General features: G+C 72.6%; 52 protein-coding genes and 1 pseudogene (1 of these 53 cut by a window edge). 30 read left to right on the top strand and 23 right to left on the bottom strand.

Features of this window, described 5'->3' with window-relative positions; genetic code table 11:
- The 5 genes in view from rbsD to ACZ67Q_RS18100 are tightly spaced (at most 22 nt apart) and all read right to left on the bottom strand, a layout consistent with a single transcriptional unit that may run on beyond the window.
- Positions 1-335: the 5' portion of a D-ribose pyranase gene (rbsD, locus tag ACZ67Q_RS18120; protein ID WP_471182858.1), read on the bottom strand. It extends 55 nt beyond the left edge of the window; only the first 335 of its 390 coding nucleotides appear in the window; its start codon is at positions 333-335; its stop codon lies off the left edge, out of view.
- Positions 332-1,234, bottom strand: a complete 903-nt coding sequence (locus tag ACZ67Q_RS18115; protein WP_471183430.1) for a ribokinase — start codon at positions 1,232-1,234, stop codon at positions 332-334. The genes rbsD and ACZ67Q_RS18115 overlap by 4 nt, the downstream gene beginning before the upstream one ends.
- A 22-nt stretch (positions 1,235-1,256) precedes the next feature.
- Positions 1,257-3,209 carry an ABC transporter permease/substrate-binding protein gene (locus ACZ67Q_RS18110; RefSeq protein WP_471182856.1) on the bottom strand — a complete coding sequence of 651 codons (1,953 nt, stop codon included), beginning with the start codon at positions 3,207-3,209 and terminating at the stop codon, positions 1,257-1,259.
- Positions 3,199-4,728 carry a sugar ABC transporter ATP-binding protein gene (locus tag ACZ67Q_RS18105; RefSeq protein ID WP_471182854.1) on the bottom strand — a complete coding sequence of 510 codons (1,530 nt, stop codon included), beginning with the start codon at positions 4,726-4,728 and terminating at the stop codon, positions 3,199-3,201. The genes ACZ67Q_RS18110 and ACZ67Q_RS18105 overlap by 11 nt, the downstream gene beginning before the upstream one ends.
- Positions 4,725-5,768 (bottom strand): LacI family DNA-binding transcriptional regulator, encoded by a 1,044-nt coding sequence (locus ACZ67Q_RS18100; protein ID WP_471182852.1) that lies wholly within the window; start codon positions 5,766-5,768, stop codon positions 4,725-4,727. The genes ACZ67Q_RS18105 and ACZ67Q_RS18100 overlap by 4 nt, the downstream gene beginning before the upstream one ends.
- Before the next feature lie 219 nt (positions 5,769-5,987).
- Between ACZ67Q_RS18100 and ACZ67Q_RS18095 the strand changes: the two genes are divergently transcribed.
- Genes ACZ67Q_RS18095 through ACZ67Q_RS18085 form a run of 3 tightly spaced genes read left to right on the top strand, consistent with a single transcriptional unit; the run spans position 5,988 to position 7,391 of the window.
- A complete protein-coding gene (locus ACZ67Q_RS18095; RefSeq protein WP_471182849.1) occupies positions 5,988-6,440 on the top strand; it encodes a DUF3995 domain-containing protein in 453 nt (150 codons plus the stop codon).
- Entirely contained in the window at positions 6,430-6,942 is a 513-nt protein-coding gene (locus ACZ67Q_RS18090; protein WP_471182847.1) for an RNA polymerase sigma factor, read from the top strand. Before ACZ67Q_RS18095 ends, ACZ67Q_RS18090 begins: the two co-directional genes overlap by 11 nt.
- A complete protein-coding gene (locus tag ACZ67Q_RS18085; protein WP_471182844.1) occupies positions 6,939-7,391 on the top strand; it encodes a hypothetical protein in 453 nt (150 codons plus the stop codon). The genes ACZ67Q_RS18090 and ACZ67Q_RS18085 overlap by 4 nt, the downstream gene beginning before the upstream one ends.
- A gap of 43 nt (positions 7,392-7,434) precedes the next feature.
- Here ACZ67Q_RS18085 and ACZ67Q_RS18080 read toward each other — a convergent pair whose 3' ends face one another.
- Together ACZ67Q_RS18080 and ACZ67Q_RS18075 are read right to left on the bottom strand one after the other, a co-directional pair.
- Positions 7,435-8,307 carry a hypothetical protein gene (locus ACZ67Q_RS18080; RefSeq protein WP_471182841.1) on the bottom strand — a complete coding sequence of 291 codons (873 nt, stop codon included), beginning with the start codon at positions 8,305-8,307 and terminating at the stop codon, positions 7,435-7,437.
- Positions 8,308-8,340: 33 nt separating this feature from the next.
- Positions 8,341-8,751: an ATP-binding protein gene (locus ACZ67Q_RS18075; protein ID WP_471182839.1), complete on the bottom strand. Its 411-nt coding sequence runs from the start codon at positions 8,749-8,751 to the stop codon at positions 8,341-8,343.
- Positions 8,752-8,953: 202 nt separating this feature from the next.
- On the opposite strand from ACZ67Q_RS18075, the gene ACZ67Q_RS18070 reads away from it, so the two are divergent.
- The 4 genes from ACZ67Q_RS18070 (at position 8,954) to ACZ67Q_RS18055 (ending at position 13,804) form a co-directional block, all read left to right on the top strand.
- Complete coding sequence (locus ACZ67Q_RS18070) at positions 8,954-9,796, top strand: helix-turn-helix domain-containing protein (protein WP_471182837.1); 843 nt, start codon at positions 8,954-8,956, stop codon at positions 9,794-9,796.
- Positions 9,797-9,804: 8 nt separating this feature from the next.
- Positions 9,805-9,993 (top strand): DUF397 domain-containing protein, encoded by a 189-nt coding sequence (locus ACZ67Q_RS18065; RefSeq protein WP_471182835.1) that lies wholly within the window; start codon positions 9,805-9,807, stop codon positions 9,991-9,993.
- Between the two features lie 50 nt (positions 9,994-10,043).
- Positions 10,044-12,335 (top strand): SF1B family DNA helicase RecD2, encoded by a 2,292-nt coding sequence (gene recD2, locus ACZ67Q_RS18060; protein WP_471182832.1) that lies wholly within the window; start codon positions 10,044-10,046, stop codon positions 12,333-12,335.
- A 179-nt stretch (positions 12,336-12,514) separates the two neighbouring features.
- Positions 12,515-13,804, top strand: a complete 1,290-nt coding sequence (locus ACZ67Q_RS18055; protein ID WP_361623019.1) for a citrate synthase — start codon at positions 12,515-12,517, stop codon at positions 13,802-13,804.
- A gap of 662 nt (positions 13,805-14,466) precedes the next feature.
- Here the strand turns inward: ACZ67Q_RS18055 and ACZ67Q_RS18050 are convergent.
- The gene (locus tag ACZ67Q_RS18050; RefSeq protein ID WP_471182829.1) at positions 14,467-16,725 is read right to left on the bottom strand and encodes a heavy metal translocating P-type ATPase; all 2,259 of its coding nucleotides are present in this window, start codon (positions 16,723-16,725) and stop codon (positions 14,467-14,469) included.
- A 116-nt stretch (positions 16,726-16,841) separates the two neighbouring features.
- Positions 16,842-17,081, bottom strand: coding sequence for a heavy-metal-associated domain-containing protein (locus ACZ67Q_RS18045; RefSeq protein WP_471182826.1), 240 nt, complete (start codon positions 17,079-17,081; stop codon positions 16,842-16,844).
- Between the two features lie 167 nt (positions 17,082-17,248).
- On the opposite strand from ACZ67Q_RS18045, the gene ACZ67Q_RS18040 reads away from it, so the two are divergent.
- The 9 genes and pseudogenes from ACZ67Q_RS18040 to ACZ67Q_RS18000 all read left to right on the top strand — a co-directional run bounded on the left by ACZ67Q_RS18040 (position 17,249) and on the right by ACZ67Q_RS18000 (position 28,688).
- Positions 17,249-18,286, top strand: coding sequence for a zinc-dependent alcohol dehydrogenase family protein (locus ACZ67Q_RS18040; protein WP_471182823.1), 1,038 nt, complete (start codon positions 17,249-17,251; stop codon positions 18,284-18,286).
- Positions 18,287-18,549: 263 nt separating this feature from the next.
- Positions 18,550-18,750 (top strand): helix-turn-helix transcriptional regulator, encoded by a 201-nt coding sequence (locus tag ACZ67Q_RS18035; protein ID WP_471182820.1) that lies wholly within the window; start codon positions 18,550-18,552, stop codon positions 18,748-18,750.
- 186 nt (positions 18,751-18,936) lie between these two features.
- Complete coding sequence (gene iolC / locus ACZ67Q_RS18030) at positions 18,937-19,887, top strand: 5-dehydro-2-deoxygluconokinase (RefSeq protein ID WP_471182817.1); 951 nt, start codon at positions 18,937-18,939, stop codon at positions 19,885-19,887.
- Between the two features lie 116 nt (positions 19,888-20,003).
- Positions 20,004-20,879 (top strand): Cgl0159 family (beta/alpha)8-fold protein, encoded by an 876-nt coding sequence (locus ACZ67Q_RS18025; RefSeq protein ID WP_471183427.1) that lies wholly within the window; start codon positions 20,004-20,006, stop codon positions 20,877-20,879.
- A gap of 113 nt (positions 20,880-20,992) precedes the next feature.
- Positions 20,993-21,115, top strand: a pseudogene (locus tag ACZ67Q_RS18020) (5-deoxy-glucuronate isomerase); the annotation flags it as partial.
- 203 nt (positions 21,116-21,318) lie between these two features.
- Positions 21,319-22,821 carry a CoA-acylating methylmalonate-semialdehyde dehydrogenase gene (mmsA, locus tag ACZ67Q_RS18015; RefSeq protein ID WP_471182814.1) on the top strand — a complete coding sequence of 501 codons (1,503 nt, stop codon included), beginning with the start codon at positions 21,319-21,321 and terminating at the stop codon, positions 22,819-22,821.
- Between the two features lie 766 nt (positions 22,822-23,587).
- Positions 23,588-25,036: an APC family permease gene (locus tag ACZ67Q_RS18010; RefSeq protein WP_471182811.1), complete on the top strand. Its 1,449-nt coding sequence runs from the start codon at positions 23,588-23,590 to the stop codon at positions 25,034-25,036.
- Between the two features lie 137 nt (positions 25,037-25,173).
- Positions 25,174-27,828 (top strand): CocE/NonD family hydrolase, encoded by a 2,655-nt coding sequence (locus tag ACZ67Q_RS18005; RefSeq protein ID WP_471182808.1) that lies wholly within the window; start codon positions 25,174-25,176, stop codon positions 27,826-27,828.
- Entirely contained in the window at positions 27,825-28,688 is an 864-nt protein-coding gene (locus ACZ67Q_RS18000; protein ID WP_471182806.1) for an ABC transporter permease, read from the top strand. Before ACZ67Q_RS18005 ends, ACZ67Q_RS18000 begins: the two co-directional genes overlap by 4 nt.
- A gap of 86 nt (positions 28,689-28,774) precedes the next feature.
- Here ACZ67Q_RS18000 and ACZ67Q_RS17995 read toward each other — a convergent pair whose 3' ends face one another.
- Positions 28,775-29,170: a rodlin gene (locus ACZ67Q_RS17995; protein ID WP_471182803.1), complete on the bottom strand. Its 396-nt coding sequence runs from the start codon at positions 29,168-29,170 to the stop codon at positions 28,775-28,777.
- Positions 29,171-29,429: 259 nt separating this feature from the next.
- Positions 29,430-29,828, bottom strand: coding sequence for a rodlin (locus tag ACZ67Q_RS17990; protein WP_361623055.1), 399 nt, complete (start codon positions 29,826-29,828; stop codon positions 29,430-29,432).
- Positions 29,829-30,083: 255 nt separating this feature from the next.
- Between ACZ67Q_RS17990 and ACZ67Q_RS17985 the strand changes: the two genes are divergently transcribed.
- The 4 genes from ACZ67Q_RS17985 (at position 30,084) to ACZ67Q_RS17970 (ending at position 33,721) form a co-directional block, all read left to right on the top strand.
- Complete coding sequence (locus ACZ67Q_RS17985) at positions 30,084-30,482, top strand: rodlin (protein ID WP_471182801.1); 399 nt, start codon at positions 30,084-30,086, stop codon at positions 30,480-30,482.
- Between the two features lie 311 nt (positions 30,483-30,793).
- Positions 30,794-31,027, top strand: coding sequence for a chaplin (locus ACZ67Q_RS17980; RefSeq protein WP_471182798.1), 234 nt, complete (start codon positions 30,794-30,796; stop codon positions 31,025-31,027).
- A gap of 133 nt (positions 31,028-31,160) precedes the next feature.
- Positions 31,161-32,186 carry a chaplin gene (locus tag ACZ67Q_RS17975; protein ID WP_471182796.1) on the top strand — a complete coding sequence of 342 codons (1,026 nt, stop codon included), beginning with the start codon at positions 31,161-31,163 and terminating at the stop codon, positions 32,184-32,186.
- A gap of 203 nt (positions 32,187-32,389) precedes the next feature.
- Positions 32,390-33,721, top strand: coding sequence for a glycoside hydrolase family 26 protein (locus ACZ67Q_RS17970; RefSeq protein WP_471182793.1), 1,332 nt, complete (start codon positions 32,390-32,392; stop codon positions 33,719-33,721).
- Positions 33,722-33,788: 67 nt separating this feature from the next.
- Here ACZ67Q_RS17970 and ACZ67Q_RS17965 read toward each other — a convergent pair whose 3' ends face one another.
- From ACZ67Q_RS17965 to ACZ67Q_RS17930, 8 genes are read right to left on the bottom strand one after another with little or no spacing between them, the layout of a single operon-like run.
- Complete coding sequence (locus tag ACZ67Q_RS17965) at positions 33,789-34,892, bottom strand: GNAT family N-acetyltransferase (RefSeq protein WP_471182791.1); 1,104 nt, start codon at positions 34,890-34,892, stop codon at positions 33,789-33,791.
- Positions 34,889-35,548 (bottom strand): YveK family protein, encoded by a 660-nt coding sequence (locus tag ACZ67Q_RS17960; protein WP_471182788.1) that lies wholly within the window; start codon positions 35,546-35,548, stop codon positions 34,889-34,891. Before ACZ67Q_RS17960 ends, ACZ67Q_RS17965 begins: the two co-directional genes overlap by 4 nt.
- Positions 35,545-36,708: a glycosyltransferase gene (locus tag ACZ67Q_RS17955; protein ID WP_471182786.1), complete on the bottom strand. Its 1,164-nt coding sequence runs from the start codon at positions 36,706-36,708 to the stop codon at positions 35,545-35,547. The genes ACZ67Q_RS17960 and ACZ67Q_RS17955 overlap by 4 nt, the downstream gene beginning before the upstream one ends.
- Positions 36,705-37,502: a polysaccharide deacetylase family protein gene (locus tag ACZ67Q_RS17950; RefSeq protein WP_471182784.1), complete on the bottom strand. Its 798-nt coding sequence runs from the start codon at positions 37,500-37,502 to the stop codon at positions 36,705-36,707. The genes ACZ67Q_RS17955 and ACZ67Q_RS17950 overlap by 4 nt, the downstream gene beginning before the upstream one ends.
- Complete coding sequence (gene murJ / locus ACZ67Q_RS17945; RefSeq protein WP_471182782.1) at positions 37,486-39,186, bottom strand: murein biosynthesis integral membrane protein MurJ; 1,701 nt, start codon at positions 39,184-39,186, stop codon at positions 37,486-37,488. Before murJ ends, ACZ67Q_RS17950 begins: the two co-directional genes overlap by 17 nt.
- Positions 39,183-40,493, bottom strand: coding sequence for an O-antigen ligase family protein (locus tag ACZ67Q_RS17940; protein WP_471182779.1), 1,311 nt, complete (start codon positions 40,491-40,493; stop codon positions 39,183-39,185). The genes murJ and ACZ67Q_RS17940 overlap by 4 nt, the downstream gene beginning before the upstream one ends.
- A 6-nt stretch (positions 40,494-40,499) precedes the next feature.
- The gene (locus ACZ67Q_RS17935; protein ID WP_471182776.1) at positions 40,500-41,903 is read right to left on the bottom strand and encodes an exopolysaccharide biosynthesis polyprenyl glycosylphosphotransferase; all 1,404 of its coding nucleotides are present in this window, start codon (positions 41,901-41,903) and stop codon (positions 40,500-40,502) included.
- A complete protein-coding gene (locus tag ACZ67Q_RS17930; protein WP_471182773.1) occupies positions 41,900-43,075 on the bottom strand; it encodes a glycosyltransferase in 1,176 nt (391 codons plus the stop codon). Before ACZ67Q_RS17930 ends, ACZ67Q_RS17935 begins: the two co-directional genes overlap by 4 nt.
- A 432-nt stretch (positions 43,076-43,507) precedes the next feature.
- Between ACZ67Q_RS17930 and ACZ67Q_RS17925 the strand changes: the two genes are divergently transcribed.
- From ACZ67Q_RS17925 to ACZ67Q_RS17895, 7 genes are all read left to right on the top strand, one after another.
- The gene (locus tag ACZ67Q_RS17925) at positions 43,508-43,747 is read left to right on the top strand and encodes a chaplin (RefSeq protein ID WP_361623094.1); all 240 of its coding nucleotides are present in this window, start codon (positions 43,508-43,510) and stop codon (positions 43,745-43,747) included.
- A 263-nt stretch (positions 43,748-44,010) separates the two neighbouring features.
- A complete protein-coding gene (locus ACZ67Q_RS17920) occupies positions 44,011-44,709 on the top strand; it encodes a hypothetical protein (protein ID WP_471182770.1) in 699 nt (232 codons plus the stop codon).
- 198 nt (positions 44,710-44,907) lie between these two features.
- Positions 44,908-45,195 (top strand): hypothetical protein, encoded by a 288-nt coding sequence (locus tag ACZ67Q_RS17915; protein ID WP_471182768.1) that lies wholly within the window; start codon positions 44,908-44,910, stop codon positions 45,193-45,195.
- Between the two features lie 272 nt (positions 45,196-45,467).
- The gene (locus ACZ67Q_RS17910) at positions 45,468-45,965 is read left to right on the top strand and encodes a DUF5949 family protein (protein WP_471182765.1); all 498 of its coding nucleotides are present in this window, start codon (positions 45,468-45,470) and stop codon (positions 45,963-45,965) included.
- A 175-nt stretch (positions 45,966-46,140) separates the two neighbouring features.
- A complete protein-coding gene (locus tag ACZ67Q_RS17905) occupies positions 46,141-46,650 on the top strand; it encodes a hypothetical protein (RefSeq protein ID WP_471182763.1) in 510 nt (169 codons plus the stop codon).
- Positions 46,651-46,895: 245 nt separating this feature from the next.
- Positions 46,896-47,411 (top strand): tyrosinase cofactor, encoded by a 516-nt coding sequence (locus tag ACZ67Q_RS17900; RefSeq protein ID WP_471182760.1) that lies wholly within the window; start codon positions 46,896-46,898, stop codon positions 47,409-47,411.
- On the top strand, positions 47,395-48,261 hold the full coding sequence (locus tag ACZ67Q_RS17895; RefSeq protein ID WP_471182757.1) for a tyrosinase family protein: 867 nt from the start codon (positions 47,395-47,397) through the stop codon (positions 48,259-48,261). Before ACZ67Q_RS17900 ends, ACZ67Q_RS17895 begins: the two co-directional genes overlap by 17 nt.
- A gap of 90 nt (positions 48,262-48,351) precedes the next feature.
- On the opposite strand, the gene ACZ67Q_RS17890 is transcribed toward ACZ67Q_RS17895, so the two are convergent.
- The 4 genes from ACZ67Q_RS17890 to ACZ67Q_RS17875 all read right to left on the bottom strand — a co-directional run bounded on the left by ACZ67Q_RS17890 (position 48,352) and on the right by ACZ67Q_RS17875 (position 51,656).
- A complete protein-coding gene (locus ACZ67Q_RS17890) occupies positions 48,352-48,642 on the bottom strand; it encodes a chaplin (protein WP_471182754.1) in 291 nt (96 codons plus the stop codon).
- Between the two features lie 185 nt (positions 48,643-48,827).
- Positions 48,828-49,787, bottom strand: coding sequence for a D-2-hydroxyacid dehydrogenase family protein (locus ACZ67Q_RS17885; RefSeq protein WP_471183425.1), 960 nt, complete (start codon positions 49,785-49,787; stop codon positions 48,828-48,830).
- A 59-nt stretch (positions 49,788-49,846) separates the two neighbouring features.
- The gene (locus ACZ67Q_RS17880) at positions 49,847-50,842 is read right to left on the bottom strand and encodes an alpha/beta fold hydrolase (RefSeq protein ID WP_471182752.1); all 996 of its coding nucleotides are present in this window, start codon (positions 50,840-50,842) and stop codon (positions 49,847-49,849) included.
- Positions 50,843-51,101: 259 nt separating this feature from the next.
- Positions 51,102-51,656 carry a hypothetical protein gene (locus tag ACZ67Q_RS17875; protein WP_471182749.1) on the bottom strand — a complete coding sequence of 185 codons (555 nt, stop codon included), beginning with the start codon at positions 51,654-51,656 and terminating at the stop codon, positions 51,102-51,104.
- Positions 51,657-51,943: 287 nt separating this feature from the next.
- On the opposite strand from ACZ67Q_RS17875, the gene ACZ67Q_RS17870 reads away from it, so the two are divergent.
- From ACZ67Q_RS17870 to ACZ67Q_RS17860, 3 genes are all read left to right on the top strand, one after another.
- Complete coding sequence (locus ACZ67Q_RS17870; RefSeq protein WP_471182746.1) at positions 51,944-52,903, top strand: cucumopine synthase-related protein; 960 nt, start codon at positions 51,944-51,946, stop codon at positions 52,901-52,903.
- A gap of 178 nt (positions 52,904-53,081) precedes the next feature.
- A complete protein-coding gene (locus ACZ67Q_RS17865) occupies positions 53,082-54,128 on the top strand; it encodes an NAD(P)/FAD-dependent oxidoreductase (RefSeq protein WP_471182745.1) in 1,047 nt (348 codons plus the stop codon).
- Between the two features lie 22 nt (positions 54,129-54,150).
- On the top strand, positions 54,151-55,950 hold the full coding sequence (locus tag ACZ67Q_RS17860; protein WP_471182743.1) for a carbamoyltransferase family protein: 1,800 nt from the start codon (positions 54,151-54,153) through the stop codon (positions 55,948-55,950).
- Positions 55,951-56,041: the final 91 nt, after the last annotated feature.

Below are 56,041 nucleotides of genomic sequence, written 5' to 3'. Positions count from 1 at the left end.
GTGCGGACCACCAGCCGGGCGGTCAGCGACCGCTCCTTGAGCGCGGCGTGCGGAACCAGCTCCAGCCCGGGGAAGCACCCCTGAAGCAGGTCCGCCGTCTCCGGGTTCGCGTCGCACACCTCGCTCGCGGCCGTGGCGCCCTCCACCACCAGCTCGGCCAGCAGCCCGTCCAGCACCTCGGCGAACGACGGCACCCCGGCCCGGAAGGCCAGGTCGACCAGGCGCGGCCCGTCCGGCACCGGCATGCCCGCGTCGCACACCAGCACCTCGTGCCCGTGGCCCAGTTCCGCGAGCGCCCCGGCCAGATGGCGGTTGAGGATGCCGGCCTTCCTCACAGCGCGGCCACCTCGTCCGCCGTCGGATACGACTCCTGCGCACCTCGCCGGGTCACGGCCGCCGCCCCGACCCGCGCCGCGTACGCCGCCGCGTCGGCCAGGGACGCGCCCGTGCCCAGCTTCCACGCCAGCGCCGCCGTGAACGCGTCCCCGGCGCCGGTGGTGTCCACGGCGTCCACCTTCACCGACGGCACGCGGGTCATGCCCTGCGCGGAGGCGACCAGCGCCCCCTCGCCGCCCAGCGTGATCACCACCGAGCGCGGCCCCTTCGCGAGCAGGACCCGCGCCCAGTCCTCCGGCGCGTCGCCGATCGCGGCCGCGCCGAGGATCACCTTCGCCTCGTGCTCGTTGACGATCAGCGGGTCGCAGGCGTCCAGCACCTCCCGCGGCAACGGCCGCGGCGGCGACGGGTTCAGCACGAACCGGCTGCCCTCCGCCAGCGACCGTACGGCCTCCACGACGGACTCCAGCGGGATCTCCAGCTGCGCCGACACGACCCTGGACGCCTGGAACAGGCTGCCCGCGGCCCGTACGTCCGCCGGGGTGAGCCGGCCGTTGGCGCCCGGCGACACCACGATGCTGTTGTCCCCGGACGGATCGACCGTGATCAGCGCGATGCCGGTCGGCGCCCCGCCGACCAGCACGCCCACCGTGTCCACCCCGGCCGCCCGCTGCGAGTCCAGCAGCAGCCGGCCGTACGCGTCGTCACCGACCCGCGCCAGCAGCGCCGTACGGGCCCCGAGCCGGGCCGCCGCGACCGCCTGGTTGGCGCCCTTGCCGCCCGGGTGGACGACCAGGTCGGAGCCGAGGACGGTCTCCCCGGCCGCCGGGCGCCGCTCCACGCCGACCACCAGATCCGCGTTGGCCGAGCCGACGACCAGCAGGTCGTAGTCGTACATCATGTGACCCCAATTCCCGCCGTCAGCCGCTGAAGCCGGCCACGTTGTCCTTCGTGACCACCTTCACCGGCACCTTCACCGTCTGCGGGACGCCCTTGCCCCGCAGCGCCTGCACCGCGTTGTCCACGGCGATCCTCCCCAGCTGGGTCGGCTGCTGCGCCACGGACGCGTACAGCGTGCCCGCCTTGACCGCGGTGAGCCCGTCCGGCGTGCCGTCGAAGCCGACGACCTGCACGGAGGTGCCGGCCTTGGACCCGAGCGCCTTGACCGCACCGAGGGCCATCTCGTCGTTGGCGGCGATGACACCCCGCACGTCCGGGTGGGCCTGCAGCAGGTTCGACATCACGTCGAGGCCCTTGGTGCGGTCGAAGTCGGCCGGCTGCTGCGCCACCACCTGGACACCGGGGTACGCCTTCAGCCCCTGCGCGAAGCCCGCGGCGCGCTCCCGGGCGGCGGAGGTGCCCGCCTGCCCCTGAAGGATCACGATCTTGCCGTGCCCGCCGAGCTTCTGGGCGAGCGTCCTGGCGGCCAGTTCACCGCCGGCCACGTTGTCGGACGCCACCAGCGCGGCCACCGACGCCTTGTTGACGCCGCGGTCCACGGCGATCACCGGGATGTCCGCCTTTCCGGCGGCCCGCACGGACGGACCCGCCGCGTCGGAGTCGACCGGGTTGACGACGATCGCGTCGAGCCCGGAACTGGTGAAGTTCTGCACCTGGTTCGCCTGCTGCGAGGCGTCGTTCTGGGCGTCGGTCACGGTCAGGTCCACGCCCAGCTTCTTCGCCTCGGCCTGGGCGCCGCCCCGGATCTGCACGAAGAAGGGATTGTTCAGGGTCGACAGCGACAGCCCCACCCTCGGCGTCGTGGCGGAGGCGCCGGAGCCGTGCAGGAAGGACGTCGCGCCCACGACGGCCACGGTCACCACGGCCGCGAGACCGTACGTCAGGGCCTGGCGCCCCTTGGTCCCGCCGGGGCCGCCGCCGGAGACCGGGGCAGCGCCCGCCTTGCGGCGCACGGTGTCCAGCAGCACCGCAAGCGCGATCACCACACCGATCACGACCTGCTGCCAGAACGCGGACACCGACAGCAGGTTGAGACCGTTCCTGAGCACCGCGAGGATCAGCGCGCCGATCAGCGTCCCCGACGCCTTCCCGGTGCCGCCCGCCAGCGACGCCCCGCCGATGACGACCGCGGCGATCGCGTCCAGCTCGTAGCCGTCGGCGGCCTGCGGCTGCGCCGAGGACAGCCGTGCGGCGAGCACCACACCGGCGACGGCGGCGAACAGACCCGACAGGGCGTAGATCGCCAGCTTCTGCTTCTTCACCTTCAGGCCGGACAGCCGGGCGGCCTCCTCGTTGCCGCCGATCGCGTACATGGACCGGCCGATGTAGGTCCGCCCCAGCACGAAGGCCGCGACGAGCCCCATCACCGCCATGACCAGCACCGGCACCGGCAGCCAGCCCCCGAGCGTGTCACCGAGGTGCGAGACGGAGTCCGGGAACGCGATCGGGGAGCCCCCGGAGAGCACCAGTGCTGCACCGCGGCCCACCGACAGCATCGCGAGGGTCGCGATGAACGGCGGCAGCTTCCCGTACGCGACGAGGAATCCGTTGACCAGCCCCGCGCCGATGCCGGTGGCGACGGCGAGCAGCACTGCCATGACCACGGGCACCCCGTGCTGCGTGGCGCTCCAGGCCAGCACGGTCGCGGACAGCGCGGCCACGGACCCGACCGACAGGTCGATGCCGGCCGAGACGATCACGAAGGTGACGCCGAAGGCGAGCACGGCGGTCACGGCCGCCTGGACGCCCACGTTGAGGAGGTTGTCGGTGGTCAGGAAGTCCCCGGACAGCGCGGAGAGCGCGACGACGAGGACGATCAGCGCGGTGAGCGCGCCGTTGTCGAGCAGCAGGCGGCGCAGGCCGCTCATGGCGCCACCGGCGCCCGCCCTGCTCTTGAGCGTGTCAGTGGCCACGGCTGGCCTCCGTTTCCGTCGTGTCGTTCGAGGGGTTGCCGACGGCGAGCGCCATCACGGCGTCCTGCGTCGCCTCGTCGGCGCTGAGTTCGCCGGCGATGCGTCCCTGGGCCATCACCAGCACCCGGTCGCTCATGCCGAGCACCTCGGGCAGATCGCTGGAGATCATCACCACGGCCGCGCCCTGGGCGGTGAGTTCGTTGATGAGCTGGTAGATCTCGACCTTGGCGCCGACGTCGATGCCGCGCGTCGGCTCGTCGAGGATGAGCACCCTGGTGTCGGCGAGCAGCCACTTGCCGATGACGACCTTCTGCTGATTGCCGCCGGACAGGGTGCGCACCTGCTGGCCCAGGCCCGCCATCCGCACCCCGAGCTGCCCGGCGATCCGCGCGGCCGCCTCGCGCTGCCCCCGCCGGTCGACGAGCCCGGCGCGGGTGGCGGCCCGCAGGGTCACCAGCCCCAGGTTCTCCTCCACGGAGGCGTCGAGCACCAGCCCCTGCCCCTTGCGGTCCTCCGGCACCAGTCCGATCCCGGCGGCCATGGCGGCGTTCACGTCGTGCCGCCTGACCGGGGCGCCGGACACCTGCACGGTCCCCTTGTCGTACGGATCCGCCCCGAACACGGCCCGCACCACCTCGGTCCGCCCGGCGCCGACCAGCCCGGCGACCCCGACGACCTCACCGGCGTGCACCTGGAAGCTGACGTCGTGGAAGACGCCGTCGCGGGTGAGCCCTTCGACGGACAGCAGGGGTGCGCCCCGGCCGCCGCGCTCGCGCGGGTACTGCTGCTCGATCGACCGCCCGACCATGAGCCGGACCAGCTCGTCCTCGGGGGTGGTGGCGGGCACCTGCCCGACGGACTTCCCGTCGCGGATGACGGTGACACGGTCGCCGAGGGCGGCGATCTCCTCCAGGTGGTGGGTGATGAAGACGATGCCCACGCCGTCCTCGCGCAGGGTGCGCACGATGGCGAAGAGCTTGTCCACCTCCTCGGAGGTGAGCACGGCGGTCGGCTCGTCCATGATGAGCACGCGCGCGTTCAGACTGAGGGCCTTGGCGATCTCGACCATCTGCAGCCGGGCGATGCCGAGTTCGCGGACCCGCGCGCGGGCCGGGACGTTCACCCCGACCCGCCGCAGCAGATGCTCGGCGTCGGCCTCCATCCGTCCCCGGTCGATCATCCCGAAGCGGCGGGGCTGCCGTCCGAGGAAGATGTTCTCGGCGACGGTGAGGTCCGGGACGAGGTTGAACTCCTGGTGGATCGTGGCGATCCCGAGCCGCTCGGAGTCCTGTGCGCCCTGGATGCGCACCTCTTCGCCGCCGACGAGGATCCGCCCGGCGTCGGGCGTGTGGGCGCCGGAGAGCATCTTGATCAGCGTGCTCTTGCCTGCGCCGTTCTCACCGAGCAGGACGTGCACCTCGCCGCGGCGCAGGTCGAAGTCGACGCCGTCCAGCGCGACCACGCCGGGAAAGGCCTTCCTGATGCCCTCGATGCGCAGCAACTCGTCAGGGTCGCTCACGGCGTGCTCCTTTGCACTGGGGGAGGGGACTGCGGAGGTTGCGGATCAAGGGGTTCGCCGCAGGAGCGGCGCACGACGAGCCGGGCGGGCAGCGTCACGGACCGCGGGGCGCGTCCCTCGATGCGGTCGACGAGCGCGCGTACGGCGGCCCGCCCCAGCTCGCCGGTCGGCTGGGCGACGGCGGTGATCGGGGGGTCGGTGTGCACGAACCACGGGATGTCGTCGAAGGCGGCGAGCGCGATGTCCTCGGGCACGCGCAGCCCACGCGCGCGTACGGCGTCGAGCGCGCCGAGCGCCATCAGGTTGTCGGCGGCGAACACGACCTCGGGCGGCTCCGGCAGGTCGAGGAACCCGTCGGTGACCCGGCGCCCGCTGGCGGCCTGGAAGTCGCCTTGCCCGATGTAGGCGTCGGGCAGGGGCAGCCCGTGTGCGGCGAGGGCTTCCCGGAAGGCGTCGACGCGCTCCCGGCCGGTGGTGGTCGCGGCCGGCCCGGCGATGATGGCGAGCCGGCGGTGCCCGAGCCGGTGCAGATGCGCGACGAGATCCCGTACGGCGGCCCGCCCGTCGGAGCGGACGACGGGCACGTCGACGCCGGGGATCCAGCGGTCGACGAACACCATCGGGGTCCCGGCCCGGGCGGCGTCCAGCATCAGCGGCGACCCGCCGTCGGTGGGGGAGACGAGCAGCCCGTCGATACGGCGGTCGAGCAGGGTCCGTACGTGATGGTCCTGGAGGTCGGGCCGCTCGTCGGCGTTGCCGATGATCACGCTGTAGCCGAGCGCCCGCGCCTCTTCCTCGACGGACCGGGCCAGCTCGGTGAAGTAGGGGTTCAGCACATCGCTGATGACCAGCCCGAGGGTGCGGGTGGTGTCGGTGCGCAGCGACCGGGCGACGGCGTTGGGCCGGTACCCGAGCGCCTGGACGGCGGTGAGGACCCGCGCGCGTGCGTCGGCGCTCACCGAGGGGTGGTCGTTCAGGACGCGCGAGACCGTGGCGACGGAGACGCCCGCCGCGGCGGCGACGTCCTTGATGCTCGCCATGGCCGCCCACCTCCTTGTGGAACTCGTGAAATCGATTACACGACTCTGCCGGGAAGCATTGGAATCGATTACACGGCCTCCGGGCAACCCCCTGCCCGCAGGCCGAAACCGGATCGTGACCGGAGGGGCCCGAGGAAATACCCGTCCCGCGGGGAACGTTTCGCGCGGACGGCTCCTCTGGTGGGCGACGGATTACCGAAGTCGCCCCAGGAGGACCCCATGCCGAACCGGCCCGGCACCACCGCCCCGACCCGCGCCGCCGTGCTCGTCACGGCGGTGCTCACCGTGGACGCCCTGCTCCACCTGTACTGGACGACCGGCGCCACCTGGCCCGCCTCCGACGACAGCAGCCTGTCCGAGGCGGTCCTCGGTACGGACGTCCCCTTCACACCGCCGGTCCTGCTGCCCCTCGTAGCGGTCCTCCTGACCGGCGCCGCCTGCGTGTCCGCCCACTCGCTCCGACCCCGCCACCCGGTCCTGCGGCTCGCCACCCTGGCCGTGACGGCGGGGCTCTCGCTGCGCGCACTCGCCGGGATCTACTGGCTGTTCGCCAAGGACACCGGCACGGCCTTCTACTGGCTCAACCTCGCGCTCTACACCCCGCTCTGCGCCGTGCTGGCCGTGGCCGCCCTGCGCGTGGCGCGGTGGAAGGATGAGGTCCGTGCCCGTTGAGCGATCCGGTGACCGCACGGCCCGGCTGGTGCGTGCGGCCCAGCGCGGCGACACCCTCGCCATGGCGGAACTCCTGGACCTGTTGGCCCCGTACGTGGGCCGGATCTGCGCGCCCATCGCCCTGGACCAGAAGGCGGACGCGGCCCAGGAGGCCCTGACGGCGGTCTTCAAGTCGCTGCGCACCCTGAAGGATCCGGCCGCCCTGCACGGCTGGGTCCGTGCCATCGCGGTGCGCGAGGCGGTCCGCACCGCGCGCCGAGCCGCCCGCACGGTACCGGCCGATCTGAGCACGCTGCCCGCCCGTGGCGACCCGCAACTGTCCGCCGACATCAGGGACGTACTGGACCGGCTCTCACCCGAACACCGCGCGGTGCTGATGCTGCGCGATGTGGAGGGCCTGGACGAGCGCACCGCCGCCGCTCTGCTCGGCGTGCGCACGGGCACCGTCAAATCGCGGCTCCACCGGGCGCGCGACACCTTCCGGAAGGCGTGGACGTCATGAGCGAGTTCTGGCCCACCACCGACGTCGACCCCGTGCGCCGCCTGAACGCCCTGGCTGCCGGCGTGCGCGGCGCCCAGGTCACCGAGGCGTACGTGGACGCGCCCTTCGAGCGGGTGTGGTCCCTGCTCGGCGACCTGGAGGGCGGGTTCGGGCAGGTGGTCACCGACATGGAGCGGCTGCACGTCGTCCACCGGCAGGGCGAGCGTGTCGAGGCGCTGGCCCGCAGCAGGTTCGGCATGCGGGCCCGGCTGCGCGGGGTGCACCGCCCGGGCTGGTGCTGGCTGCAGAGCCGCTTCCTGCTGATCGGTGTGGCGGCGGCACCGCAGGGCGCGGGCACGAGGGTCGCCTTCACCGGCGGCGTCCGCGTACCGACCCGCGCGGCCCTGATCCCGGTGGGGGTACGCCGGGAGGGGGCACGCAGCGTGACACGGCTGACGACGCTGCTGTGAACCGGGCCGGCGCTCAGCCCCGCGCCCGCGGGGCTGCCCGCCATCACTCCGCGGAGAACAACTCCGCGGCATCCGTGGCATGCACGGCACGCTGGGCCCAGACCTCCAGTTGGTCCAGGTCGGTGCAGGCACCCACGCGCTCCCGGACGGAGTCGGGCACCTCGATGCCCCGCCATTCAAGGATGCGGAGGGTCATCTCCTGCCGGTCCTGAATCCGTCCCTCCTCACGCACCTGCTCCGCCAGCGGGTGTCGCCAGAAGTACTGGATCGCCGTCATCAGGTCCCTCCACATCTGCTTCGCCTGGGGATCGGCCAGGCATGAGTCGACGAACTGCACGAAGACCGCGGCACTGTCCGGGTCGATGGTCCGCAGGGCGGCTGCCAGCGATTCCAGTATGGCCGGGGCCTGCGGCCCACGCCCGTGTGTCATCGCCGAGAGCACCGCAAGGGGGACGTCCCGCTCGGCCTGCCGCTCGTCGGCGATCACCGGCACGTTGTCCGGGCCGAGCACCATCGGCCGTACGGTCAGAGAGTTCCAGCCGGGGAAGCCGAACCGGATCGGTTGCGACGCCCACTTCGCCGTGGCGCTGCTCTGCGTGATGACGATGAGCACGGGTTCGCACCGGTACTTCTCGTACAGGTAGGACAGGTAGTACGGCCAACTGCCCCGCTTGCGCTCGTCCACCTTCCCCTGCGACTCGACCACGAGGAGATAGGTGCCCTCGTCGGTCTCCGCCCGCAGCAGTGTGTCCACCCGGCGCTCCACGGGTTCGATCTCAGTGAGGTCCACGTTCAGCGCGGCGATCTCCCGGGGCTCGGGGAACGGCACGTGCAGCACCCGCTGTAACGCCCGGGTCAGCAGGGCCGGGTCCTTCTGGAAGATCCGGTGCAGCGCCTCGTGCGACGAGCCGACCATCAGCTCTCCTTTCGGTACGACGTGATCAACGAGCTAGGCGGCCGCCAGTTCGCACCAGACGTACTTCCCCCGGGCCCCGAACCGGGCCGACGGCTGCCAGCCCCACACGTCGGCGCAGGCCGTGATCAGCCCCAGGCCCCGGCCCTCCTCCCGGTCCAGGGCCTGGTCCCAGGGCCGTGGTGGCTCGGGCGGCGCCGGGTCCGTGTCCCACGCCCCGATCCAGACCGCCCCCTCCCGTGTACGGCGCACCCTGAGCGCGGCCGGCCCCTTGGTGTGCCGCACGGCGTTCGACACCAGCTCGGCGGCGAGCAACTCCGCGGTGTCGACGAGGCAGATGAGACCGTGCAGGGTCAGGATCAGACGCAGGGTCCGGCGGCACACGGTCACGGCTCTGACGTCGTTGGGGATGTAGAGCGTGTAGTCCCAGGTCTCGTTCTCTGGCATGCGGAGGCAACTCCGTTCGCTGGAAGGGGATTTCACGCACGGTGGCATCGCCGCGGGCGTCATGGCAGGACGGTGCGGTGCACTTCCGGTGCGTGTGCGCTTCGTCACTGACGGTAGGGGTAATTCTTAATGTGCCGCAAGCTGATCGCGTAATCTGCCGTCCAACGAGTGGCGGCAGCCCAGGTGTTGAGAGGACCAGCCCATGCCCATGCGGACGGAGCCAACGGCACGTCAGATGCGCCTTGCTGTAGAGCTGCGCAGGCTCCGCGACGCAGCGGGCCTTACGGCAAAGGAAGCGGCAGCTCTTCTCGGGGTGAGCCCGCCGCACATCAGTCAGATCGAGTCCGGCCTGGCGGGCGTGAGTGAGAAGCGGGTGCGCCGCCTGGCGACCAACTACTCGTGCTCCGACCCGGAACTGATCGAAGCCTTGGTGGCGATGGCGACCGACCGCACGCGGGGCTGGTGGGAGGAGTACCGCGAGCGCCTGCCGACTCCGTTCCTCGACCTCGCCGAGTTGGAACACCACGCCACCTCCCTGCGTGAGGTCCAGTTCCTCTTCATTCCCGGTCCGTTGCAGACCGAGGACTATGCGCGCGCCGTGTTCTCCTACCGGGTGCCGGAGCTGCCCGCGGACGAGCTTGAGCTGCGAGTCCGTCACCGGATGCAGTGCAAGGAAGCCGTCGCCGGCACTCCGTACGAGGCGATCATCCACGAGGCCGCACTGCGGATCATGGTCAGCGACCGCGCCGCCGCGCGAGCGCAGCTGGCGCACCTGCTGGAGCGCTCGCAAGCAACGCATGTGACGGTGCGGGTCATCCCCTTCCACCTGGAGGGCTTCGCGGGTGCCGCGAGTGCCATGACCTACGCGGGCGGCGCCGTGCCGAAGCTGGACACCGTCGTACGCGACGGCCCGCATGGCGCGGCCTTCATCGACTCCGAAGCCCAGCTCGCTGCCTTTCGAACGCTCTTTCATAAGGTTGAGGCCGCGTCGCTCGACCCCGAGCGCTCGCGCGACTTCATCCACAGGCTGGCGAAAGAGCTGTGAGGCGATCCATGGACACCAACTGGCGGAAGTCGTCCTACTCCGGACCAGGCGACGGCGACTCCTGCGTCGAGATAGCCACCACCCCCACCCACACAGCCATCCGCGACTCCAAGGACCGCACCCGCGCCGCCCTCACCTTCCCCGCCCCGGCCTTCGCCGCCTTCCTCCAGGCGCTCAAGGAGTCTGAGCGGGTCTGAGCCCGCCGCCGGGTCCGCCCGGTGTCAGCCCCCACCGGTACCGTCGGATCATGGCTCAGCAGGAGGGGACCCCGTACCGCGGCGCGGAGGCGCCGCGGCTCGCCACGGTCGAAGGCGTGCTGGAGCGCATCACGTACGCCAACGAGGACAACGGCTACACCGTCGCCCGGGTGGACACCGGCAGAGGCGCCGGCGACCTGCTGACGGTCGTCGGCGCTCTGCTCGGTGCCCAGGTGGGAGAGTCGCTGCGGATGGAGGGCCGCTGGGGCTCGCATCCCCAGTACGGCAAGCAGTTCCACGTCGAGAACTACACGACCCTCCTGCCCGCCACCGTCCAGGGCATCCGGCGTTATCTGGGGTCCGGCCTGGTCAAGGGCATCGGACCGGTCTTCGCCGACCGCATCACCCAGCACTTCGGGCTGGACACGCTCCGGATCATCGAGGAGGAGCCGAAGCGGCTCATCGAGGTGCCCGGGCTCGGACCGAAGCGGACCCGGAAGATCGCCGACGCCTGGGAGGAGCAGAAGGCGATCAAGGAAGTCATGCTCTTCCTCCAGACCGTGGAGGTCTCCACCTCCATCGCCGTGCGCATCTACAAGAAGTACGGCGACGCCTCCATCCAGGTCGTCAAGGAACAGCCGTACCGGCTCGCCGCCGACGTCTGGGGCATCGGCTTCCTCACCGCCGACAAGATCGCCCAGTCGGTGGGCATCCCGCACGACAGCCCGGAGCGGGTGAAGGCGGGCCTGCAGTACGCGCTGTCGCAGTCCGCCGACCAGGGGCACTGCTTTCTGCCGGAGGAGAGGCTCATCTCCGACGCGGTCAAGCTGCTCGGTGTCGACACCGGGCTCGTCATCGAGTGCCTGGCCGAGCTGGCCGGGCCGGGCGAGGACGGCGAGGAGCCCGGGGTCGTCCGGGAGAAGGTGCCGGGGGCGGACACCGACGAGCCCGTCACCGCCGTCTACCTCGTCCCCTTCCATCGCGCCGAACTCTCCCTGTCCTCCCAGCTGCTGAGGCTGCTGCGCACCGGCGAGGACCGGATGCCCGGCTTCGGCACCGTCCAGTGGGACAAGGCGCTCGCCTGGCTGAAGACCCGCACCGGGGCCGACCTCGCACCCGAGCAGGAGGCCGCCGTCCGGCTGGCGCTGACCGAGAAGGTCGCCGTCCTCACCGGCGGCCCCGGCTGCGGCAAGTCCTTCACGGTCCGCTCGATCGTGGAGCTGGCCCGCGCCAAGCGGGCCAAGGTGCTGCTCGCCGCGCCCACCGGGCGTGCCGCCAAGCGCCTGGCCGAGCTGACCGGCGCCGAGGCCTCCACGGTGCACCGGCTGCTGGAGCTGAAGCCCGGCGGGGACGCCGCCTACGACCGGGACCGTCCCCTGGACGCCGACCTCGTGGTCGTCGACGAGGCGTCCATGCTCGACCTGCTCCTCGCCAACAAACTGGTCAAGGCCGTCCCGCCGGGCGCCCACCTCCTCTTCGTCGGGGACGTCGACCAGCTGCCCAGCGTCGGCGCGGGGGAGGTGCTGCGGGACCTGCTCGCCGACGGCAGCCCCGTCCCCGCCGTGCGTCTCACCCGGGTCTTCCGCCAGGCCCAGCAGTCCGGCGTCGTCACCAACGCGCACCGCATCAACGCGGGACAGCACCCGCTCACCGACGGGCTGAAGGACTTCTTCCTCTTCGTCGAGGAGGACACCGAGGAGGCTGGAAGGCTCACCGTCGATGTGGCGGCGCGGCGGATTCCGGCCAAGTTCGGCCTCGACCCGCGACGGGACGTGCAGGTGCTCGCGCCGATGCACCGGGGGCCCGCGGGCGCCGGCGCGCTCAACGGGCTGCTCCAGCAGGCCGTCACCCCCGGCCGGCCCGACCTGCCGGAGAAGCGGTTCGGTGGCCGGGTCTTCCGTGTCGGCGACAAGGTCACCCAGATCCGCAACAATTACGAGAAGGGGGCGAACGGTGTCTTCAACGGCACCGTGGGCGTGGTCACCTCGCTCGATCCGGTCGACCAGCGCCTGACGGTGCTGACCGACGAGGACGAGGAGGTGCCGTACGACTTCGACGAACTGGACGAGCTGGCGCACGCCTACGCCGTGACCATTCACCGCTCGCAGGGCAGCGAGTATCCGGCCGTGGTGATCCCGGTCACCACCGGCGCCTGGATGATGCTGCAACGGAACCTGCTGTACACCGCCGTGACCCGGGCCAAGCAGCTGGTGGTGCTCGTCGGTTCACGCAAGGCGATCGGTCAGGCGGTGCGGACCGTGTCGGCGGGACGGCGGTTCACGGCCCTGGACTTCCGGCTCAGGGGCGCCCTCGCAAAAAATGATCGATCAAATGAGTCGTGAAGGTCACAGAGCACTTCCAGATGGGCAGGGAAGGGGGCAGGATGTGCAAGTTGGCGGCACTGAGTGCCGTCGATAAGCCCAATGGTCGACCCCGAGTGCACTCTCCTGAGCCAAATGGGGGATGGTAGAGACAGTCAGGGCAACCTCGAAGATGAGGCACAACGTCGGTGAGGGAAGACGTGAGCGACAACTCTGTAGTACTGCGGTACGACGGCAACGAGTACACCTACCCGGTGGTCGACAGCACCGTCGGCGACAAGGGCTTCGACATCGGGAAGCTGCGCGCCCAGACCGGTCTGGTGACCCTGGACAGCGGGTACGGCAACACCGCCGCCTATAAATCGGCCATCACCTACCTCGACGGTGAGGCCGGCATCCTCCGGTACCGCGGTTACCCCATCGAGCAGCTGGCTGAGCGCTCCACCTTCCTGGAGGTCGCCTACCTGCTGATCAACGGCGAGCTGCCGACCGTCGACCAGCTCACCGCGTTCAAGGACGAGATCACGCGGCACACCCTGCTGCACGAGGACGTCAAGAACTTCTACAAGGGCTTCCCCCGTGACGCCCACCCGATGGCCATGCTGTCCTCGGTCGTCTCCGCGCTGTCCACCTTCTACCAGGACAGCCACAACCCGTTCGACGAGAAGCAGCGCGACCTCTCCACCATCCGCCTGCTCGCGAAGCTGCCGACGATCGCGGCCTACGCGTACAAGAAGTCGATCGGTCACCCCTTCGTCTACCCGCGCAACGACCTCGGGTACGTCGAGAACTTCCTGCGCATGACCTTCTCGGTCCCGGCCCAGGAGTACGAGCTCGACCCGGTCGTCGTCTCCGCGCTGGACAAGCTGCTCATCCTGCACGCGGACCACGAGCAGAACTGTTCGACCTCCACGGTCCGCCTGGTGGGCTCCTCGCAGGCGAACATGTTCGCCTCGATCTCCGCCGGCATCAACGCCCTGTGGGGCCCGCTGCACGGCGGCGCCAACCAGTCCGTGCTGGAGATGCTCGAGGGCATCCGCGACTCCGGCGGCGACGTCGACACCTTCATCCGCAAGGTGAAGAACAAGGAGGACGGCGTCCGCCTGATGGGCTTCGGCCACCGGGTCTACAAGAACTTCGACCCGCGCGCCAAGATCATCAAGGCCGCCGCGCACGACGTGCTCTCCGCGCTCGGCAAGTCCGACGAGCTGCTGGACATCGCGCTCAAGCTGGAGGAGCACGCGCTCTCCGACGATTACTTCGTCTCGCGCAGCCTCTACCCGAACGTCGACTTCTACACCGGCCTGATCTACCGGGCCATGGGCTTCCCGACCGAGATGTTCACGGTCCTCTTCGCCCTCGGCCGCCTGCCGGGCTGGATCGCCCAGTGGCACGAGATGATCAAGGAGCCCGGCAGCCGCATCGGCCGCCCCCGCCAGATCTACACCGGCGTCGTCGAGCGGGACTTCGTCCCCGTCGAGGAGCGCTGAGCCGTACCTCACGGTCCGCACAGATCCGTGACGAACGGCCGTGTGCCCCGTATCCGCTGACGCGGGTGCGGGGCACACCCGTGTGTGGTCTGCGGTGAGCCGCTTCGAGCGGCGCGGGCAAGCGGAAGGCGCCCCGGTGCGTCAGTCCCCCCACGGGCCGACGACCAGGGCGCCTTCCCGTGTCCCGGTGCGGATTCCCCCCACGGGATCCGGCCGGGCGCTTATGAGAACAGCGCCTGAATCGCTGTGATGAGCACGGCGAGCGAACCCGCCGTACCCCAGTGATGTGTGCCGGGACGGCGCACGCTGGGAGGGCCGCTCAAAGCTTCCCGGTGTACGCGTCCCGGCAACGCAGCTCTGGAGAAGTCCCCCAAGACGACTCCAGATGTCAGTCGGCGCCCCCCAAGACGCTTCCTGACACCGCCAACTTAGACCGTCGAACCCCTTCGATGGTTACCTTCACATCACTGTGATCTGTGTCTCTTGCATATGTCCTTTAGATGCGCAAGAGCCCCGATATGACGATCGGAGCCACCGCGTAAGGAAGATGCGCGAGGCTTGTGAAGAGCTTATGTGAGGTCCGCGCCGGACTCCAGAGGGGTCCGGCCCTTGGGCCGTGACGAACACATCACGGACCGTTCATGGAACAGCTCACGGACCGCTCACCGAAACGCCCGCAGGCGCAGGCTGTTCGTCACCACGAACACGGACGAGAACGCCATCGCCGCCCCCGCGATCATCGGGTTCAGCAGCCCCGCCGCGGCCAGCGGCAGCGCGGCCACGTTGTAGCCGAAGGCCCACACCAGGTTGCCCTTGATCGTGGACAGCGTCCGCCGGGACAGCCGGATCGCGTCCGCGGCCACCCGCAGATCCCCGCGCACCAGCGTCAGATCGCTCGCCTCGATCGCCGCGTCCGTGCCGGTCCCCATCGCCAGTCCCAGATCGGCCGTGGCGAGCGCCGCCGCGTCGTTGACGCCGTCGCCGACCATGGCGACCGTCCGCCCCTCGCCCTGGAGCCGTCGTACGACGTCCACCTTGTCCTCGGGCAGCACCTCGGCGTACACGTGCGCGGCGTCGATGCCGACGCTCTTCGCCACCGCCTCGGCGACCGTCCGGTTGTCCCCGGTCAGCAGCACCGGCGTCAGTCCGAGCCCGCGCAGCCGTGTCACGGCCTCCGCGCTGGTCTCCTTCACCGCGTCCGCCACGGCGAGCACCCCGCGCGCCGCACCGTCCCAGCCGACCACGACAGCCGTACGGCCGCCGCGCTCGGCCTCCTCCCGCATCCGGGCCAGCTCCGGCGGCAGCGCGTCGAACAGGCGCCCCACGGCCACCTCGCGCCCGTCCACGCGCCCGCGCACACCCCGCCCGGGCACGTTCGTGAAGTCCTCGACGCCCGGCAGCGCACCGGCCCGCTCCTCCGCGCCGGCCGCGATCGCGCGGGCCACCGGGTGCTCGGAGGCGTGCTCCAGGGCGCCCGCGAGCCGCAGCACCTCCTTCTCGTCGGCGCCGTCGGCGACGTACACCTCCTGAAGGGTCATGCGGCCGGTGGTGACGGTGCCCGTCTTGTCCAGGACGACGGTGTCTACGCGGCGGGTGGACTCCAGCACCTCGGGGCCCTTGATGAGGATGCCGAGCTGCGCGCCGCGCCCAGTGCCCACCATCAGGGCGGTCGGCGTGGCCAGGCCCAGCGCGCACGGGCAGGCGATGATCAGTACGGCCACGGCCGCCGTGAACGCGGCCGTCGCGTCCCCGGTCGCCCCCAGCCAGCCGCCGCAGGTGGCGGCCGCGATCAGCAGGACGACGGGCACGAAGATCCCGGACACACGGTCGGCGAGCCGTTGCACCTCCGCCTTGCCGCTCTGCGCGTCCTCGACCAGCCTGGCCATCCGGGCCAGCTGCGTGTCCGCCCCGACCCGGGTGGCCTCGACGACCAGCCGGCCCCCGGCGTTGACGGTCGCCCCGGTGACCGCGTCCCCGACGCCCACGTCGACCGGCACGGACTCGCCGGTCAGCATGGAGGCGTCGACGGCGGAGACACCTTCCACGACCGTGCCGTCGGTGGCGATCTTCTCGCCCGGCCGGACCACGAACCGGTCGCCGACGGCGAGCCGGGACACCGGGACGCGCACCTCACTGCCGTCGCGCAGCACGGCCACGTCCTTCGCGCCGAGCTCCAGCAGCGCCCGCAGCGCGGCACCGGCACGGCGCTTGGACCGGGCCTCCAGATAGCGGCCCAGCAGGATGAACGCGGTGACACCGGCGGCGACCTCCAGATACAGCGTGGAGGAGGCGTCGCCGCGCACGGGGGTCAGGTCGAAGCCGTGCCGCATGCCGGGCATCCCGGCGTCGCCGAAGAACAGCGCCCACAGCGACCAGCCGAACGCGGCCGCAGTACCGACCGAGACCAGGGTGTCCATGGTGGCCGCGCCGTGCCGCAGATTCGTCCACGCGGCCTTGTGGAAGGGCCACGCGCCCCAGACGACGACGGGTGCGGCGAGCGTCAGCGACAGCCACTGCCAGTTGTCGAACTGCAGGGACGGCACCATCGCCAGCAGCACGACGGGCGCGGCGAGCACGGCGGAGACGACGAGCCGCTGCCGCAGCGCCGTCAGCTCGGGGTCCTGCTGCGCCGCGGTGTCGTCCGGCTGCTCCTCGGGGGGTGGCGCCGGCTCCTCGGCGGTGTACCCCGTCCTCTCCACCGTGGCGATCAGGTCGGCGACCTGGACACCGGCGGGGTAGACGACCTTCGCCTTCTCCGTCGCGAAGTTCACCGTGGCGCTGACGCCGTCCATCCGGTTGAGCTTCTTCTCGACGCGCGCGGCGCAGGACGCACAGGTCATCCCGCCGATGAGCAGCTCGACTTCCGACGTGTCGGCGGAGGCGGCGGAGGCGCTTATGGGTGCCGGTGCGGTGCTGGACATGCACGTACTCCTGAGAAACGGACCGGGGCCGTACGGATCCAGTATCAACTGGTCGGTACGGCCCGGTCGGGACGGTTGTGCGAGGGTGCGCCGCCGTGGGTGCGGGGCTGCGCGGCTCAGGCCTTGCCGACCAGCTCGTAGCCGGCCTCGTCGACCGCGGCGCGCACGGCCTCCTCGTCCAGCGGGGCGGCGGAGACGACGGTGACCTCGCCGGCGGCGGCGACGGCCTTGACCGAGGTGACGCCGGGGATCTCGGAGATCTCGGCGGAGACGGAGCCCTCGCAGTGTCCGCAGCTCATGCCGCTCACCTTGTAGACGGTGGTGACGGAACCGGGGGTGTCGGTGTGGGCGGTCATGTCGTTACTCCTCATCGAGGCGTGTGGGTTCGGTAGGGGCCGCACGGGCCGCCACTTCTCCCAGACTATACCCCTAGGGGGTATGAAGCCATCTTTGGGCGGACCTCGGCGCGTCGGCGGCCGCCGGATACCGTGCGGGGGGAGACGGCCGGGGCGAGGGAGGGCGTATGCGCGCTGTGGTGTTCGAGCGGTTCGGCGAGCGGGCCGAGGTACGGCAGGTGCCGGACCCTGCGCCCGCCGAACACGGCGTCGTCGTGCGGGTGGCGGCCACCGGGCTGTGCCGCAGCGACTGGCACGGCTGGCAGGGTCACGACCCCGACATCACCCTGCCGCACGTCCCCGGGCACGAACTGGCGGGGGTGGTGGAGGCCGTGGGCGCCCGGGTGGCCGGCTGGCGGCCCGGCGACCGGGTCACCGTCCCCTTCGTCTGCGCCTGCGGCAGCTGCGCCGCCTGCGCGGCCGGCGACCAGCAGGTGTGCGAGCGGCAGACGCAGCCCGGCTTCACCCACTGGGGGTCCTTCGCCGAGTTCGTGGCCCTCGACCACGCCGACGTGAACCTCGTGGCCGTACCCGAGGAGATGGCCTTCTCGACGGCCGCCTCCCTCGGCTGCCGGTTCGCCACGGCGTTCCGCGCGGTGGTGCAGCAGGGCCGGGTCGCGGCGGGGGAGTGGGTCGCGGTGCACGGCTGCGGCGGCGTGGGCCTGTCCGCCGTGATGATCGCGGCGGCCTCGGGTGCCCGGGTGGTCGCGGTCGACGTCTCGCCCCGGGCCCTGGGACTGGCGCGCACCTTCGGTGCGGTGGAGTGCGTGGACGCCGGACGCGCCGGGGACACGGCGGCGGCCGTACGGGACCTCACCGGCGGTGGCGCCCACCTCTCCCTGGACGCGCTCGGCGCACCCGTCACCTGCGCCGCCTCCGTGAACTCGCTGCGCCGCCGTGGCCGGCACGTCCAGGTCGGCCTGCTGCCCTCGGCCGACGGCACCACGCCCGTGCCCATGGCCCGTGCCATCGCCCTGGAGCTGGAGCTGCTCGGCAGCCACGGCATGGCCGCCCACACCTACCCGGCGATGCTGGAACTGGTCCGCTCCGGCGCCCTGCGCCCCGACCTGCTGGTCACCTCCACGATCCCGCTGGCGGACGCGCCGGCCGCGCTGGCGGCGATGGGGACCGCGGCGGGCGCGGGCGTGACGGTCGTCGAGCCGTGACGGTCATCCCCTCGCGCTGAGCGCAACGCGCCGCGCGGTGACGCCGGTGTACGCCTTTGCTGCACTCCTGTCACAAACGCCCCGCTCCTGTCACACATGTCGCGCGTACGCGGGCGTTGCGTCACACCCGTTCGACAGCCCCTGCCCGCCCGCCGTCCGTGTCGTTCACCGAGCAGACGCTTGGTGATCGCCAGCGCAGCGCCCGGCTCCCCCGACGGCCGCCCGACGGCCGCCGCCGCGGCGCGCGCAGGGAGGTGCACGACATGACCGACCGCAGGCTCTGGTCGTACAAGGAGATCGCGGCGCACATCAATGTGCAGCCGGACACCGTCCGTTCCTACCGCAAGCACGGACTGCTGCCGCCGCCCGACCAGGTGGAGGGCGGCAAACCCTACTGGTACGCCGACACCGTCCGGGCCTGGGTGGCCTCCCGCCCGCGCAACCGCGGCCGCCTCCAGGAGTGACACGCCCCGGCGCACCCGCGGGCCATCGGAGTGGCCCGCGGGCGCCCGGCGGACAGAAACTCGTCCGAATGTCCGGACAAAACATTGACAGGGCTTCGCGTACGGGACTAGAAAGCCGGGGAGAGCCGGGAGAAGCCGGGAGGTTCGGCAGCGCGCCGGGACCTCCCGGGTGACGAAGGGAAGCCGATGGCGTACGACCTGATCACCATGGGGCGGATCGGCGTGGACCTGTACCCGTTGCAGACCGGGGTCCCGCTGTCCGAGGTGACCACCTTCGGGAAGTTCCTCGGCGGCTCCGCCACCAACGTCGCCGTCGCCGCCGCCCGCCTCGGCCGCCGTACCGCCGTGATCACCCGCACCGGCGACGACCCGTTCGGCACGTACCTGCACGAGGCGCTGCGCGGCTTCGGCGTCGACGACCGCTGGGTGACGCCCGTACCCGGACTGCCCACGCCGGTGACCTTCTGCGAGGTCTTCCCGCCCGACGACTTCCCGCTGTACTTCTACCGCCGCCCCAAGGCCCCGGACCTGGAGATCGACCCCCACCAGCTCGATCTGGCCGCGATCCGCGAGGCGCGCGTCTTCTGGGTCACCGGCACCGGACTGAGCGAGGAGCCCAGCCGCACGGCGACCCTGAGCGCCCTCGCCCACCGGGCCAAGGCCGGCCACACGGTCTTCGACCTGGACTGGCGCCCGATGTTCTGGGCCGACCCGGACGCCGCCCGCCCCTTCTACGCCGAGGCCCTGCGCCACGCCACCGTCGCCGTCGGCAACCTGGACGAGGTCGAGGTCGCGACGGGCCACCGCGACCCGCACGCCGCCGCCCGCGCGCTGCTGGACGCCGGGGCCGAACTGGCCGTGGTCAAACAGGGACCCAAGGGCGTCCTCGCCGTCCACCGCGACGGTGACACCGCCGAGGTCCCGCCGCTGCCGGTGAACGTGCTGAACGGCCTCGGTGCCGGCGACGCCTTCGGCGGTTCCCTGTGCCACGGACTGCTCGCCGGCTGGGACCTGGAGACCTGCATGCGCCACGCCAACGCCGCCGGTGCCATCGTCGCCTCCCGCCTGGAGTGCTCCTCCGCGATGCCGACGCCCGCCGAGGTGGAGGCCGCCCTTGAGGCGGGGGCGGTCCGGTGAGAGCGGGGAGGGTCGGCGGGGCCGACCACACGGTGCCGTACGAGAACGGCGGCGGGTCCGGGCACGCGGCCCACGGCGGGCCCACCGTCGAGGTCGATGTCGCCGAACTCGTCCGCATCCGCAGCCATCACCCCGAGGCGATCGCCGAGGCCGCCGCCCGCCGCGCGCGCCGGCCGCTGCTCGCCGAGGCCGGACGGCTGATGATCGTCGCCGCCGACCACCCGGCGCGCGGCGCCCTCGGCGTCGGCGGCCGGCACCTGGCGATGGCCGACCGGGCCGACCTGCTGCGCCGGCTGTGTGTGGCGCTCGCCCGGCCCGGCGTCGACGGCGTCCTCGCCACTGCCGACGTCCTGGAGGACCTGCTGCTGCTCGGCGCCCTGGACGGCAAGGTCGTCATGGGCTCGATGAACCGTGGGGGACTGGCCGGCGCCCGCTTCGAGCTCGACGACCGCTTCACCGGCCACCGGCCCGAGGACATCGAGCGCCTCGGCTTCGACGCCGGCAAGCTGCTGCTGCGTATCGACTACGACGACCCCGGCTCGCTCGCCACCCTGGAGGCCGCCGCCCGTGCCGTCGACGCGATGGCCGCGCGCCGGCTGCCGGTCTTCGTCGAGCCGTTCATCAGCCGCCGGGGCACCGACGGCCGGCTGCGCAACGACCTGTCCGCCGACGCGGTGATCCGGTCGATCGCGATCGCCTCGGGTCTCGGCGGCAGTTCGGCGTACACCTGGCTGAAGGTGCCCGTCACCGACGACCCCGACGACATGCCCGCGGTGATGGCCGCCTCCACGCTGCCCGCCGTGCTGCTCGGCGGTGACGTCGGGGACGGCGACGACGACCGGGCCGCCGCGTTCGAGAAGTGGCGCGGTGCGCTGCGGCTGCCCACCGTGCGCGGCCTGATGGTCGGCCGTTCCCTGCTGTACCCGCCGGACGGCGACGTCGCCTGCGCGGTCGACGCGGCCGTCGCCCTGCTGCCGGGACGGCTGCCGTGATGCCGATTCCCTTGATGACGATGGCCGTGACGACGATTCCCCGCCTCGCGGCCCACGCTGCTTGTACGGTGCAGTCAGCGCCCGGCACCGCGGGTGAGGGAATCCCACCGAACGCCTCCGGCGCGGGAGGCCGCTTCGCCCTGGCAGGAGCGAAGTGCGAGCGACGACTCCCCGCCCGCTACGGCCCCGCGCCGGAGGTCCCCGCCGACCGTTCCCCCCGTTTCCCCTGCCTGCGAACCCTCCCCATCCGTCCGCTTCCGCCCCGGTGTCTATGCCGACGCCCAAACGGCAGACAGAGTGTCGGGCGCGCTGCCCGCCCCGGCCTGCTGGGATGTACCTGTGCCGCGATCGCGATCCGACCGTCGGCGGTCCCGGCACACGAGCACTACCCACGGCACGTCTCGACCCGACGCCGCCATTTGCGAAGGAGTAACTGGGCATGACGAAGATCGTCAACCACTGGATCGGCGGCAAGACCGCCGAGGGCACGTCGGGCACCTACGGTCCGGTCACCGACCCGGCGACCGGCGAGGTCACCACCAAGGTCGCCTTCGCGTCGGTGGAGGAGGTGGACGCGGCCGTCGCGGCGGCCCAGGACGCCTATCTCACCTGGGGCCAGTCGTCGCTGGCCCAGCGCACGTCGATCATGTTCCGCTTCCGGGCACTGCTGGACGAGCACCGCGACGAGATCGCCGAGCTGATCACCGCCGAGCACGGCAAGGTGCACTCCGACGCCCTCGGTGAGGTGGCCCGCGGCCTGGAGATCGTCGACCTGGCCTGCGGCATCAACGTTCAGCTCAAGGGCGAGCTGTCCACGCAGGTCGCCACCCGCGTCGACGTCTCCTCGATCCGTCAGCCGCTGGGTGTGGTCGCGGGCATCACGCCGTTCAACTTCCCGGCGATGGTGCCGATGTGGATGTTCCCGATCGCCATCGCCTGCGGCAACACCTTCGTGCTCAAGCCGAGCGAGAAGGACCCGTCGGCGTCGATGCGCATCGCCGAGCTGCTCGCCGAGGCCGGGCTGCCGGACGGCGTGTTCAACGTCGTGCACGGCGACAAGGTGGCCGTGGACCGGCTGCTGGAGCACCCGGACGTCAAGGCGGTGTCCTTCGTCGGCTCCACCCCGATCGCCCGCTACATCCACACCACCGCCGCCGCCAACGGCAAGCGGGTGCAGGCACTCGGCGGGGCCAAGAACCACATGCTGGTCCTGCCCGACGCCGACCTCGACGCCGCCGCCGACGCTGCCGTCTCCGCCGCCTACGGCTCGGCCGGCGAGCGCTGCATGGCCATCTCCGCGGTGGTCGCGGTGGGTGCGATCGGCGACACGCTGGTGGAGAAGATCCGCGAGCGTGCCGAGAAGATCAAGATCGGTCCCGGTAACGACCCGGCGTCCGAGATGGGCCCGCTGATCACCAGGGCGCACCGCGACAAGGTCGCCTCCTACGTCGAGGGCGCCGCCGCCGACGGCTGCGAGGTCGTCCTGGACGGCACGGGCTACACCGTCGAGGGCTTCGAGGACGGTCACTGGATCGGCCTGTCGCTGCTGGACAAGGTGCCGACCAGCGCCAAGGCCTACCAGGACGAGATCTTCGGACCCGTCCTGTGCGTGCTGCGCGCGGACACCTACGAGGAGGGCGTGGCCCTCATCAACGCCTCGCCGTTCGGCAACGGCACCGCGATCTTCACCCGGGACGGCGGCGCGGCCCGCCGCTTCCAGCTGGAGATCGAGGCCGGCATGGTCGGCGTGAACGTGCCGATCCCGGTCCCGGTGGGGTACCACTCCTTCGGCGGCTGGAAGGATTCCCTCTTCGGCGACCACCACATCTACGGCAACGACGGCACGCACTTCTACACCCGTGGCAAGGTCGTCACGACCCGCTGGCCCGACCCGGCCGACGCCCCGGCGGGCGTGGACCTGGGCTTCCCGCGCAACCACTGACGCCCCCGCGTGACGCCGGTGCCCCGCGCCTCCCGAGGGGAGGGGCGGGGCACCGGCGTGCGGTCAGCTGTGCTGCTGCTGCGCCTTGACGGCTTCGGTGAGGTCCCCGGTCTGCGCGGCGGGCGGCGCCGCGACGGTCGCCGTGGCGCCGAACTTCTCGAAGTCCATCGCACCGGCAGGTCCTTGTCGTTGACCCAGACGTCCATGGTGATGGAGTCGACGCCGCCGGTCATGGAGCTGAAGAGGTTGTCGTCGTTGCCGTAGGCCTGCTGGCGTGCGCCTGCTGCATCTGGGCGGCCTTGGTGTCCATCTCGACGTCGAAGACGAACCCGTGGCCCCAGGAGTAGGTGCCCCTGCGCGGTGTCGGCGACCTCGGCCCCTCTGACACCGCTGACCTCGTTCAGTGCCCTCGGAGGTCGTCCGGATACCGGACGGGCTGACATTTTTTTGACACGTTGGCTGCGGTTCCCGTTTACCCGGGACGAAAGGGATGACGAAGGAGTGACCGCTTAATGACCTTGGAAAGCAAGGTCACCCGATGAAGGGTCTTGCTGGTACCGCCAATAGGACGTCACAGCCTGGGAAAGCGATGTCGAGCGTGACCTTCCGCAAGTGCGGAATCCGAAGGTAATCGGCCATTGACGTGACGGTTTTCGTCGGGGTTCTATTCAGCGCCGGGAGTGGATGACACAGACGCAGACGATCCGCCGGAGGCGATAGCGCTCCCGCCCCCACCGCAGCCACACGAGTCGATCGGAACCGCCGCATGACCGACACGCTCCGCTCAGTCGAGAACGCCGTCCTGGAGACTGCTTCAGAGGCCCCCCAGAAGCTCAAGCGCTCGATCGGAGTGGTCGGCGGCACGCTGCTGACGCTGTCCTGCGTCACACCCGCGTCCACGCTCTTCGTGATCGTGCCCGACCTGTTCTCCAGCCTCGGCACCGCGACTGCGCTGTGCATCGCCATCGGTGCCCTGCTCTGCATCCCGATCGCCTTCTGTTACTCCGAGCTCGGCACCCTCATCCCCAGCGCCGGCGGCGAGTACGCCATCGTCTCCACGCTGGCCGGACGGCTCGCCGGCTGGCTGGCCTTCGTGATGTCGCTCCTCGTCGTGATGATCGTCCCTCCGGTCATCGCGATGGGCACCGCCGACTACCTCGCCCCGATCGTCCACCTCGACCCGGCCATGACGGGGGCCGGCGTCATGATCGCGGCCACCCTGGCCGGCCTGCTGGACCTGCGGGCCAACGCCTGGATCACCGGCATCTTCCTGGTGCTGGAGGTCGTCGCCGCCGGTGTCGTCGCCGTCCTCGGCTTCAGCCACTCCCAGCGCGGCGCGGGCAGCCTTGTCAGCTCGTTGCAGGTAGCCGGCGAAAACGCGCACGTCAGCCCGGTCACGGGCATGATGGTCCTCTCCGGGCTCGCCATCGCGCTCTTCGCCACCCAGGGCTTCTCCACCGCCATCTACCTCTCCGAGGAGCTGGAGAACCCGCGCCGCAACGTCGCCCGCACGGTCCTCGCGACGCTGGCCATCTCCGCCGTGGTCATCCTGGTGCCGGTCGTGGCGATCACCCTGGGCGCCGGTGACCTGAACACCCTGAGCGGCGGCGACATCAGCAGCATGGTCATCGCCTGGAGCAACTCCGCCGTCGGCACCTTCGTCAGCCTGTGTGTCGCCCTCGCCATCATCAACGCGGGCATCGTCATGGTCATCCAGAACTCCCGCGTGCTGTTCGCCTCCGCCCGCGACAAGGCCTGGCCGTCGCCGGTCAACAACGCCCTGTCCAAGCTCGGCCGGTTCGGTTCCCCCTGGGTCGCCACCCTCGTCGTGGGCGTCCCCGGCGCCTTCCTCTGCTTCGTCAACCTGGACACGCTCTACGGCGTCACCGGCGTCGCCGTCACCGGCCTGTACCTGCTGGTCGCCATCGCCTCGCTGCTCTCCCGCCGTGGCGCGCACGCCGGCCGGTCCGCCTGGCGGATGCGGCTGTGGCCGGCCATGCCGGTCCTGCTGATCGCCGTCCTGCTGTACATCCTGGTCGAGCAGGAGCCGTCCTACCTGCTGTGGACCGGCGGCATCACCGCCGTCGCCACCCTCTACTGGGCCCTGTACCTGCGCCCGCGCCGCGACACCCGCTGGCTGGTGTCGATCCCGGAAGACAGCGAACACGCGGAGATCGCCGAGAACGCGACGGACACGGCGGCCGCGACGGCCTGACCGGACCCGGCCCGCACGACGAGGCGGCGGCGTACCACGACTGCGGTACGCCGCCGCTTCGCGTACTCCCGCGGGAGGGCACCGCCGTCGGCCCCTGGGCTGCCGCCGTTGTCAGCGGCGCGCCGTACCGTTGACGCATGGATCTTCGCGGTCGCATCCCGAAGGGTGTGCGAGGGCTGCTGCACGGGCCCCGTCGGCTACTGGCCGCCGGGGCCGCCCTCGTGGTGCTCGCCGGAGCCGGCACCTGGACGGCCGTCGCCTCCGACGACCCGGCCCCGGTCCACCGCACCGACCAGGTGCTGGCTGTCGACGGCGTGCACCTGGACACCTCCTGGTTCACCGCCGGGGCCCCGGGCCGCCGCCCCGCCGTCCTGCTGGGGCACGGCTTCGGCGGCAGCAAGGACGACGTACGGCAGCAGGCCGAGAGCCTGGCCCGGGACGGCTACGCGGTGCTGACCTGGTCGGCACGCGGCTTCGGCAGGTCGAGCGGCGAGATCGGGCTGAACGACCCGCGCGGCGAGATCGCCGACGTCCGGGCGCTCGTCGACTGGCTGGCCCGGCAGCCGCAGGTGCGGCTCGACAAGCCCGGCGACCCGCGCGTCGGCGTCGCCGGCGCCTCCTACAGCGGGGCCACCGCGCTCCTCGCCGCCGGGTACGACCGGCGGGTGGACGCCATCGCCCCGGCGATCACCTACTGGAACCTCGCCGACGCCCTGTTCCCGGGCGGCGTGTTCAAGAAGCTCTGGACGGGTGTCTTCTTCTCCACCGGCGGCGGCTGCGCGAAGTTCGAGCCCGAGCTGTGCCGGATGTACCAGCGCGTCGCCGAGACGGGCCGGCCGGACGCCGAGGCGCGGCGGCTGCTCGAGGAGCGCTCCCCGGCCGCCGTCGCCGACCGCATCAAGGTGCCCACCCTGCTGGTGCAGGGGCAGAGCGACTCCCTCTTCCCGCTCGGCCAGGCCGACGCCGCCGCGCGGGCCATCCGGGCGAACGGCGCCCCCGTCGACGTCGACTGGATCGCGGGCGGCCACGACGGCGGCGACCTGGAGGCGGGCCGCGTCCAGGGCCGTGTCACCGCCTGGTTCGACCGCTACCTCAAGGGCGGGAAGAGCACCTCCACCGGGCCCGCCTTCCGCGTCACCCGCACCGGAGGCGTCGACTCCACCGACGGCACCGCCCAGCTGCGCGGCGCGAGCGGCGACACCTACCCGGGCCTGCACGGCAGCCCGCGCGCGATCCCGTTGACCGGAGGCCCACAGCGCGTCGACAACCCGGCCGGCGCCTCCCCGCCCGCCGTCTCCGCCCTGCCCGGCCTCGGCGGCGGCACCGGCCTCGCCCAGCTGTCCTCGCTCGGCCTCGGCGTCTCCCTCGACTTCCCCGGGCAGTACGCCGCCTTCGAGTCGGCCCCGCTGACCCGCGACCTCACGATCACCGGCTCCCCGACCGCCACCGTCCACCTCACCTCCACCAGCGACGACACCGTGCTGTTCGGCAAGGTCTACGACGTCGGGCCCGGAGCCGCCCGCCCCGTGCTGCCCGCCCAGCTCGTCGCCCCCGTCCGCGTGGAGGGCGCCCGGCGGGGCAAGGACGTCACCCTCACGCTCCCGGCGATCGACCACGAGGTGCAGCGCGGTCACCGGCTGCGCCTGGTCCTCGCCTCCACCGACCTCGGCTACGCCTCCCCGGCCGCCCCGGCGACGTACACCGTCTCCCTCAAGGGCGACCTGAGCGTGCCCAGCGCGCCCGGCGTGACGACCGCCGCCGCGCCGCTGCCGTCCTGGGTGTGGTGGCTGCCCCTCGCGGGCGCCGTCGCCGCCCTCGCCCTGCTGCTCACCGCCCGCCGCCCCACCTCCGCCCCGCCGCCCGACCCCGCCCTGGCCGACGTGCCACTGCAGATCACCGGGCTGAGCAAGAAGTACGCGCGGGGCCAGAGCTACAGCGTGCGCGAGCTGTCCTTCCGCGTGGACAAGGGCCAGGTGCTCGGCCTGCTCGGGCCGAACGGCGCCGGGAAGACCACCACCCTGCGCATGCTGATGGGCCTGATCCGGCCCGACGACGGGGAGATCCGGGTCTTCGGGCACGCGATCCGGCCCGGCGCGCCGGTGCTGTCCCGGGTCGGCGCGTTCGTGGAGGGCGCCGGCTTCCTGCCGCACCTGTCAGGCCGGGAGAACCTCGAGCTGTACTGGCGGGCGACCGGCCGCCCGCCCGGCGACGCCCACCTCGACGAGGCCCTGGAGATCGCCGGCCTGGGCAGCGCCCTCGACCGCGCCGTGCGCACCTACTCGCAGGGCATGCGCCAGCGCCTGGCCATCGCCCAGGCCATGCTCGGCCTGCCGGACCTGCTCATCCTGGACGAGCCGACCAACGGCCTCGACCCGCCCCAGATCCGCGAGATGCGCGAGGTGATGATCCGCTACGCGGCCGCCGGCCGCACGGTGATCGTCTCCAGCCATCTGCTGGCGGAGGTCGAGCAGTCCTGCACACACCTGGTGGTCATGGACCGCGGCCGGCTCGTCCGGGCCGGCGAGGTCGCCGAGATCACAGGCTCCGGCGACACCCTGCTCGTCGGCACCGCCGCCCCCGTGCAGGACGTGCTCGTGGAGAAGGTCGCCGCGCTGCCCGGCGTCGCCTCCGCGGTCCGCGCCGACACCGGGCTCCTGGTGAGACTCGGCTCGGACGGCACCGCGCAGGCCCTCGTCGCCGAGCTGGTCCGGCTCGACGTACCCGTGGCGTCCGTCGGTCCGCACCGCCGCCTGGAGGACGCCTTCCTCACGCTGATCGGAGGTTCCGCATGAGCACGCTGACCGAGCGGAGCGCCACGGCCTCCGGCTACAGCCCCGGCCGTACCCTGCCGCTGCGGGTCGAGCTGGTCCGCCAGCTGCGCCGGCGCCGCACGCTCGTCATGGGCGCGATCCTCGCCCTGCTGCCGTTCGTGCTGGTCGTCGCCTTCGCCATCGGCGGCGACCCGGGCGGGCGCAACGGCCGGGTCACCCTGATGGACACGGCCACCGCGTCCGGCGCCAACTTCGCCGCCGTCAACCTCTTCGTCTCCGCGGGCTTCCTGCTGGTCGTCCCGGTCGCCCTGTTCTGCGGGGACACCGTGGCCTCGGAGGCGAGCTGGTCCTCGCTGCGCTATCTGCTGGCCGCGCCCGTGCCCCGCTCCCGGCTGCTGACGTCGAAGCTGCTCGTCGGGCTCGGCCTGAGCCTGGCAGCGATGGTGCTGCTGCCGCTCGTGGCGCTCGCCGTCGGCACCGCCGCCTACGGCTGGGGGCCGCTCCAGCTCCCCACCGGCGGCGCCCTCGACGCCGGCACGGCGGCGCAGCGGCTCGCGGTGGTCGTGGCCTACGTCTTCGTCTCCCAGCTGGTCACCGCGGCCCTCGCGTTCTGGCTGTCGACGCGGACCGACGCCCCGCTCGGCGCGGTCGGCGGCGCGGTCGGGCTGACCATCGTCGGCAACGTCCTCGACGCCGTCACCGCCCTCGGCCACTGGCGCGACTTCCTGCCGGCGCACTGGCAGTTCGCCTGGGCGGATGCCGTCCAGCCCCGCCCGGAGTGGTCCGGCATGATCCAGGGCAGCGCCGTGTCGGTCACGTACGCGCTGGTGCTGTTCGCGCTCGCCTACCGGGGCTTCGCCCGCAAGGACATCGTCAGCTGACCCCGCCCCCGCTCCCGGACAGGACGAACGGCGGGCCACCGGGGAAGACCCGGTGACCCGCCGTCTCGCGGAGGCGATGTGTCCGATCAGCCGTTCTCGGCGAGGACCGAGATGTCGTCGAGGACGTGCGACAGCGCGTCGTCGCCCTTCGCCTGCGTGGAGTTCTCGGCGCACTGCTGGTACTGCGGCGAGGACAGGACCGGGATGTCCTGGACGCCGACGTTGACCAGGGCGAGGATGTTCTGGACGTCGGCCTTGGCCGGCAGGCCGATGCAGGGCTTGTTCAGCGAGCCCTGGACCAGCGAGAGCTGCGGGCTCTGGTCACCGAGCGTGGCCGAGTTGCCGAACTCCGACTTGGCGCCGTTGCCGCTGGCGGACCAGGTGCCGTCGCCGTCACCGTGGGCGAGGGCCTGGGGGGCGGTCGCCGCCGTCACACCGGCGAGCGTCGCGGTGAGAGCCGCGGTGGCCCACAGCTTCTTCATGTTCTTTTCCCTTCGAAAAAGCGGACTCCAGGGGAGGAGCTGCATGATCGTCAACGGTCGGGGAGCCGCCCGGGTTGCGGCTTGTGCCCCGATTGGAGTAGCGCACTCCGGTGGGGTTCGCGCGCCTCACCGGAGAACCCGGCGAGCATTCCCCGGTACGACGAAGCAGCGAGCCGCCGGGGGAGCGGCGGCTCGCTGAGGGGCCGGCGGGGCCGGCCCAGGACTCGACTCGGCGAGCCCGATGCCCGGGAGGGACCCGTCAGCCGTTCGAGGCGAGGACCGCGAGGTCGTCCAGAACGTGCGACAGCGAGTCGTCACCCTTGGCCTGCGTGGAGTTCTCCACGCACTGCTGGTTCTGCGGCGAGGACAGGATCGGGATGTCCTGGACGCCGACGTTGACCAGGGCGAGGATGTTCTGGACGTCGGCCTTGGCCGGCAGGCCGATGCAGGGCTTGTTGAAGGAGCCCTGGATCAGCGCGAGCTGCGGGCTCATGTTGCCGTAGGTGGCCGAGTTGCCGAACGACTGCTGAGCGCCGTTGCCGCTGGCGGACCAGGTGCCGTTGCCGTCGCCGTGCGCGAACGCCTGCGGCGCGACGGCAGCGGAGGCGCCGACGACGGAGGCGGCGACCGCGGCGGAAGCCAGTACCTTCTTGATCACTTGCTTGTCCCTTCTGAAGAAACCCCGTCACCGGAGCGTCCTGGTCAACTCCCCACGGCGGCCTTGGTTCCTGCCATTCACTCCGATGGCCCACACGTGGAACCGGCCGGGCGCTCTGTCCCGCGTGGCTTTCCGTGAATTCCGCGCCGCCGAACGCGCCGATCGGGTGAAGACCCGCAACCATTCCGCCCAGGCCGGGTTGATGCGGGGGCAGGAACACGCGTCTTGGCCAGGTGCCAGGAAAGGAAAAGCGAAATGCTGAAGAAGGCAATGGCCGCGGTGGCGGTCGCCGCGTCGGTCGCCGGTGTCACGGCTGCGGCAGCCCCCCAGGCGCTTGCCACCGGCGACGGCAACTCCACGTGGTCCGCGAGCGGCAACGGCGCCCACGAGTCGTTCGGTAACTCGGTCACCAAGGGCAAGATGAGCCCGCAGGGCACCCTGGTTCAGGGCTCCCTCAACAAGCTCTGTGTCGGCCTGCCCGCCAAGGCGGACGTGCAGAACATCATCGCCCTGGTCAACGTGGGCGTCCAGGACATCCCGGTGCTGTCCGCGCCGCAGTTCCAGGAGTGCGCCGAGAACTCCACCCAGGCCAAGGGCGACGACCCGGCGTCGCACATCCTGGACGACATCTCGGTCCTCGCCGCGAACGGCTGATCCACGCCGTACGCCTCGCGCCCCGGCCGTCCGCACTCCTCACGCGGGCGGCCGGGGCGCGGTCCGAGTGGCTCGGCCGCCCGGTACGTTTCCCCTTTCCTGCAAACGGGTTCACGCGGGACACCCGTGTGTTCATGTGACAAGGCGTTCGAGTGAATTACCCGGCGACACACGTTCCGTCGGTTCAGCGGATGTCTATCTCTCGTTCTGCAGCCTGCAGGTCATGGTGCGAGCCGTTCCGACTGCGCTCGCTCGGTTCTGCCCGAAAGGGCCGGCCGACACGGTGCATGACCGCAGAGAAGGGAAATTCCATGAAGAAGTGTGCCGCTGTCGTCGCCGGCCTGGTCCTGGCTCTCGGCGCTGCCGCCCCCGCGTTCGCCGACGGCGGCGCGACGGCCGAGGGTGCCGCCGTCAACTCCCCGGGCTTCCTGTCCGGCAACGTCGTCCAGGTGCCGATCAACCTGCAGGCCAACGTCTGCGGCAACAGCATCAACCTGATCGGTCTGCTCAACCCGGCGTCGGGCAACGTCTGCGTCAACGACTGACGCTTCGGACATCTCAGCCGCTCGGCTGTGACTAGGCCGGCCTTGGACCACGGCTTCACTGTGCCAAGGCCGGCCTTTTCCTACCTCTCCCAGCAGGAAGACCACGAGATTGCGACAGAGCCTGAGCAGGGGAATGGTCGCTGCCGCCGCCGCGACGAGCATTCTGTCCCTGTACGGAAGTCCCGCCCTCGCAGGCGCGGACGCGGCCGGGACGGCCCACAACTCGCCGGGCGCCCTGTCCGGCAACAGCGTCCAGGTCCCGGTCGAGGTGCCGCTGAACGCCTGCGGCAACTCCATCGACGTCATCGCCGCTCTCGACCCCGCGTTCGGCAACTCCTGTGCCAACGCCGGCCACTCCCACGCGCCGCGCGCCCACACCAGGTCGTCCGACGACGACGGCTACGGCGACGACTTCCCCGGCGCCGGCGTCGGGCACGTCCCGGGCGGCGTCCACGTCCCCGACATCCCGGGCGGGGGCCACGGCCACTCGTCCGGCGGGGGTTACGGCGACACCCCGGGCGGAGGTCACGACTCCTCCGGCGGGGGTTACGGCGACACCCCGGGCGGTGGACACGACTCCTCCGGCGGGGGTTACGGCGACACCCCGGGCGGTGGACACGACTCCTCCGGCGGGGGTTACGGCGACACCCCCGGTGGCGGATACGGTGACCACTCGTCACCGCCGCACACCACGCCCCCGCCCCACACCAGTCCGCCGGTGACGACGCCGCCTCCCACTACGGGGCCGCCGCACACGTCGCCGCCTCCGCACACCTCGCCACCCCCGCACACGTCTCTGCCTCCGCACACGAGCCCGCCGGTGACGTCGCCGCCTCCGACGACGAAGCCGCCGCACACGTCTCCGCCTCCGCACACGAGCCCGCCGGTGACGTCGCCGCCTCCCACCACGAGGCCGCCGCACACGTCGCCCCCGCCCCACACCTCGCCTCCGCACACGACGCCTCCGCCCTACACGACCCCGCCGTACAGCACTCCGCCCGGCGGGGAGCACGGTGGGCACGGGCACCACGGGCATCACCACCCGAGCCTGCCCGACACCGGTAGCGCCGCCATGCTGGCCGCGTCCGGGGTCAGCGCCGCGCTGATCGCGGGCGGCGTGATCCTTTACCGACGGGGCCGTTCCGCGTCCCATCGATGACGCCTTCGGGCTCCGGCCCCGCACCCGCCCCGGGTGCGGGGCCTTCCCATGCCCGGGCCCCGCCCGTCACCTGCGCGGGGGAGTGCCTCACCCGGACGCGGCGGCACGGTGGCAGATCATCCTCTCGTATGACTGAGTGTCAGTAACTCACGGCGTGTCAGCCGGCTGCGGCCGGCGGCGCGGGAGCGGAGAGAGGAGCAGGCATGGCCCCACAGCAGCGACGCGCACGGTGCCGGCGGACGGCGGTCCTCGCGGCCGTGGTCGCCGCGTCGGCGGCCCTGGCCCCGGTCCCCGGCTTCGCCGCCGACCCGGCAAGGGCCGGCGACCCGCCGGCTCCCGCTCCGGTCACCTCGACGCCACCGGCCGGGCCCGCGCCGGCACCGTCCTCGGCGGCCCCGCCCGGTACGACGACCACCACCCCGGCCGCGCCCACCCCCGCCCCGCCCGGCGCGTCCAAGAGCCCCGAACCGGTCGCCCCCGCCTTCGGCGCCTACCTCGACTACGGGCCGCGCGGGGTGGCGCGGATGGCCGCGCTCAGCCAGTGGCTGGGCGGCGCCGAGATCCGCGTCGGCCACACCTATCTGCCCGGCGACCGCTGGCGGAACATCGAGGGGCCGCCCGGCTTCCTCGACGTCTGGGCGGACTGGCGGCGGCAGAAGGCCGACCGGATGCTCGTGCTGAACGTGCCCATGCTGGAGCGCAACGAGGAGGGCGTCCCCGACGCGGAGGTCCGCCGGATGCTGCGGCAGGGCGCCGCCGGGCAGTACGACCACCACTTCCGCCGGCTCGCCGAGCGGCTGGTGCAGCTCCAGGTGCCGGACACGGTGATCGTGCTCGGCTGGGAGATGAACGGCATCACCTACACGCACCGCTGCGGCCCCGACCCCGCGGCCTGGAAGACGTACTGGCAGCGGATCGTCACCGCCATGCGGTCGGTGCCGGGGCAGCGGTTCCGCTTCGACTTCACCCCGAGCCGCGGCCGGGACGCGGTGCCCTGGACCGAGTGCTACCCGGGTGACGGCACGGTCGACATCATCGGCATGGACGCCTACGACCAGCCGTCCGGGATGCCCTTCGCCGAGCAGGTGCGCGAACCCTACGGCTTGCAGGCGCACGTGGACTTCGCCAAGGCCCACCACAAGGCGATCTCGTTCCCGGAGTGGGGCCTGTTCCGCAACGGCGACAACCCGGAGTACATGCGCGGCATGCTCGCCTGGATGGCCGAGCACAAGCCGGTGTACAACACGCTGACCGACTACTGCCCGCACGGCGTCTGGCAGTGCTCCGGCAACCCGCGCGCCGCCCAGGTCTACCGGTCCGTGCTGTCCGGCCAGGGCCACCCGGTCACCCCGCAGCCGACCGAGCCCACCGCCCCGACCACGCCCAGCGTGCCCAGCACGCCGGTCACCCCCGAGCCTTCGACGACGCCGAAGCCGTCCAAGAGCTGCTCGCCGCTGGACCTCGGCGACTGGGTGGAGTACTGGCTCGGCGGGAAGCTGTGCATCAAGGTCGACTGGTGGTCCCGCGGCCGTTAGGGCTCAGCGTGGCGCCGCAGGTGGTCCCGCATCCGCCGGGGATCACCCGCGGCGCATCCGCCGGGGATCACCCGTGGCGCCGCAGCAGCTCCTTGGCGCGGCGCCGCGCGGTCACCTCGGCGAGCGCCGCCGCCAGCAGCGGCGCGGTACGCCGACGGGCCAGCAGCAGCCGCCGGCTGACGACCGGTTCGGGCCGCCAGTGCCGCTTGTACGGCTCGTCGCCGCGCAGCAGGCTCAGCGTGCCGGCGACCCCGCGAGCGTGCTCGGCGCAGGCGTCCAGCAGCATCACGGCCACGTCGGCCTTGCGCTCGCGCAGGCAGGGATGGGCGCCGTAGAGGTAGCCGCCCGTCAGGCGGGGCGAGCGGAGGGTCAGGTCGACGGCCACGACCTCGCCGTCCAGCAGGAACTCGGTGACCACCGCGTCCCCCGAGCGCACCATCGCCTGCGCCGCGCGCACCAGGTGGTCACGGAACCGCGGCCGCAGGTGCTCACCGGTCACCCCGCGGCCCTGCCACTGCAACCGGTGAAGCTCAAGGAGGCGTTCCACCGCCTCCGGCACCCGGTCCGCGTCCACGCTCCGGCGCCGCACACCGAGCGCGTCGAGCTTGCGCAGCTTGGCCCGCACCCGCTGCTGCGCCTTCGCCGAGGGCAGCCGCGCCACCAGGTCGGCGAGCGGGACGGCCGGCAGCTCCAGGCACAGGGAGTCCGCCACCCGGCGCCGGGGGCCGGGCCAGCGGTCGTGGATGGCCTGCGCCGCGCCGCCGGGCCGTACCTCGCGCAGGTCGATCAGCGCGGTGCGGGCGGCGTTCACGAGCAGCCCCGTCAGGGCGGTGAGCGCGGCGTCGGCGTGTTCGTCGTCCACCAGTACGTCGCCGTAATCGGAGATCGCCCCGCCCAGCGGCACCAGCGCGGGCAGCGGCCGGTGCACGGCGGTCAACGGGGCAGCGGCGACCAGGTCGGCGCCGTGCCGCACCAGCAGCAGCCGCAGCCGGCCCGGACGGCCGTACGACAGCCACCAGGAGTGCAGCCAGGGGTGGGTCTGGAACGGGGTCGCGGTGGAGCAGCGCCGGTGCAGCCGCGTCCAGGCCGGGCCGAGTGCGGCGAAGGCGGCCTCATCGGTGACGACCTCGGTGGCGTACGCCGTCGGCGCCTGTGTCGGGACCAGCGTCACAGCGTTCCCTGCGCGTCGGCGGCCAGGGCCGGGCTCGGCACGGACGCGGGGCGCGCACCGGCGGCGCCCTCCCCCTCGCGGCGCGGGCTGACCAGCAGCGCCAGCCCGCCGAGCAGGCCGCCCGCGCTCGCCCCCACGAGCGTGGTGAGCGCGGGGGAGGCCGAGGACGGCCCGGACGGCTTCAGCGCGCGGGCGAACTGCCGGAGTTCGACATGGGTGGTGCCCTTGTTGTCGTCGGCGTGCCGGGTCAGGGCGCGGGCGACGGCGTTGGCCATGTCGGCGGCCAGGGCGGGCCGCGAGGAGGTGGCGGTGACGGAGACCATGGGGGCGTCCGGAGAGGTCGCCGTCTGCACGCTGCTCTGCAGCTCCGCCACCGGCACCCCGGCCCACACCTGGGCGTCGCCGAGCACCGCGAGCTGGGTGGCGACCCGGCCGTAGGCCTGCGCGAAGCCGAGCGCGGACGCGGGGTCGGCCTTGTCGGTGGGGACGGCGACGACATAGGCGGTCGCCCTGTACTGAGCGGGCGTCAGCACGCCGTACGCCCCGCCGGCCAGGGCGCCGGTCAGCGCGCCGGCCGCGAGCAGGGCCCACGGCGGCAGCGCCCGGACCCGGGCGAGAAGGGGACGGCGATGGGCGCGGGCGGGGGTGTCGGTCATGACATGCCGGCTTTCTGCGCGGGTGCGGTGCGTGAGGGGGTGGAGGTGGCGGTGAGGGCGGCCGTGTACACGTCCATGAGCCGGGTGGCGCTGCGGCCGATGCCGTAGTGGCGGGCGGCCTCCGGGACGGTGCGCGGCACCGGTCCGAGGGCGCGGACCTCGGCGATGGCCGCGGCGAACTCCGCGGAGCCGCCCGTGACCCGGCGGGCGCCGACCGCGGTGTGCGGGGGCAGGTCCTCCAGGGCCGGGCAGGAGGCGTACAGCACGGGCAGGCCCGAGGCGAGGCCCTCGACGACGGCCAGGCCGAACGCCTCCTCCGCGGACGGCGAGACCAGGACGTCCATCGCGCAGGCCAGCGACGGCAGGTCGGGGCCCGGGCCGCCGTCGGGCAGGGCGGGCCGTTCACCGGTGAACAGCACCCGGTCGGCCACCCCCGCCTCCTGCGCGGCCCGGCGCAGCGACGGCTCCTGCGGGCCGCCGCCCACCAGCAGCAGCCGGCAGTCGCCGGGCAGGCGGGCGACCGCGCGGATCAGGACGTCGAAGCGTTTGCCGGGGGCGAGCCGCCCGATGCCCCCGACGACGTAGGCGTCCTCCGGCAGGCCCAGGTAGCGGCGGGTGTGCAGCCGGCGCAGGGGATCGAAGCGGAAGCGGTCCACGTCGATGCCGTTGGGGACGACCGCGACGCGGGCGGCGGGCACACCCCACTGCCGGAGCCGGGCGGCGACCGTCGGGGAGACGGCGACGGTCGCGGCGCCGAGGCGCTCGCCCGCCAGGTACAGCGCGCGCACCCCGGCGGACAGCGGACGCCCTTCCATCTGGGTGTCGCCGAGGGAGTGCTCGGTGGCGACGACCGTCCGCACCCCGGCCAGGCGCGCCGCGATCCGGCCGTACAGACAGGCCCGGTACAGGTGGGTGTGCACGAGGTCGTAGCCGCCCGCGCGGATCACCTTCACCAGGCGGGGCAGCGCGGCCAGGTCGCGGTTGCCGGCCATGGCGAGGTCGATGACCCGCACTCCGTCGGCGACCAGCCCCGCGGCGACCGGGCCGGGGTTGGTCAGGGTGACGACGTCGCACGCGACGGGCAGATGCCGCAGCAGCAGCCGCAGTTGCTGCTCGGCGCCGCCGACACCGAGGCCGGTGATGATGTGCAGGGCCTTCATCGTGCTCCTTCCCGGCGCGAGGCCGGCGCACTCGGCGCACCCGGCGCGAGCGGCCGGCGGCGCAGCCGGTGCAGCCGGTGTTTGAGGAAGAGCCGCACGGCGGTGTCGCGCTGGTCGACGTGGACGCGGGGCAGCGCGTGCGGGCCGGTCAGCGCGCCGGGGTCGATGGCGCAGGCGTAGCTGTATCCGGCGCCGCGTACGGCGGCCACCGCGCGGTCGTCGACGGCGCCGTAGGGATAGCAGAAGCCGCGCACCTCCCGGCCGGTGACCTCGGTGAGCAGGGCGCGGCTCGCGGCGGTCTCGGCGCGCAGTGTCGCCTCGTCGGCACGGGTGAGGTCGACGTGGGTCAGACCGTGCGAGCCGATCTCGACGCCGGCCGCCGCCGCCCGCCGCACCCCGTCGGCGGTCAGCAGCGGCTTGCGCGGGCCGAGCGGATCCCAGGCGTTGTCACCGCCGAGCCGGCCGGGCAGCACGAACAGGGTGGCGCCGAAGCCGAAGCGGCGCAGCAGCGGCAGGGCGTGGTCGACGAAGTCGGCGTACCCGTCGTCGAAGGTGAGCCCGACCAGGCCGCGCCCGGCGCCACAGGCGCGGGCGGCGAGCAGGTCGGCCAGGGACACCCCGCGCAGCCCGTGCCGGCGCAGCCACCGGAACTGTGCGGCGAGCCGGTCGGGGGTGACGGTGATGCGGTAGGGGTCGTCCCGGCTCTCGTGCACCGAGTGGTACATCGCGACCCACGGGAAGTGGCCCGGTCCGACGCGGACGCCCCGGGTGGAGTGCTCAACGGGTGCGGCCATGCGTGATCCTCCGTGTGACGGTTCGTACGGAGCGGAATGCGGGGGCGCAGCCCTCGGCGCCCAGGGCGAGACAGAGCAGGGCGAACACAGCGGTGACGGTGGCTCCGCCCGCGGCCAGACCCGCCACCGCCGACTCCGGGCGGCTCGCCGCGAACGCCCCGGCCGCCGTCGCGGCCACCGCCGCCGTGAGCGGCCGGGTCAGCTCGCGCAGCACGCGCGGCACACGGACCGGGACGCCGCGGGCGCCGGCCCGCGCGAGCAGCAGCGCGGCGGTGACGGTGATGCCGCAGGCGTTGGCCGCCGCGATGCCGCGCACCCCCCAGGGGCCCACGGTCGCCACGCCCAGCCAGCAGGTCACGGCGATCCCGGAGGCCATCGCGGCGAGGGGGTACCAGGTGGCGCGGCCCGCCGAGAAGTACGCGCGCACCAGCACGCCGACCAGGGTCTGGCCGAGCAACCCGAGCGCGTACACCCGCATCACCCCGGCCGTCGCAGCCGTGTCGCGCGCGGTGAACGCGCCGCGCTGGAAGAGGAGTCCGACGATCTGCGGGGCGCAGGCCCAGGCGACCGCGGCGCCGAGCAGCACCAGGCAGGTGGCCAGCGCCAGGTCCCGCTCCACCCGGCCGCGGGCCCGCTCGGTGTCGCCGTCGGCCAGCGCGCGGGCCACCACCGGGAAGGTGACCGTGCACAGCATCACCGACAGCGTCATCGGGATCTGCGCGACCTTCTGCGCATAGTTCAGGTGCGAGATCGCCCCGGCCGGGAGGGTGGAGCCGAGGTACCGCTCGATCAGCACCTGCGACTGGCGGCACAGCGCGAACAGCAGCACGCTGCCGAGCAGTGCCAGCGCCACCGGCTGCGCCCCGGGCGCCGGCCCGACGGCCGCCGGCGCAACACCCTGCCGCCGCAACTGGCCCACCAGCGACGGCAGTTGTACGACGACCATGAGGAAGCCGCCGACCGCGACACCGGCGGCGGCCGCCCGCACCCCGAGCCGGCCGCCGAGCAGCGGCATCACGGTGATGATGCCCGCGTTGTAGGCCACGTAGATCGCCGCCGGGGCGGTGAAGCGGCGGTGCGCCCGCAGCATGGCGCTGCAGTACCCGGCGAGCCCGAAGCTGAGCACGCAGGTCGCCGTGAGCCGGGTGCAGTCCGCGGCGAGCGCGGCGTCGGGCAGGCCGGGGGCGAGGACCTCCACGACGTAGGGCGCGGTGGCGATCAGCAGCGCGCCGGTCGCGGTGAAGGCGAGGGCGAGGCGCGGCAGGGTGGCGGCGAGCAGCGCGCGCACCGGGTCTCCGGGCGCGCCCTGCGCCCGCCGCGCCAGCGCCCCGCTGAACGCCGGCACCAGCGCGAACGCCAGCCCGTCCTCGATGAGCAGGGTCGCCGCGAACTCCGGCACCGTCCAGGCGACCAGAAACGCGTCCGTGCCGCTCCCGGCGCCGAACAGCCGCGCCAGCGCCTGGTCCCGCACCAGCCCGAGCAGCGCCCCGGCGACGGAGAGCGCGGCGGTGACGAGCGCGGCACGGGCCAGGAAGCGGGGGGAGGCGGGGGTGAGGTGGTCGGCGGGGGAGCCGTGGGGTGCGGCCGCGGGCGCCGGCAGGGGGACGGCGGGCGCCGGTGGGCGGGCGTCACCGGCCGGGGCCGGCGGATCGGTGCGCGGGGCACCGGGAGGGGGCACCGTCATCGCGGGGTCTCCTCCCGGCCGGTGGCCTGCGTCAGCGCCCACCACGCGGTCAGGCCCAGGCACACCGCGGTCAGGACCGTCGAGGGGCCGCCGATGTCGGCGTACGCGAAGTCGACGAGCTGCCACAGCAGCAGCCCGCAGGCGATCAGCGCGCAGTCGGGGGCCGGGTCCGCGTGCCGCCGGGTGCGCAGCAGTCCGCGCAGGGCGCACACCAGCAGCGCCAGCCAGCTGCCGGCCAGGGCGAGCAGGCCGATGAGGCCCTGTTCGCTCAGCACCAGCAGGTACATGTTGTGCGGGGACAGCAGCGGCTGCCGGCGGAAGGCCGCGCCCGCGCCCTCGGTGTCGCTGCCGGAGGACAGCGCGAGGGAGGCGTGCGCGTCGCGGTGCTCGGGGAAGCCCTTCAACCCGACGCCGGTCAGCGGCTGTTCGCGCCACATGTCCACGGCGGCCGCCCACAGGGTGTACCGGTCGGTCACCGACTGGTCCGGCGCGTCCGTGACCCGCGTGATGCTGCTGATCCGCTCCTGCAGCATCGCCGAGCCGACACCGAGCCCGCCGACCAGGACCACGCCCGCCGCCACCACGGCCGCCGCGACCTTCAGCGCCCGCCGCACCCCGGCCAGCACCAGCTGCAGGGCGCAGGTCACGGCGGTCGCGATCCACGCGCCCCGGCTGAAGGACACCGCGAGCGGCGGCAGCAGGGCCACGGCGCACACGGCGGCGGCCGTCCGGCGCCGTACGTCCGCGTGGCCGAGCGCGAGACCGACGGCGGTCACCAGGCCGAGGGAGACCACCGTGGCCATGCCCATCACGTCCTGCGGGCCGAACGTGCCGACGGCGCGGACGTCCTCGCCCTGGTAGGAGGCGCCGGTGGCGGTGACGTACTGCTGCACGCCCACCGCCCCCTGCCACAGCGCGAGCCCGACCAGCGCCCAGGCGAGCAGCCGCGCGTCGCGCCGGTCCCGGATCGTGAGCAGCACCGCCGCCGGAACCAGGACGAAGACCTGGAGGTAGCGGCCGAGACCGCTGATCCCGGCGCCGGCCGAGGCCGCGTGCAGCGCCGCGAGCGACACCCCGGCCACCGGCAGCCCGAGCACCACCGCCGCCGTACGGGACAGGGGGCGGCGCCGCTGCCGCAGCAGCCGTACGACGCACACCAGGACCACCAGCGCGGACACCGCGTCGGCGGGGCCCGCGCCGCCCTCGGCGTCCGGGTTCTGCACCAGGCCGAGCAGGGCGAGCACGGCCACCACCGCCCACACCGGCGACTTCGGCGGGCGCAGCGGCTGCGGCAGGGCGAGGCTCATGGGGTGTCAGCTCCCGCTCGGGCGCAGCAGCGCGGCCGCGGTGCGCAGCAGGATGCACACGTCCTGCCACAGCGACCAGTTGTCGATGTAGACGTTGTCGAAGCGGGCCCGGTCCTCGATGGAGGTGTCGCCGCGCAGCCCGTTGATCTGGGCGAGCCCGGTCAGGCCGGCCGGCATGCGGTGACGGGCGGCGTAGCCGGGGTGGGTCTGGCTGAACCGGGCGACGAAGTAGGGGCGTTCGGGGCGCGGCCCGACCAGGCTCATGTCGCCGCGGAAGACGTTCCACAGCTGTGGCAGCTCGTCGAGGGAGGTGCGGCGCAGCACACGGCAGAACGGGCTCATCCGGCCGTCACCGGCCACGCTCCAGCGGGTGGCGGCCTCGTGCGCGTCGACGGGCCGGTGCGTGCGGAACTTCAGCAGCGTGAAGGGCCGCCCGTCCTTGCCGATCCGCTCCTGCCGGAACAGCACCCCCGGTCCGCCGGTGATCCGCAGCACGGCCGCGCACACGAGCAGCACCGGACCGGCCGGCACCAGCAGCGCCCCGGCGACGGCGACGTCCAGCAGCCGCTTGCCCGGGCTCGTCCTGGGCGCGCCCAACTGGAGCCGGCGGCAGGCGAACCCGGCGAGCTGGTCCGGCGAGGCGTACGACGGGCAGTCCGCGTCGAGTTCCCACACCGTGCAGCCCGACTCGGCGAGCGCCCGCAGCAGCGGCCCCTGCGGGGAGCGCAGCGCCGGGTGGACGGCGAGGACGTCCCGTACGCCGTTCTGGAGCAGCGCCCGCTGCACCTCCTCGCCGGTGGTGAGCACGGGCAGGCCCTCGCTGCCCTCGGGGTGCTCGGCGACCACGCCCACCGGGCGCACCCCGCAGCGCGGGTGCCGCAGCACGGCCGCCGCCACCCGCTGCGCGGCGGGCGCGGCTCCGACGACCAGGGCCGGGCGGGGTCGGCGCAGCAGCGCGGCGCGGCGCCGCCAGTGCACGGTGGCGCGGGCGGCGCAGGCGGCCGCCGACTGCGCGGCCACGCCGAGCAGCAGGGCGCCGGCGGGCAGCGCGTGCTCCGGACGGTACGCGGCGACGGCGGCGGCGAGCGCCAGCCAGCCCACCGCGATCCGGCCGCAGACGGCGGGCAGTTCGTCCAGCACCCCGGTCACCGGCCGTGGGGCGCGCGGGCGCAGCACCAGCGTCATCACGACGAGGGCGGCGGCCCCCAGGGACTGGTGGTGCGCCCCGGTGAGGGCGAGCGCGCCGGTCAGCGCGGCGAGCGCGTCGGCGGCGAGCAGCGGCAGCGGCGAGGCGGGCCGCGCGGGCGGCCGGCGCAGCGGGAACCGGAAGCCGTCGGCGGGCCGCGGCCTGACCGCGACGGGCGCGTACGGCTGCGCGCCGGGCGGGGGAACGGTGCTTTCCGCGGTCACGAGTGGATGGACTCCCTGCACTCGGAGGGCACGACGCGGGATGCGGGCCGGCCGTCGAGCAGCGCGCGGTAGACGTCCGCGATCGCCTCGGCGGTGTGCCGCACGTCGTGCGTGGACAGGACGTGACGGCGTCCCAGCCGGCCGAGCGACGCGCGCAGCGACGCGTCGCGCAGCAGCGCGGTGACGGCGTCGGCCAGCGCCGCCGGGTCCGCGGGGGGCACCAGGCCGGGTCCGGCGAGGGCGGGCGGCAGGCTTTCGCGGGCTCCGTCCACGTCGGTGACCACCACCGGCCGTTCGCAGGCCATGGCCTCCAGCGGGGCCAGCGCCATGCCTTCCCAGCGCGAGGGCAGCACCACCAGGTCGGCGGCCCGGTACCAGGGCAGGGGGTCGGCGACGGCGCCCGGGAACAGCGCGGACCGCGGGGCGCGGGCGCGTAAGGACGCCTGCTCGGGCCCGTCGCCGACCAACGCCAGCCGGGCGTCGGGTACTTCGCGAACGACGGCATCCCATGCGTCGAGCAGGACGTCCTGCCCTTTCTGCCGGCACAGCCGTCCCACGCACACCACGAGCGGGCCCGCCGCCTGCGCTCCCGGCAGCAGCGCGGCCCGTGCGGGGCCGGCGTCGCCCGGTCGGAAGCGGTCGGGGTCGATGCCGTTGGGCACGACGGACCAGCGCCCGCGCACCCCGGCGCGCACACCCCGCGCGCGCTCCGCCTCGCTCACGCACACCACCCGGGACGCCCAGCGCGCCCCCCATCGCTCCCAGGCCAGTGAGAGCGCGCCCACCGGCCCGCCGACCGCCTCGAAGGACCAGGCGTGCGGCTGGAACACCGTCGGGACCCGCCCGCGCACGGCCAGCCGTCCGGCGAGCCCGGCCTTCGCGCTGTGCAGGTGCACCACGTCCGGGCGTACGTCCGCCAGCAGCCGGGCGAGACGCCGCACCTCCGGGCCGAGGCCAGGGCCGGGCGAACGGATCGCGGGCCAGGACCGCACCTGCGCGCCCAGAGCGCGCAGTACGGCGGTGAGGGGGCCGTCGGGACAGGCCACCACCACGTCGAGGCCGGCGCCGAGCTGGGCGCGCGCCAGGTCGCTCACGACGCGGGCGACCCCGCCGTCCACGGGCTGCGTGACATGCAGGACCCGGGCCCGAGGGGCGGTGGCTTGCTGGTGCATGGCGCGGTTTCCTCGCTCACGGATGGTCCTCGTCACGGGCGGGAACGCGTCCGCTGCCGGTCGTCGACGGCGACGAAGAGCGCGTCGTCCCCCGCCGCGTCCCGCTGGGAAACGAGCCGGCGGGCCGGCTGGTCACCACCGCGCCGCAACCCCTTGGCCAGATCGAACGCATGGGCGGTCCTGTTCGCACAGGTGGTCGGAGGACGCCCCCGCCGGGGCCCCTGGCGGGGACCTCGGCCGGTGCCTCGGAGGTCCGCAACTCTAGTTGCCAACCGGACTAATCCGGTGAAATGCGGCAAGTGTGTCGGAACGGTGAAGCCCAGGGGTGGGCGCATCACTCCTTTGGCGGCACAACTCCCGGCGGCGTCACGCGTTGACACAGCGCCGGGCAATCGCCCGGGTGTTTTGTTTCAACCCAAGGAGCACCTCTCCATGTCGCGTATCGCGAAGGGCCTGGTCCTGACCTCCGCCGCCGTCGCGGCCGTCGCCGGCGGTGCCGGTGTGGCCGCCGCCGACGCCGGCGCGGGTGCCGCCGCTCACGGTTCGCCCGGCGTCATCTCGGGCAACGTCGTCCAGGTTCCGATCCACATCCCGGTCAACGTCTGCGGCAACACCGTCGACATCATCGGTCTGCTGAACCCGGCCTTCGGCAACACCTGCGTCAACGACTGACGTCGTACGCCCCCTGACCGGCCGCCCTTCCCCGAGGAGGGCGGCCGGTCCGCGTCGGGGGCCGGTTCCTGCGTGTGCCCCGAACGGGCGGACGGGGAGCGCCGTGCGTGTCGCGGCTCGACCCCGCCGTCCGGGCGTCTCACCAGGGCAGACGGCGATGCTGCGACGAACGGGCGATCACCCTGCGGATTCGATCGGTTGCGCGACGTAGTAGCCGCTCGCACGGTGAGACCACGACCCTTCGCACATCGAAAGGAACCCCCATGCGTGGTCTGTCCGTCCGGCGTGTCGCGTCCACCGCACTGTGCGCCGCCCTCGCCCTCGGCATCGCCGCCCCTTCCGCCCTGGCGGCCGACGCCGCCCCCGAGGGCCACCGTGCGGCGTCCCGGGCGCCCGCCCCCGACGCGGACAGCGTGCTCGACCAGGTGGCGGGCCTGGGCGACCTCGGCGCGCTGCTCAAGCCGGTCACCGACCTGCTCGGCAACCTTCTCGGCACCGGCACCGGCACCGGCACCGGCAGCGGCCAGCTCGGCGCCGACGACGCGGCCGACCTCACCGGCACCGTCCAGGACGCCCTCGCCGAAGTCCAGGCGAACCTGCCGTCGGCGTCGAACGTGGTCTCCACGGTCACTGCCACGCCGAGCACCGCCGCGACCCCGAGCACCCCGGCCACGCCGGCCACCCCAGCCACCCCCGCGACGACCGCCTCCGGGCACACGGACGCCGCGCTCGCGGACCTGCAGAAGGCCGTCGACGCCCTGGTCAAGGCCACCAGCTCGGGGGACAACGCCCAGGTGGGCCCCGCCTCGAACGGCCTCGTGACCGGCGTGGTCAACCTGGTCACCGCCACACTGGCGGACAGCGGTCTGTCCACGTCCGGCCTGACCGGGCTGACCGACATGCCGGCGGTCTCGACGCTTCCGGCCCCCCTGCCGGTGACGCCCGCGCCGTCGGCGTCGTGAGTGACGGGCCGACCGGCGAAATTCCAGAGATCTCATATGACGTTGAGAAACGCCGATGAGACACACCCTCCCTTCGGGTGGGATTCCGGGTGCGCTGCAGGAAGTTTCTGCGCACCCGGTTTCCGCGTCCGGCACAAGTCGTTAGGCACGGCGTCAGAATTCCCTGAGGCGACCTGAGTTGCCGAAGAAAGGAACACGATGAAGTCCCTGAAGGCTGCAGCGGTCGTTGCCGGGTCGATGGTCCTCGCGGGTGCCGCCGCGCCCGCGTTCGCCTACAACAACTCCGACCTCACGCCGACCAGCCTCAACGGCGCGGTGAACACCCTGGCCAAGGGTGACGTCGGTCTCGCGGACGCCATGCCGCTCAAGCACCAGTCGGACGCGCTGGACACCGAGAACAAGGACTCCGCGCTCAGCACGCTGAACGGCGCCACCGCCACCGTGAACAAGAGCGGTCTGCTGGGTGGCCTGCCGCTGGGCGGCTGAGCCTGCGCCGGTGCCGGACCGCTTCCGCTGCCGTGGACCGGATCCGCCGCCGACGGCCCAGGATCGCGGTCGTGAGGTGTTCCCGGCGTCGAGGGCCGGTTCCGCCGGGCCGGGTGCGCGTGCGCCCGCCCGTACGCGGTACCGGCCCTCGGTCGTGTCCGCGACGCGCTGTTCGAGGCGCGTCCCTCGATCGTGTGGAGCACCCCCCGGCCGTCGTCCGGTCGGGTGAGCGCGGGCCGGGCGGCGCACGGGCCCGCCGATATGGTCGCGCGGTGACCTCAACCTCAAGCGAAGCCCCGTTCCGCCCCGCCGACCTGGGCACCCTCGTGATGATGCCCTGGAGCGGCGAGGCGCCCGACGGCGCCGACATGCCCTACCTCCTCGTCTACTCCCTCGGCGACACCGCCGACGGCCCCGAGGGGACGGCCGCCGCGGTGGAGCGGCTGCTCCGCGACAAGGGTCTGCCCGTCGGCGGTGACCTGGTCGACGGCAACGCCCGGCCCAGCGTGCCGGTCACCCTGCTCGTCGAGTCCGGCGCCGCCGTCGTCACCCTGCACCCGCTCGTCGCGCAGTGCGCCCCGCCGCCGGAGTGGCTCGCCGCGGCCGCCGAGCGCGGCTACGCCTACCTGGTGTTCACCACGCGCGCGTGGCCCGAGGCCGAACCCGGCAAGGCCGTCGAACCGGAGGCCCTGGCGGAGTTCGCCGGCGCCGAGGAGACCCTGCAGGCCGCCGCGCACCTCGTCCTGCCGGTCCGCAGCGTGCGTCGCTGACCCCCCGCACGCTTCCCCGGACCGGTGGACATACGGGCGAGCTGACAATCACCCGCCTTTCCGGACAGTCCTACTACTGCGACAGCCGGGCGAATTGTGCGGTGGTGGCGAATTCCGGCTCGTTGAGCGGTACGCACGCCCAGCCCCGAAACTCGTGAAAGGGCCCGTACCCGAAATGAAGTCGACCACCCGAGGAACCCTCGCCGCCGTGCTCACCTGCGTGGCCGCCGCGGCCGGCGCAGCCCCCGCCGTCGCCGTGGACGCGATCCCCGTCCCCGTGCCGCTGAAGGGTGCGGAGAAGGCCCTGCACATGGAGCTGCCCCAGGTGGGCGGCGAGGTGCCGCTGCCGAAGCCCGGCTCGCCCCAGGGGCCGCGGTTCGTCGAGGGCCGCCTGCTGCCCGAGCGGGTGCTGCCGCAGCTGCCGCTCGGGGCCGGACTGCCCGGCGCCGGCCTGCGCCTTCCGCTGCCGCACCTGCTCGGCGACGACTTCGACCACCTCAGCCTGGACGCGCCCTCCTCCGACCTGCGCACGCTCGGCCCGGGCCTGGACCTGGACGCCCCGCTCACCGCGCCCCACCCCGGCAGGGCCGGCCTCCCGGAGCCGAAGCTGCCGCAGGCGGGTGTGATCACGCCGGTCCTCCAGACGGTGCCGCAGGCGGCCCTGGGGCTGGGATCCGGTCTGTAACGGGCAGGCAGGACCGGGGCGCTGCGGCCCCGGCCTCTGCCGCGCGGTGTGGCCACGTCGGGCCCGGGTGGAGGCGTTCCACCCGGGCCCGCAGCCGTGCCGTACGCGTGTCGTGTGAGCCGGATGGGCGCTGAGCGGTGACCCGGGCGGGTGCCAGGCGGTTAGCGGTGTCGACACAGCGGAGCGAGCTGCCGGTGCCGGCAGGCGGAGGTCACCGGCAGCCCGGAGCGGACGAGGAGCACAGCATGGTCGTGAGCGTCGGCCAGGTGGCGGCGGACGGCGAGGGCGTGGCGGCGCCGGCCAGACCGGGGCCCGTGCACGGCACGCGGCGGGAGGTGCTGCGCGGACTGCTCGTGCCTGCGGTGGCCCTGGCGTTCACCCCGGCACTGGCCGCGTGGCCGCGGCACGCGGCGGACGGCGACGAGGACACCGCGTTCGACGAGACCTACCGCGGCCGCCGCATCCAGGGCGTGAAGGTCGCCGGTGCGCGCACCCTCGACACCGGCCAGTGGCAGGTCACCGTCGACGGACGCCCGCTGCACCTGATGCGCCGGGCCGACGGCACCTGGCTGAGCATGGTCGACCACTACCGGTCGTATCCGACACCGCTGGAGGCGACCCGGGCCGCGGTCGACGCCCTCGGCCCCGGACAGCAGCTGCGCGCGACCCCGCTGAGCCACGGGGGCCAGGGCGGGTCCGGGGGGCACGGGGAGCACACAGGGCGTGACCACATGGGGGGAGAACATGGCGTACACGCGTAAGGACGTCAGCACGCTGACCGCCACCGAGAAGCGGCGGTTCGTCCGCGCGCTGCTGGAACTCAAACGGCGCGGCGAGTACGACGACTACGTGCGGATGCACATCGAGTACTACACCTCCGACGGCGAGGACGGCCTGCGGACGGCGCACATGGCGCCGTCCTTCCTGCCCTGGCACCGCAAGTTCGTGCTGGAGCTGGAACGCTCGCTGCGCCGGATCGACGACTCGGTGACCGTGCCGTACTGGGACTGGACGCGCCAGCGCAGCGCCCGGTCCGTGCCGTGGAGCGACGACCTGCTCGGCGGCAACGGGCGCAGCTGGGACCAGCAGGTCACGACCGGACCGTTCGCCTACCGCGAGGGCAACTGGACGATCAAGGAGAACGTCACCGACGGCCGGTTCCTCACCCGGGACCTGGGCCGGGCCCGTGACCCGCTCGAGCTGCCGACGCGCACAGAGCTGGAGGCGGCGCTGAACGACCCGGTGTACGACGTCTCGCCGTGGGACTCCACGGCCCCCCGGGGGTTCCGCAACAAGCTGGAGGGCTGGGGCACCGGCCGCGGCAGCGCCTCCTGGCACACCCACAACCGGGTGCACCGCTGGGTGGGCGGCGTGATGCTGGGCGGCGCGTCCGTCAACGACCCGGTCTTCTGGCTGCACCACGCCTTCATCGACCTGCAGTGGACACGCTGGCAGCAGCGGCACCGCGGCGCGGCCTATCAGCCGGAGCGGCCACCGGCGCGGGGCACCGCGCAGTACCGCAGGGTCGTGGCCCGGTACGAGAAGCTGCCGCCCTGGGACGTCACGCCGGACTCGCTGCAGGACGTCAGCCGGATCTACCGGTACGCGTGAGGCGCGCCCACGGGGAGAGCCCCGGCGCTCGAGGTGCCGGGGCTCTCGGGGAGTTCCGAAGAACTCGGGGGGAAGCCGGGTGGGGCGACGTCAGTTGCCGTAGCCGCCGCCCTTGCCGTCGTCGTGGCCGCCGCCGTGGTCGCTGACGTTGGCGCAGGTGTTGCCGAACGCCGGGTTGAGCAGGGCGATGATGTTGACGGTGTTCCCGCACAGGTTGATCGGGACGTCGACCGGGACCTGGACGGCGTTGCCCGAGATGACACCCGGCGAGTCGATCGCGGCGGCACCGGCCCCCGCGTCCGCCACGGCCAGACCGGCTCCGCTGAGCACCAGGGCACCCGTGCCGAGGGTGGCGGCAGCCGCCTTCGCGATGCGAGACATCACATCTCCTTCTGAATCGGTGAGCACGGCGGCGGATCGTCCGCCGCACTGCCCGTTCAACGCGGCTGCTGACGCGGGGTCACGGCGTATTCGTCCGCGTCACCCTTTTTGAACAGGGGGTTCCGGCGGATGGGCGCGACGGCGGGCGAGCGGACGGGGACGAGGCGCTGGGGCAGCCTGCGCGGTCACGGCAGAACGCGTACGGGGGAGCCGTTCAGGTAGGCCGCGATGTTCTCCACGGCCTGGCCGTAGTACGTGCGGAAGTTGGCCTGCGACACATAGCCCAGGTGGGGGGTCGCGAGCAGGCGGGGAGCCGTGCGCATCGGGTGGCCGGGCGGAAGCGGCTCGACGTCGAAGACATCGACGCCGGCCCCGGCGATACGGCCTTCGCGCAGGGCGGCGAGCAGCGCGTCCTGGTCTACGACGGCCGATCGGGAGGTGTTGATCAGGTAGGCGGACGGCTTGAGGAGGGCGAGCTCGGCGGCGCCGAGCAGGCCGCGGGTGCGCTCGCTCAGCGCGAGGTGCACGGAGACGAAGTCGCTGCCGGCCAGCAGCTCCTCCTTGGACGCGGCGCGCTCCACCCCGACCTCGTCGGCCCGCTCCTGGGTGAGGTTCTGGCTCCAGGCGCTGACCTGCATCCCGAACGCCAGCCCGACCCGGGCGACCCGGCTGCCGATCTTGCCGAGCCCGAGCAGTCCGAGCCGGCTGCCGTGCAGGTCGGCACCGACGGTGGACTGCCAGGGGCCGCCCGAGCGCAGGGCGCCGCTCTCCTCGACGATGCCGCGGGCGAGGCCGAGCAGCAGCGCCCAGGTCAGTTCGACGGGCGGGGTGGAGGAGCTGGCGGTGCCGCACACGGTGACGCCCTGCGCGGCGGCCGCGGCGTAGTCGATGACGCTGTTGCGCATGCCGGAGGCGATCAGCAGGCGCAGCTTGGGCAGGCGGGTGAGGAGGGAGGCAGGGAAGGGGACGCGCTCGCGCAGGGTGACGACGATCTCGAAGTCGGCCAGGGCGGCGGCGAGGACGTCCTCGTCGGTGAAATGCGTGTCGAACGGGACGACCTCGACCCGGTCCGCGAGCGGTGACCAGTCGGCGAGGTCGGTGGCCACGTTCTGGAAGTCGTCGAGCACGGCGCAGCGCAGGGGCACGGTGTTGTCCGATCGGGGTGTCGGCGTCACGTCATGCTCATGCTAGTGAGGCGTGCTGGTCAGCGGTCCTGGACCGGCCCGGGGAGGGCGGCCAGCCACTCGACGAGGATCTCGTTGATCTCCTCGGGGCGCTCCTGCTGGATCCAGTGGCCGCAGCCGTCGAGGAGATGGGAGGAGACCAGCCCGGGCAGCGTGACCGGGTAGGCGTCGATCGCGTCGGCCAGCCAGGTGGTGGAGGCGTCCAGGGTGCCTCCGGCGAAGAGCGACGGCTGGGCGAGGGGAGCGCCGTGGAGGGCGGCGAGGTCCTCCCAGTCGCGGTCCATGGTCCGGTAGCGGTTGAGGGCTCCGGTGAGACCGGTCCGTTCGAACTCGGCGGCGTAGAAGTCGAGATCCCGCTCGTCGAGCCAGCCGGGCAGCCGTCCGGTCGGGAAACGGTCGCGCAGGGTGCCGCCCTTGCCGACGAAGTGCGGGTCCGGGGCGCCGGCCGCGGGCAGGGTGTCGGCGGACAGGGCGGCGTAGAAACCCGCGAGCCAGCCGCGCACGTCCGGTTCGATCTCGGCCTCGGCGCGGCCGGGCTGCTGGAAGTAGGAGACGTAGAACTCCTCCTCCCCGCCCATCGCGGCGAAGACGTCACGGGGGCGCGGGCCGCCGGGCGGGGTGTACGGCACGCTCAGCATGCCCACCGCGCGGAACACCTCGGGGCGCAGCAGCGCGGAGTGCGCGGCGATGGTGGCGCCCCAGTCGTGGCCGACGACGACGGCGGACTCCTCACCCAGGGCCCGCACCACGGCCACGTTGTCCTCGACGAGCTCGACCATCCGGTACGCGCTCGGGTCGTCCGGCTTGGAGGACCGCCCGTACCCGCGCACGTCGAGTGCAACGGCCCGGTACCCGGCGTCGGCCAGTGCGGGCAACTGCCGCCGCCACGAGTACCAGGACTCCGGGAACCCGTGAACGAGCAGCACGAGGGGACCGGCGCCCTGCTCGACGAGGTGGATCCGCCCGGCGGGGGAGGGCACGGTGCGGTGGGTGGGGGACGAGGGGGGCTGGGCCATGGTCTCCTCCGGGGGTGCTGGGGTGATGCTCGGGCGGGGCCGGCCTGGCCCGTGCGGGTGCGGGTGCTTTGTTGCGGGTTCGGATTCAGGCGTGGGTGCCGGTGCCCGTTCGGTGCGGCATCGGATACGGGCGGGCTGCTTCACCGCCGATCATCCGGAAGGCAGGGGCGGGAAGACGAGCACATTTGCCGATCCGGCAAAACCGTTGCGCGAGGGCGGGGCACCCTCGCGTGGGGTCGAGGCACCCTCGCGTCCCGCGCTAGTCGACGGATTCGATGCCCAGGTCGGCGCGCATGGCGGCCTTCTGTGCCCCCACGTACGGCCAGACGTCCCGGTGCAGTTCATCCTCCAGTGCCTGGAGCTCGTCCGCACGGCCGGACAGCGACGGCCCAAGCTTCCTGATCTGCCCGTACGCGGTGTTCAGCCGGGTCTTGGCAGCGCTGGACGCGTCCAGCACCGGGCGGCGCGGGGCGATCATCTGGGCTTCCGAGTAACAGTCCCGGTAGGTCGACCGGCTGGTCTCCAGCTGCGCCAGGCACGCGTCGACGTCGACTTCCTGTCGCAGTGCGTGCAGGTAGTTGGTCATCGACGTCAGGTACTGACGGGATGCGGTGTTCAGATCGATGTAACACCTGCGCCTCAGCTCGAGACTTTCACGCCGGCGCGCTTGAGCCTGTTCCGCCTGGAGCAGTGCCTCGGCGTGCCGGCGCTCCTCTCGTCTCTGCTCCGCGGCGGCCTGTAACTCCAGGCGCTTGGTGCGGTCCGCGCGGTTCTGCGTCAGCAGCGCCGCTCCCAACGTGCCCACGACGCCCACGACCGCAGTCCCCAACCCCACCCAATCGGCACCCACAGCCCCTGCTCCCCACCGCTGAAGACCTTCACCTGGCCGCACGCCGGACGCGACGCCGGACCGGAGTGAGGCGCGCCCAAGCTAGCTCGGGGAAGACGCCATAGGCCAACCCGCGCGAGTGGTGGTTCTTGTAGGAACACACGAACCACCCGTCTCAAGCTGCTCTTGTTTCATGTTTTCAACGCCTGTCTGAAACAGGCCTGTTGACGATGTACTCCTCGGACAAGCCGAACCAACGAACGGGGAAAGCCTTGTCCGAGAAGCTGCCTGGACGTCAGATCGAGATCTCCTGGCCCGACCTCGGCATCACGGTCACCGCCGACCTTGACGACCGCAATCCGGCTCTCGCCGACGCCCTGTGGAACTCGCTGCCCTACCAGAGCCTCCAGGGACACGCCCTCATCGCGGGGGAGCACCTCTATCACGTGGCGCCGATACCCACCCTGCTGCACACCCCCCACGCCACCCGTATCCCGGACCGGCGCGACGCCCCCGACGGCACCGTGTTCTGCTCCGGACTGCAGCACCTGGGCATCAAGTACGGCACCCTGACCGAGCCGATGCCCGCCACCCCCGTCGGCCGGATCCGTGAGGCGGACATGCCCGCCCTGCTGGAAGCCGGGGCCGCGATCTGGGACGCCGTCTACTCCACGAAGAAGCAGATCCACGCCGAGGTCCGCCGCGCGGGCGAGCCGGGCGGCCACCGCATCCCGATGCTCCACGCCACCAACCCGGCCGCCGACCAGCTGATCGCCGACATCTTCGCCGAGACCGAGAAGATCTGGCTCGAGCCCCCGGCCGAGCTGGACGACCTCCACCAGGGCATCATCCCCTCCCGGGCGGGCAACTTCGGGACCGTCCTGCCCACCCTGCTGTTCGTGAACGGCGAGACGCGGCCCCTGGGTTACGCGGCCTACGGCGGACTCGTCCGCGCCGCCGTCCAGGACATGCCGATGGACTCCCTCGTGCACATGACCCGCCTCCTGGTCGGCGTCCCCGCCGAATTCCTGGGCTACTGCGGCCTGGAGAAGCTGTGGGCGTTCACGCAGCGCTTCCTCGACGTGCTCGACGACCTCGACCGTGCCGACTTCTACGCCGTCACCAGCCAGATGGCCCTCTACATCAACTGCCTCGGCGGCTGGAACCTGCAGCTGTACCCGTGGGAGACCGGCGACCACCTGCGCCAGCAGGACGTCAGGCAGAGCGCGTAGAGACGCCCGCGGCGGAGTCCGCGGCGATGCCCACAGCGATGCCCACAGCGTTGCCCGCGGCGGAGTCCGTCGCGGAATCGTCGCGGATCCGCCGGGGAGTCGTCGGGGAGTCGTCGGGAGATGACGGCTCCGGCACTCATCGCGCCGCCTGAACCCACACCACAGGAGAAGGAAGACCTTGAGCGCTCTGCCTGTCCGCGCTGACGCCGTCGTCATCGGCGGGGGAGTGATCGGAACCTCCGCCGCCTACCACCTCGCCCAAGCCGGCGTGGACACCGTGCTGCTGGAACGCGGAAGCCTCGGCGGCGGGGCATCCGCGCACACCGCGGGCATGATCCGCACGTACTTCCCCGGCAACCCCGACACCGGGCGCAGGGCCGTGCGCAGCCTGAACGCCTATCACGACTTCGCCCGCGACACCGCGGCCCCCCTCGGCCTGAAGCGGCTCGGGTTCATGGTGCTGTTCACCGACGAACAGCAGATCGCCGACTTCGAGGCCACCCGTCAGGCGCAGCATGACGCCGGCGTCGAGGTCGACCTGATCAGCGCCCGCGAAGCGTCCGGACTGAACCCGCTGATCAACGAGCGCGCCGTCCTGGCCGCCGCCTGGTCCCCCGAGGCGTACCACGTGGACGGCCTCGACATCGTCCGCGGCTACGCCGCCGCCGCCCGCAATCACGGTGCCCGTCTGTTCACCCACACACCGGTCACCGGCATCGACGACGACAACACCGTCCACACCCCGCAGGGCAGCATCAAGGCGGACAGCATCGTGTGCACGGCCGGGCCCTGGTCCGGCCAGGTGGCGTCCATGGCATCGGTCGACCTGCCGCTGACGCCCCACGCCATCGAGATGCTGTTCACCGACGTCCCGCCCTCCCCGCAGCGCGAGATGCCCATGACGATGCACGCCGCATCGGGCCTGCGGATCCGCTCATGGAAGGACCGCATCCTTCTCGCCATGGGCGCGCCCGAGGCCGGTGAAGCACGCGAAGCCTGGCTCGGCCGCATCGCCGGCCATCTAGGCACCCTGTTCCCCGCCTTGGACGGCATCGGCCTGCATCGCGCGTGGAGCGGCGACTTCGACGCCAGCCCCGGCAACGCCGCCTTCATCGGCGGACACCCCACCCGCCGCTTCCTGTACGCGGCCGGCTTCACCGGCGCCGGCCTGTGCCAGGCGCCCGCGGCCGGAGAAAAGCTCCGCGATCTGCTGATCGCCAAGTAGCCCCATAACCGGAAAGAATGCCGTGATTGTTCTTGGATGTAATGGTTTCAGTCGGGTATCGGAGTTCTTCTCCGAACGCCTCGGTGCGACCGGCATCAACAAGCATTACCTCTTGGGCCACGACGCCGCCGCCGCACTCCTGATGGACGGCCGCCTGGTCGCGGCGGTGGAGGAGGAACGCCTCAACCGGGAGAAGAAGACCACCGACTTCCCCGAGAACGCGATCGCCTGGTGCCTGGAGGAAGCCGGGATCACGTTCGACGACGTCGACCTGTTCGCCTTCCCGTGGAACTGGTCCACCCAGGTTCTGAACGAGATCCTGGACGGCATCCGCGCCGCGCCGATGCCGCAGGCCGCGAAGACGAACCTCATGGCCGACATGGCCGACCTGTTCGACCAGATCGTCAGCCCCGAAGCGATCCTCGCGGACTTCGAAGCCCGCACCGGACACCGTCCGGACCGGGCCAAGGTCCGCTTCGTCCCGCACCACCTGGCCCACGCCACGACCGGCTACTACCTCGCCGGCATGAAGGACTCCGCGTTCCTCGTCAGCGACGGCCGCGCAGAACGCTTCTCGACCCTGACCGGCGAGATCCGCGACGGCCGGATCACCGTCTTCGAGGACACCGTCACCGGGTCCGAGTACTCCATGGGCACGCTGTTCTCGGCCATCACCCGCTTCCTCGGCTTCGTCCCCAACAACGACGAGTACAAGGTGATGGGCCTGGCCGGGTACACCGCCCCGCCGACCCCGAACCCGTTCATCGACCGGCTGCTGAGGCTGCACGACGACGGCCGCTACACCTTCACCGCACCCCTGCAGACCGACAACCCGCGCAGTCACGACGCGCTGTTCGAGGCGTACTTCGGACCCTTCGAGGACACCCTGGAGTACAAGGCCCGCGTCGCCGCCGCCGCGCAGCAGATGCTGAACGTGGCCACCGCCCACCAGGTCCGCCACCTGGAGAAGAGGACGGACCTCGACCAGCTGCTGTTCGAAGGCGGCGTCGCCCTGAACTGCCTCAACAACACCCCGCTGTTCGAAGGCTCGCGCTTCGCGGACATGCAGGTCAGCTTCGGCGCCTCCGACACCGGCATCACCATCGGAGCGGCGGCCCATGCCTGGCTCAACCACCCCGACACCGACCCCGCGAGCGTCCTCGCGGCCGCCGCACCCGTCACCCCCTACCTCGGCCCGGCCTACGACGACGCCGCGATCGAGAAGGCCCTCGAGGGATTCACCGGCCGGGTCGTCGTATCGCGTCTGGACGATGACGAGGTCGTCGAGCAGGTGGCGCAGCTGCTGACGAAGAAGGTCGTCATCGGCTGGTTCGAAGGCCGCGTCGAGCACGGGCCACGAGCGCTCGGACATCGCAGCATCCTCGCCAACCCCGGCTTCCCCGACATCAAGGACATCATCAACACCCGGGTCAAGCACCGTGAACCCTTCCGCCCGTTCGCTCCCCTGGTACTCGAAGAGCAGGCACCGGAGATCTTCGACATGGGGCGCAAGACCAGCTCCCCGTACATGACGTTCGTCTTCCCCGTCCGCGACGCGTACAAGGACCGCATCCCCGGCGCCGTACACGTGGACGGCACCTCCCGGATCCAGACCCTGACGGACGAGGGAACCCCACGACTGACGGCGCTGCTGCGGAGGTTCACCGAACTGACCGGCACTCCCTGCCTGATCAACACCTCGTTCAACGTCGCCGGCGAGCCCATCGTCTGCACGCCCACCGACGCCCTGAACTGCTTCATGGGCACCGAGATCGACTACCTGATCCTCGGAAACCACCTCATCGCCAAGAACGCGTCCTAGAGGTTGTCCCGTAACTGCTGGCCAGAGGTGAGATGATCTTGCCGTGGCTGGTGTGATCACGGCGTCGGAGCCCTCCTGGATAGGTCCGTTC

The organism is Streptomyces sp. NPDC036813 (assembly GCF_055609245.1).
The sequence above is the reverse complement of the archived record's forward strand: the minus strand, read 5'-3'. Positions and strand labels throughout refer to the sequence as shown.

Coding starts and splice junctions, on each gene's coding strand:
- ACZ67Q_RS18115 (WP_471183430.1), bottom strand. CDS start 1,234: ATGTACGACTACGACCTGCTGGTCGTCGGCTCGGCCAACGCGGATCTG.
- ACZ67Q_RS18100 (WP_471182852.1), bottom strand. CDS start 5,768: ATGGCGAGCATCAAGGACGTCGCCGCCGCGGCGGGCGTCTCCGTCGCC.
- ACZ67Q_RS18095 (WP_471182849.1), top strand. CDS start 5,988: ATGCCGAACCGGCCCGGCACCACCGCCCCGACCCGCGCCGCCGTGCTC.
- ACZ67Q_RS18085 (WP_471182844.1), top strand. CDS start 6,939: ATGAGCGAGTTCTGGCCCACCACCGACGTCGACCCCGTGCGCCGCCTG.
- ACZ67Q_RS18080 (WP_471182841.1), bottom strand. CDS start 8,307: ATGGTCGGCTCGTCGCACGAGGCGCTGCACCGGATCTTCCAGAAGGAC.
- ACZ67Q_RS18075 (WP_471182839.1), bottom strand. CDS start 8,751: ATGCCAGAGAACGAGACCTGGGACTACACGCTCTACATCCCCAACGAC.
- ACZ67Q_RS18070 (WP_471182837.1), top strand. CDS start 8,954: ATGCCCATGCGGACGGAGCCAACGGCACGTCAGATGCGCCTTGCTGTA.
- ACZ67Q_RS18065 (WP_471182835.1), top strand. CDS start 9,805: ATGGACACCAACTGGCGGAAGTCGTCCTACTCCGGACCAGGCGACGGC.
- recD2 (WP_471182832.1), top strand. CDS start 10,044: ATGGCTCAGCAGGAGGGGACCCCGTACCGCGGCGCGGAGGCGCCGCGG.
- ACZ67Q_RS18050 (WP_471182829.1), bottom strand. CDS start 16,725: ATGTCCAGCACCGCACCGGCACCCATAAGCGCCTCCGCCGCCTCCGCC.
- ACZ67Q_RS18045 (WP_471182826.1), bottom strand. CDS start 17,081: ATGACCGCCCACACCGACACCCCCGGTTCCGTCACCACCGTCTACAAG.
- ACZ67Q_RS18040 (WP_471182823.1), top strand. CDS start 17,249: ATGCGCGCTGTGGTGTTCGAGCGGTTCGGCGAGCGGGCCGAGGTACGG.
- ACZ67Q_RS18035 (WP_471182820.1), top strand. CDS start 18,550: ATGACCGACCGCAGGCTCTGGTCGTACAAGGAGATCGCGGCGCACATC.
- iolC (WP_471182817.1), top strand. CDS start 18,937: ATGGCGTACGACCTGATCACCATGGGGCGGATCGGCGTGGACCTGTAC.
- mmsA (WP_471182814.1), top strand. CDS start 21,319: ATGACGAAGATCGTCAACCACTGGATCGGCGGCAAGACCGCCGAGGGC.
- ACZ67Q_RS18010 (WP_471182811.1), top strand. CDS start 23,588: ATGACCGACACGCTCCGCTCAGTCGAGAACGCCGTCCTGGAGACTGCT.
- ACZ67Q_RS18005 (WP_471182808.1), top strand. CDS start 25,174: ATGGATCTTCGCGGTCGCATCCCGAAGGGTGTGCGAGGGCTGCTGCAC.
- ACZ67Q_RS18000 (WP_471182806.1), top strand. CDS start 27,825: ATGAGCACGCTGACCGAGCGGAGCGCCACGGCCTCCGGCTACAGCCCC.
- ACZ67Q_RS17995 (WP_471182803.1), bottom strand. CDS start 29,170: ATGAAGAAGCTGTGGGCCACCGCGGCTCTCACCGCGACGCTCGCCGGT.
- ACZ67Q_RS17985 (WP_471182801.1), top strand. CDS start 30,084: ATGCTGAAGAAGGCAATGGCCGCGGTGGCGGTCGCCGCGTCGGTCGCC.
- ACZ67Q_RS17980 (WP_471182798.1), top strand. CDS start 30,794: ATGAAGAAGTGTGCCGCTGTCGTCGCCGGCCTGGTCCTGGCTCTCGGC.
- ACZ67Q_RS17975 (WP_471182796.1), top strand. CDS start 31,161: ATGGTCGCTGCCGCCGCCGCGACGAGCATTCTGTCCCTGTACGGAAGT.
- ACZ67Q_RS17970 (WP_471182793.1), top strand. CDS start 32,390: ATGGCCCCACAGCAGCGACGCGCACGGTGCCGGCGGACGGCGGTCCTC.
- ACZ67Q_RS17960 (WP_471182788.1), bottom strand. CDS start 35,548: ATGACCGACACCCCCGCCCGCGCCCATCGCCGTCCCCTTCTCGCCCGG.
- ACZ67Q_RS17955 (WP_471182786.1), bottom strand. CDS start 36,708: ATGAAGGCCCTGCACATCATCACCGGCCTCGGTGTCGGCGGCGCCGAG.
- ACZ67Q_RS17950 (WP_471182784.1), bottom strand. CDS start 37,502: ATGGCCGCACCCGTTGAGCACTCCACCCGGGGCGTCCGCGTCGGACCG.
- murJ (WP_471182782.1), bottom strand. CDS start 39,186: ATGACGGTGCCCCCTCCCGGTGCCCCGCGCACCGATCCGCCGGCCCCG.
- ACZ67Q_RS17940 (WP_471182779.1), bottom strand. CDS start 40,493: ATGAGCCTCGCCCTGCCGCAGCCGCTGCGCCCGCCGAAGTCGCCGGTG.
- ACZ67Q_RS17930 (WP_471182773.1), bottom strand. CDS start 43,075: ATGCACCAGCAAGCCACCGCCCCTCGGGCCCGGGTCCTGCATGTCACG.
- ACZ67Q_RS17925 (WP_361623094.1), top strand. CDS start 43,508: ATGTCGCGTATCGCGAAGGGCCTGGTCCTGACCTCCGCCGCCGTCGCG.
- ACZ67Q_RS17920 (WP_471182770.1), top strand. CDS start 44,011: ATGCGTGGTCTGTCCGTCCGGCGTGTCGCGTCCACCGCACTGTGCGCC.
- ACZ67Q_RS17915 (WP_471182768.1), top strand. CDS start 44,908: ATGAAGTCCCTGAAGGCTGCAGCGGTCGTTGCCGGGTCGATGGTCCTC.
- ACZ67Q_RS17905 (WP_471182763.1), top strand. CDS start 46,141: ATGAAGTCGACCACCCGAGGAACCCTCGCCGCCGTGCTCACCTGCGTG.
- ACZ67Q_RS17900 (WP_471182760.1), top strand. CDS start 46,896: ATGGTCGTGAGCGTCGGCCAGGTGGCGGCGGACGGCGAGGGCGTGGCG.
- ACZ67Q_RS17895 (WP_471182757.1), top strand. CDS start 47,395: ATGGCGTACACGCGTAAGGACGTCAGCACGCTGACCGCCACCGAGAAG.
- ACZ67Q_RS17890 (WP_471182754.1), bottom strand. CDS start 48,642: ATGTCTCGCATCGCGAAGGCGGCTGCCGCCACCCTCGGCACGGGTGCC.
- ACZ67Q_RS17880 (WP_471182752.1), bottom strand. CDS start 50,842: ATGGCCCAGCCCCCCTCGTCCCCCACCCACCGCACCGTGCCCTCCCCC.